The organism is Pararhizobium sp. DWP1-1-3 (assembly GCF_049896125.1).
Taxonomy (GTDB): Bacteria; Pseudomonadota; Alphaproteobacteria; order Rhizobiales; family Rhizobiaceae; genus Pararhizobium.
The window spans coordinates 57672-111829 of sequence record NZ_JAFCTR010000002.1 but is presented as its reverse complement, the minus strand read 5'-3'; the positions used below and the strand labels follow the sequence as shown (position 1 = coordinate 111829).

Here is a 54158-nt window from a genome sequence, read left to right as displayed (position 1 = left end):
GTGCCGCCCTTCAGCTGCGGCAGGTCGCGTCTGTACTTGCTCATGGTCTCCACCCTTTCTTGGTTTTCGGGCAGTGCCGGAAGGTGCTGCCGGATCAAGGAATATGTGACGTTTTATCTCCTGCTAAAATAGAGGTCTTGCGGTATACTCGCGGGTGATTTTGGAAATTCCAACAATATCAATGAGGTTGCAGGAAAACCGGTGGCTGGCCGGACGATCTTTCCCATCGCCACCGGCCAAAACCGTACCGGCGGTACAGGAGCGGGACATGCGCAAGGGCGAGGAGACGAGGACCCGCATTCTCGATGTGGCGGAGGCAGCCGTGCTGCAGAAGGGGTTTGGCGGCACATCGATCGAGGAACTGATCGCCGAGACCGGCATCACCAAGAGCGGTTTCTTCTACCATTTCCGCGACAAGAACGAACTCGCCAAGGCCCTGCTAACGCGTTACATCGAAAACGACGAGCGGATCTACGACGAGATTTTCAGCCGTGCGCGCGAGCTGATGGACGATCCGCTGCAATCCTTCCTGCTCGGTCTGAAGCTCTTGTCCGAACTTCTCTCCGACCTGCCGAACGGCCACCCCGGCTGTCTGGTGGCGACCATCTGCTACTACGAGCGGCTTTTCGATCGCGAGATCCAGGAAATCAACCGTCAGGCCGCATTGACGTGGCGGCGGCGGTTCCGCGGCATGTTCGAGCAGATCATGGCGGTGCATGCGCCGCGCGAACCATTCGATGTGGACCAGCTTGCCGACATGGTTTCGACGGTGATTGAAGGGGGCATCGTGCTGTCGAAGGCATTGAAGGAGCCGCAAAGCCTGCCTGAACAGATTCTCGTGTTCCGGAGTCTGGTGAAAATGCTTTTTCAGCCGGTGCAGCACGCCTGAGAAATGAGCCGCCGGCGTTTTCCATCTCCGCCGCAAGCCCAGCCAGTTTCAGCAGGGTTCGGATTGCGCGCTGTCGGCTGTTCCAGCGCCGGCAGCTTCGAGCGGCTGGAGCGGAGGGGATAATGCGCGTCGATTTGGTGGCCTGCCGGTTACGGGCGAGAAGTGGCGTTGCCAAGCAAACGGGCATCCAAACCGGGGTGCCGATGGTCGCGGATCAGATCGTGGCGTTCGAAGCCGCCTCCGCCTCAGCCGTGCCGCCATCCTGCGGGATGTCCAGCTGGCGCTTGATGGCTTACTTGATGTCCGCCTCGATGGCCGCGCGGGCATCGGCGTCCATGGCTGCGAGATCCGCCTCGGTCAGGTCCTTGTCGGCGAGGATCTGCGCCCGGATCTTTTCGGCAACCGACATCTTCGACCACGTCATGAGTTCGTCGGCCGGATTGTCCTTCGGGGCCTCGGTCATCGAACCGGTATTGCCTTCCAGCTTGTCGGCCATCGATAGCCAGAGCGCCGAAGACAGCGAGGAGGAGGGGGGCGAGCCGCTGATCGAGACGGTCAGCGCCTGCGTGCGCTCGCTGCTGCCACCACCGTCGATATTGAGTGCGAGGCCGGAGGAGGCCGCACCCGCTGCCTGGTTGCCGTTTTGCGGGCGATAATAGTTGCTGATGCTGTCGCCGATCTTCATGCCGATTCTCCCTGCAAGGTTGCAGGGAGAATTAGCGTTCGAGGCATGTGCGGAGCTTGTAATTTTGCGCACCGGCTGCCGCAGCTGGCTCCGGAAATTGTTTCTGGCGAATTGCCAACATGCCCCGCTCGCTTTACTTTACCTGTCGAGGTTGGAGACCGGCCATGAACGAGATTTTGAAAATATCGCTGCCGTCCAAGATGGTGGACGCCATAGAAAACCGCGTGAAGGCTGGCGCTTATGCTTCCCCCAGTGATGTGCTGCAGGAGGCTGTGGAATTGTTGCTTCAACGTGAAAGCGACGATGAGCTCCAGCTGACAACAATCCGATCAAGGGTCGCCGGGTCGCTGGGCGATGGCTCTGCTGATGTCAGCATGGAGGAGATGGACGATTGGCTGGAGAGACTGGCTGAAGAAAATCGCCGTTGATGAAGCCGCACAAGGTGGTTTTCAGAAAGGCCGCCCAGGCGGATTTGCGCACGATCTTTTCCTATGTCTTGAAAAAAGCGGAAGCAGCGGCACCGCGCTCAAATACGTGCGGCGCATTCAAAGAAGATGCGAAGAGATCGGTATCGCGCCCCTTGCCCATGTGGAGCGTCCCGACATCTGGACGGGGCTGCGGATGGCTGTCTTCGAACGTCGCATCGTTATTCTTTACGTCGTTTAAAACGAGACCATCCGCATCACGAATATTCTGTCGGGAAGCAGGGACTATCAGTCCTTGATGCGAACTAGGAGATCTTCCCCGCCACCTTGATCGCGAACGCATATTCGAAGGCGATTTCCTCCAGGCGCTGGAAGCGGCCCGAGGCGCCGCCGTGGCCGGCGTCCATGTTGGTCTTCATCAGGATCGGCTCCGAGCCGGTGGTCTTTTCGCGCAGCTTGGCGACCCATTTGGCGGGTTCCCAATAGGTGACGCGCGGGTCGGTCAGGCCGCCGAGCGCCAGGATCGCCGGATAGGGCTTTTCCGAGACGTTGTCGTACGGGGAGTAGGCTGCCATGCGCTCATAGGCTTCCTTGGAGTCGATCGGATTGCCCCATTCCGGCCATTCCGGCGGCGTCAGCGGCAGCGTGTCGTCGAGCATGGTGTTGAGCACGTCGACGAAGGGTACGGCGGCGATGACGCCCTTGAATTTTTCCGGCGCCATGTTGGCGATCGCCCCCATCAGCATGCCGCCGGCCGATCCGCCCTCGGCGATGATGTTGGCGTAGGACGTGAACTTCTGTTGATTCAGATAGTCGGCCGCCGCGATGAAGTCCTTGAAGGTGTTGGTCTTCTTCTCCATCTTGCCGTCTTCGTACCATTGGAAACCCTTGTCCTTGCCGCCGCGGATATGGGCGATGGCATAGACGAAACCTCGGTCAACCAAGGACAGGCAATTGGTGTTGAACGAGGCCGGAATGGCGATGCCATACGCGCCGTAGCCATAGAGCAGGCAGGGAGCCGAGCCGTCGAGCGGGGTATCCTTGCGGTAGAGCAGGGTGACCGGCACCTCGGCGCCGTCCCAGCCCGGTGCCATGACGCGACGGGTGACATAGTCATCGGGATTGTGGCCCGAGGGCACCTCCTGCGTCTTCAACAGCGTGCGCTCGCGCGTCACCATGTTGTAGTCGTAGAGCTGGCTCGGCGTCGTCATCGACGAATAGGAAAAGCGGATGACGTCGGTATCATATTCGGCAGCACCCGAAAGCCCGAGCGAGAAGGCCTCTTCGGCAAAGGCGATCGAATGTTCCTCGCGGGTGCGGCGATCGCGGATCTTGATCTGCGGCAGCCCGGCCTCACGCTCCAGCCAGACGAGATGGCGGGCATAGGCGCCATGCGAGATGATCAGCCGGCCGGCGGTGTGCGGCACGACGTCGGTCCAGTTTTCGCGTGACGGTTTGTCAACCGGCGCCTGCATGATCTTGAAATCCTTGGCGCCGTCGGCATTGGTCAGGATGTAGAACACGTCGCCGCCTTCCGACAGCGAATATTCCAGCCCGGTTTCGCGGGCAGCCACCAGCTGCGGTTTGCCGGTGAGATCGGAGGTCGGCAACAGCCAGTATTCGCTGGTCTCGTGGTCGTGGATGTCGATGTAGATGAAGTCGTCGAGCATCGAGCCGCCGACGCCCATGAAGAAGCCCGGATCCTCTTCCTCATAGACCAGCCGGTCGTCTGGCTGCGGCGTACCGACGATGTGATGGAAGATTTTTGACGGACGATGGTTGTCGTCGAGCACGGTGTAGAAGAAGCTCTTGCCATCCGGCGCCCAGGCGCCGCCGCCGCCGGTGCTCTCGATGACATCGGCAAGGTCCTCGCCGGTCGCCAGATCGCGGACGCGCAGGGTGTAATATTCCGAGCCCTTGTCGTCATAGCTCCACAGACCCCGGCTGTGATCGGTCGAATGATCGACGCCGCCCAGCCGGAAATAGGCCTTGCCTTCAGCTTCCTTGTCGCCGTCGAGAAGCACGGAGCGTGTCCCCCCATCGCGCGGCGTGCGGAAGAACGACGGCTGCTCGCCCCCCGTCACGTAGAAGGTGCCGTAGGCGAACGGGCCGTCCTTGACCGGAACGGATGAGTCGTCTTCCTTGATCCGGCCCTTCATTTCGGCAAACAGCGTCTTCTGCAAGGCTTCGGTATCGACCATCGCCGCCTTCATATAGGCGTTCTCGGCATCCAGGTGCTTGCGGATTTCCGGATCGAGGATCGTCGGATCCTTGAACATCGCCTGCCAGTTGCCGGCGCGCAGCCAGGCATAGTCGTCGGTCTTCGTGATGCCGTGGCGGGTATCGGTGACAGGTTTTTTCGGAGCGACGGGCGCGGGCGGCAGGTTCTTGAAGATGGACAAGGAAATCTCCGGGGAATGCGAGGGGTCTATGTCCGAGATAGAGACCGGGTGGGCAAGGTTCAAGCTGAAAGTCATCTGATCGCTGGCGCAGTCGGCAACTTGAGGTGGTGAAGAGCCAAAACGATACGTTTTTTTGTATTGGATCAGCCGCCTCGGCGTCTTGATTGCCAGCTTGACCTTTAGTGTTAGTGCAATCTTAACTTAGTGTTAGCGCAATTACCTCAGATTGCGCTTCGGCGTGATGTCATTGCGCCGTGGCGCGATGTCCCATCTCCTGCAGCGCTTTATCAGAGGCATCATGCCTCGCTTTCCCGTTTTTCGTTCAGCACGCGGTCAGTTGCCCAGCCGGAGTTCCGCCATGAATTTTCGCAATCTCTCCATTCTCCAGAAGATCAGCCTTGTCGTTTTCGTCATGGGGCTGTCATGCCTGGTCATTGCATCCGTAGGCGCGCGCGGCATTTTGGCCTTGGAAACGGCCATCGTCTCGGTCGGCGCCAGGGAAGAAGTCGCCCGCGAGGCCATGGACCTGCGCGTCGATATCATCGCCATCAGCCGCATGACCTACCAGCTGGCCGCGCAGCCGGAAAAGGCGGCCGATTTCCGCGCCGAGACCGAGAAGCGCTCCAAGGAAATGCTGGAACGCCTGCCGAAGATCGAGGCCGCCGCCGACGAAACCGAGCTGAAGCAGCTGCAGGCCATCCGGACGACGCTGGAAACCTATTTTGGTGAAATCCGCGCCATGGTCGCCATCGCCGAGGCCAGCCCGCAGGATGCGGCCGCCATCAAGGCCGGTCTCGACAAGGCGCTGGATGCGCAAAAGATCGTCACCAGCACCGTCAAGGTCTACAGCACCTATTCCGGCGAGGCGCTTGCGACAGCCCGCGCCGATGCCCTGCAGTCGTCCTCGGTCGCACTCGCCATTGCCGTCCTTGCCGCTGCCGGCTGTATCGTCATCGGCGCCGTCGTCAGCCTGCTGGTCGCGCGCCGCGGCATCTCCACGCCGGTCCGTGATCTGACCGCCGCGATGAGCCGTCTTGCCGAAGGCAATCTCGACAGCACCGGCACCGACGCCGCCCGCAAGGACGAGATCGGCGAAATGGCCCGCGCCGTCGAGGTCTTCCGCCGCAACGCATTGGCGATGCGCGACATGAAGGCGCAGGAAGCAGCCCTTCACGCGCTGAGCAGCGATTTGCAGTCGAGCATCAGCGCCGTCGTTGCCGCTGCGGTCGCCGGTGATTTCACCGGCCGGATCGGCAAGGACTACCAGAACGACGACCTCAACCGTTTTGCCGGCAGCGTCAACGAACTGGTCGGCAGCATCGACCTTGCCGTCACCGAAGTGCGCCGCGTCATCGCAGCGCTTGCCGATGCCGACCTTTCGGAAAGCATGGAAGGTCATTTCCAGGGCGCATTCGCCGAACTGCAGCAGAACGTCAATGCGACGATGGTGACGCTGCGCTCGACCATGAACAATGTGCGCGGTGCCGCCGGCACCATCAAGGACAGCTCGGCCGAACTCAGCTCGGCCGCCAATGACCTGTCGAAGCGCACCGAACAGCAGGCGGCAGCGCTTGAGGAAACCGCCGCAGCCCTCGACGAGATCACGGCGACCGTGCGCACCTCGTCGTCCCGCGCCGTTGAGGCCCGCGACATGGTGCGCGAAACCAAGGAAAGTGCTGGAAAGTCCGGCGAGATCGTCCGCAATGCTGTCACCGCCATGAGCCGGATCGAGGGTTCGTCCAGCCGGATCAGCCAGATCATCGGCGTCATCGACGAGATCGCCTTCCAGACCAATCTGCTGGCGCTGAATGCCGGTGTCGAGGCGGCGCGGGCAGGCGATGCCGGACGTGGTTTCGCCGTCGTCGCCCAGGAAGTCCGCGAACTGGCGCAGCGCTCGGCCAATGCCGCCAAGGAGATCAAGACGCTGATCAGCGCCTCGGCCGCCGAGGTCGAAGGCGGTGTCTCGCTGGTGCGGGCAACCGGCGATGCGCTGGTGGAGATCGAGCGGCTGGTGTTGCGCGTCAACGATCATGTCGAGAGCATCGCCACGGCCGCCCGCGAACAGTCGATGGCGCTGGCCGAAATCAACACCTCGGTCAACCATATGGACCAGATGACCCAGAAGAACGCCGCCATGGTCGAGGAGACCACGGCTGCCAGCGAAACGCTGGCTGAGGAAAGCCGCCAGCTGCAGACCCTGCTTGCCCGCTTCAAGCTGGAAGAAACCAGCCGTTCGCAGACGATGCAGCAGCGCACGCGTTACGCGGCCTGAGTTCGGGTATTGCATAGGTATCGTAATGAAGGGGAGGGCAGCGATGTCCTCCTCTAATACCAATCTAAATGTGTAATCGCTAAAATATTACGGTCGGCGCTTTTTTGACAATGTCCGTTATGGGCCTTGCATCCAATTGTTCAGGACACAACACGAAACGCTTGCTGTTTATCACGGAACACGGTCTATATCAGCCGCCGGATATGTGTATACGGATTCACAATGCAGGATGATATTGCCGACCAGCGGATTGATACCTTAAAAGTAGCGTCACTGGTCTTTTACGCCGCGCTCAGCATTCTAATTGCCTTCGGGACTGCCATTTGTATTCATTGCACCATACTAGCAATGGTGTTGCCGAACATTTGGTTCGTCAGCATGAATATCACCCCGCCCGCGATAGCCACGAGCGTAATGCTTGTCATTTGTGTTGCCCGCATACGAGCGAAATCGCAAACAAGAATCGAGTTCGTAGAACACGGGCTCGAACTGGTGAGCAAGATTTGGTACCCGCTTCTGGTTTCCTTGCCTGTGGCATGGGTCGCCTTTTTAGTCGCAATGTCCGCCAATTAATCCCCCTAGAAGTAAGAACCGCAGTATGGCTGCTTGTGGTAGCGCATAGTTGCGATCGCTTTTTGTGGCAAATGGCAGTCCGGCCCCGCAGTCGCTGGGGTCTGCCATACTGCAGGAATTGCAGAGCTCGGGGCGGGAGCGTGCAGATGCCTATCTTTATCGACCGGCATGACCTTCCAGAAACCACGGCTGCAGACGTTGCCGAGGCGCATAGCAAGGATATTGAGACTCAGGATCAGCGATGCCGCTTCCAGCGATCAGATCCTGGTGTCTGAGAATATCTTCCGGGAGTACGGCGCCGCTGACCTCTTCACCCAGGCAAAGCGCCGCCGGCTGAAAGGGTTTTCAAAGCCCGTCCTGGCCTTCCGGTGCGAATGGGCGGGCGCCGGCCCGTGATGCCGCAAGCGGACGGCGCGCCAGGCCGATGCGGGGCTGCTCGTTGTGGAGCCGCCGTCAATGCCGCGCGGCGGTGAGAAATCGCCAGATTTCCCGGCAATCCGTCACCACCGTCCAGTTTTCGGAATAATCCTTGTCGAGTTGCAGACGCCGGAAGTAATGGCCGTCCACGCCGCTGCTCATCCGGTAACCGATCAGGCCCGGGCGCGACTTGATGTAATGTGAGGTATTGGAGCCGTATCGCTCGATATCCCTCATGCTCAGGGGGGAGGGGCCGACGATGCTCATATCGCCACGCAGCACGTTGAAGAGCTGCGGCAGCCCGTCCAGACCCAGATGTTGAAGGACGGCACCGAGCGGTGGAAGCGAGACGTCCGGCTGAGCTTTGCGGGTCCAGACCGTATCCGACGTCGTTGTCAGATATTGGGCGAAATCCTCTCCGCCCATGGGGGAGGATGTTCGGAATTTCAGGCGAACGAGGGAGACGCCGTCATATCCGATCTCGCCATGGCCGCAGATGATCGACCCGGTGGTTGATAGCTTCACCAGCGCTGCGATCATCAGAATGATTGGCAGGAATACCAGTATCATCGAAAGAGAAATAAACACGTCCAGGAAACGCTTGGTGAAACCTCCAGTCGGTCTGTACTGAAGATTGACGATATGCAGGAGGGAATATTTACCGTTTCTTGCTGCTGACGATATCATGTTGAGCTCGAAATGTTTTTGAATTTTCAAAAGCCTGCCGCGCAGTCCAAGGCCAAGTGGTTGGAAGGCAAGGCGCGACGCCTATAAAAAATGAAGCCCCCCCCCTACGCGGCCAGATCCGCGTTAGGGACGTTTTTTACCGACGTCACGTCCGTCATCACCTTCCTGTTCATGACGAAGAAGGCAAGGTTGGCGGGGCTGCGCAGGAGAAAGGCCGGGTAATGTGATACCAGCTTGGTAAAGACCTTTGGGTCCGGAAGAAACCGTTTCGCCGCCCCACGCAGGAGCGCATAGACATAGGCACCCTCATACAGCCTCTGCCTGAAGGCGATGGTTTCGACATCCATGGAATAGATGCGGGCATTGTTGCGCATGTAGTTGTACTGGATGGCAAGACAGCCCTGGATGCTGACCGATTTCGGGCTTTCCCAGGAAACGTTCGACCAATAGAGATTGAGGCCTTCGCCGCAGCTCACATTGACCCGCAGGTCCACTGCGGTTGCGTTGTCAATCGACAACTCGATCCAGAAGATGTGATCCTCGCCCGCACTTCTCAGCGAGGTATTGAACCGAAGGTTCGGGTTTTTGCGGAAATTGTAGACGACCGTCGATGTCTGTGGCGGGCACTCGCGAATCATTGTCCGCGTCAGTTCGCCGGCAGCGAAAACCTTGACCATCTGCGACTGTCCAGCCCCCCGATTTTGGCTGAGGGCCTGCCATGTTTCGGGCAGGCAGCGGAAATAGTCGCCGTAGTGTTTGCTTCTGACGTGATTGCAGAAGAAGAAATCGCTGTTGCGAAGAGCAGACAGCGCCCTCTGGATATGAAGAGGGGTCCAGATGTCGTCGGAATCGAGGAAGGAAATGAAATCGATCTCTTCGCCGGCAAGGCTGTCGAGGCCCGTGTTTCGCGCTCCGGCAGGGCCGGAATTGACCTGCGTGATGATGTTCAGCGAATGGGCGCCCTTGAACGCAAAGCCATCCAGTTCCTTGCTTGCAGGGTGCGGTGAAGCATCATCGACGACGACAACCTTCAGCGTAACGCCGGCAGGCAGCTGCTGCATGTCGACTGATTCGAGCGCCCTGCGCAAAATTCCGTCTTCTGCCTGATAGAAAGGTATTATGATTGCAATATTGGTCATCTTTTTAAGCCTCACACTATATCTACTAGTAAGACTCTCTACCGAGAGTTGATTTTTGTTTCTTGAATTCTTCGTTGCGTAATGAGCGAAAACAAACAAAAATATTGCGCTTTGTGCCTAAATTTCAGGCAAGAAAACCATCAAATTTGTGACAAAAAGATGAAATTTTGTCTTCGTAATCAATTTGTAACACAGTTTTAATCTTGTTATTCTTTGGATACACCAGATGTTGTGGATGAGCAATAGTAGTTGACACGAATGTAACCGCGCGGCCCTGGCCCTTATTGGGGGCAAATCAGTGCAGGCCAAGGGACGGTATCCCGAGGCTTGAAGCATGTCCTTGCCGCCCCCCTGCCATGTTGAATGGCCCATGCACCGCCGGATCGAACGTCAATGTGGCATCCGCAGCACGCGACCGACCGGCCTGCCGCCGGTGTTTCCCGATATTGAGACAGCATGCCGTAGCCGCGTCTTAAACAGCTGCAGAAGGCCCCGTGTCGCATTTTCCGTATGGACAACCGGATCGTAACTTTATAACAACCGTGAGTGTTACGTTATTACATAAATATTTTGCAGGAGAACCTCATGCTGATCCATCTTGGCAAACCGATGCGCATCGCCGCCGTTCTGGCGCTGACGGCGCTGTCTCCCCTTCCGGCCTTTGCCGATGACCATAAGGAAACATGGCGGCTGTTCGTCGCCGATCACAGCCAGCCGGTGGTGCGCGCACTCGATGCGGCAAGCGGCGGCGAGCTCGGCCGTTTCGATCTGGGTGGCTATGCCGCACTGTCCGTGAGCGAAAGCGGCAAGTCCGTTTTCGCGGTGCAGGGCGACAAGGACACGGTGCAGGTCATCGCGTCGGGCATCGCCCTTTCCGATCATGGCGAGCATCGCGATATCGAAATCTCCGACCCGAAACTGCTGTCCGGCGCCATCTCCGGCAAGAAGCCGGGCCATGTGGTCACGCATGGCGACGATGTGGCGGTGTTCTACGATCGCGGCGGCAAGGTCGATCTGTTTCAGGAAAGCGCGTTGCTTGAGGGCAAGGGCAATGCCGCAAACATCGATACGACGGCCGCGCATCACGGCGTCGCCGTGCCGATGGGCCAGCATGTCCTGGTTTCCGTACCCAACATGACGACCGAGGTGAAGCCGGACGAGCTTCCCCCACGGCTCGGCCTGCGCATCGTCGACCGGGCGGGCAAGCAGCTGGGAGATGTGGCCACATGCACGGGCCTGCACGGCGAAGCGACCTCGGCGCGTCTGGTCGCCTTCGGTTGCGCCGAAGGGGTTCTCATCGCCCGCCCAGGTGGCCTCGACGGCCCGAAGCTGGAGATGATCGCCTATGGCAGCGATCTGCCGGAAGGCAAGGTTTCGACCCTGCTCGGCGGCCGGTCGATGCAGTTCTTCCTCGGCAATTACGGTGAGGACAAGGTCGTGCTGATCGATCCGGAGGCTGCGGCACCCTATCGCCTCGTCGAGCTTCCCACCCGCCGCGTCGATTTCATCCTCGATCCGGCCAATCTCCGCAACGCCTATATCCTGACGGAAGACGGCCAGCTGCATGTGCTGGATGTCGTCAGCGGCGAGATCGTCCGGTCCGCCGGCGTCACCGAGCCCTACAGCAAGGATGGCCACTGGCGCGACCCGCGTCCACGGCTGGCTGTTGCCGGCGATCGCATCGCCATCACCGATCCCCGCCACAGCCTGGTACGGATGATCGACAGCGAAACACTGAAGGAAACCGCGACCATTCCGGTCGAGGGCATGCCCTATGCGATCGTCGCGGTCGGCGGCTCTGGTGCTACGCACTAAGCGGCGGCGGATTGAAAACGGCGGCACCGGGTAGCCCCCCGGTGCCTGAAATGAAAACGGCCCGCACACTTCGTGGCGGTGCGGGCCGTCGCTGTCCGGGCTGATTATTGGCAGCGGCCGGCAAAATTCGTCTGGTCCAGAACGCCGCCATTGAACGTCAGAACCTTGCCTGGCGCCTGCGTCAGCGATCCGCCGCTCCACCCGGTATCGACCTTGCAATTGCTCGGGGTGTTGGTGGCGGTGACATTGCCGGTCAGGTCGAGCGATGGGCCCGAGAAGTAGAATCCGGCCTTGCCAGCCTTATCGACCGTCACATTGTTGAACGCAATACCGCTGACAGGCCCGCCAAGGAACTCGAAGTCGCTGCCATAGACATAAGCACCATAGGTTCCGGCATTGGTGATCGAGACATTGTTGAAGGTGATGCCGGAAACCGGGTTGAGGAAGATGCCGGCATTGCGCGTGCCGTCGATCATCAGGCCATCGACATTGACATCGGTGGTGACGGCGCCCTCCGGCATGCTGCTGGAGGTCACCAGCATCAGGCCGTTGATGCCGCCCTTCAGCACCATGTCGGTGATCACGACATCGCGCGTGCCCTGCAGCACGACAAGATCCATGTCGCGGTCCTGCATCGAGTTGTCGATCGTCACCTTGTTGAGATCAACGTCGTTTGCCGCGACGAACAACAGGCCTTCGCGACGTGAACGCGAGATCGTCACGTTGTCCAGCTTGATATTGCTGGCGGCATTGATGATTGTCGGCTCCCAATCGATGTTTTCGATCGCGCTACCGGCGAACACGCCGTAGGTCACGTTGTCGATTCGGGTATCACGGACAGTCAGGTTCTTGGTCGCATGTGCGCTGACGGCAGCATAAGGTGCAAGGTTCGGTTTAAAGACCGAGAATTCGCATTGCGTGCTGCTTTCGCAGATGTAGAGATCGTGGATGCTCGAATTCTGGATGATTGCACCATCCACCCGGTTGAGACGGATGCCGTCATGGCTGGTGCCGGAAATGTCGACGCGGTCGATCATCAGGTTGGAAGCACCGGTGCTGCCGATGCCGGCCAGTCCGCCGGTGATCGACAGGGTCGAGACCGCGCTGTTGGATGCCATGGTGACAACGTCCTGGGCCGGATTGTAGCCGGTCAGCGTCGTGGCGGCGCCCTTGTTCTGGAACCAGCCTTCGCCGCCGCTGGACGCGCCACGCAGGCTGAGAACACCGCCGCCGCCGAGCAGCATCTGGCCATTGTTCAGCGTCAGCGACTGGTTGAGCCCGATCGTGCCATTGGCAAGGATCAGCGCGTTTTCGCCGGCCGCAGCGATGATGGCGTTGATGGCGGCTGCATCGCCATCGGCGGCGGAGATACCGACGGCAGTGCCGGCGGTCAGGCCGTTCAACGCGATAACCGCGTTTTCAAGGTCGCCCGTGGCGCCACGATGGGTCTCGATGGTGCGGTTGCGTTCGACGCGCTGTGTCAGCTGGTCGAACGGATCGGCCGGGCCGCTGGTTGAAGCGGCACCGAGCGGGACGCGCAGCCGCGCCATCGCCGCACCCTTGAAGTGGTCTTCGTTGTCATAGGTGCCGGAGGCGCCGATCGTCACCGTCGATCCACCGGGAAGGCCGGGCAGGTCGGCAAAGGACAGTTCGGCGCGCAGCTTGGCCCCCAGCTTATCGTCGAGATTGTCGCCGCCATAAAAGTAGCTGCCGGCAAAGACCTTCAGCTGCACCGTGTCGCTGGCGGCCGACAACGGTACGCGAAAACCGGCCTCGATATCGCCACCACGGCGGGCGCGCTCCATACCCTCTCGGAACATCAGCTTGCCACCATCGATCTCGCCGCGGCCCATGCCGGCGAGCGCGTGATCGCTGCCGAGCGGCAGATAGATGTTGGCGCGCGTTTCGAATACCGGCCCGAGCGCTTCCACACCGACGGAAAGCTGGTTGAACGAATGGTCATAGGCGCTGTTCAGGTAGTCGTAATAGCCGTAGATGCCGACGACCCATTCATCGCTCGCCCGCGTGCGGTAGCCCGCGCCGATCGAACCGCGCCGGACGCCATCCTCGATGAAGGCGCCTTGCGTATCGATGAACAATGCACTGCCCGAATCAAGCAGGATAGGCAGGAAGAAGCCGCCACCGGCGCTCGAATCGCCGCTTCGCCAAGTGCCGTCGATTTCCACCGAAGGGCGCCAATCGGCGGCGCGCAAGGGAAGTGGCGCAACGCTCGCAGTAGCGAGTGCGTATACAAGAATTCTCTTATTTTTCAAAATGCTAACCCCTGGACAAATATTCGCAATGGCGAATGTCCGGGCGGGGTAGAATACTTGACAATATTAGTCAATTTTAAGAGGCGGATTGATACGATCCGTCGCAGGCGCCTGTTGAAAACGTTGAGGCGAGGTGCCGCCGGGGCGTCAGCCGGCCAGTTTCAGGCCGATGCCCCAGGGGTCGATCAGCGAGACGGTATCGCCATTGCGCGTCACCGGGATCTCCAGTTCGTCGAGCTTGGCGACGGCGTTCTGCAGCTTGGCCGGATCGTTGAAATGCACGGTATAGTCCGACAGACCGGTCATGTTGGCCTGCCGTTTCGGCGCGCCGCGCGAATTCCAGATATTGGCGCCGACATGGTGGTGGTATTTGCCCGAGGCAAAGAAGCTGGCGCCGGGATAGCTGGCCATCAGATCAAGCCCGAGCACATCGCCGAAGAAGGCATTGGCCTGCGGGATATCGGAAACCTGCAGATGGATATGGCCGATCGCCGTGCCGCCGGCCATGCCATTCCACGTGTCCTTCGGGGCTTCATCATAGAGCGCCTGCAGGTCGAGCGGCAGCGTCGCCATCTTCACCATGCCGTCCTGCAGATAGTTCCATTCCTCGCGCGGCCGGTCGCGATAGACCTCGATGCCGTTGCCTTCCGGATCACCGAGATAGATGGCTTCCGAGACCAGATGGTCGGAAGCGCCCTGAAGCGGCACGTTGTTCTGGGCGATATGGGCAAGCCAGCGGCCAAGCTCGGTACGGTCGGGCACGAGGAAAGCGGTGTGGAACAGGCCCGGCGCATTCTGCGGCGCGATTGCCGCATTGCCCTGCGTCGTCAAAGTCAAAAGCGGCCGGCCGCCGACGCCGAGCGTTTCGCCGCTCGCGGTCTTTTCGATCGGCGAAAGCCCCATGATCGTCTGGTACCAGGCAGACACCATCGGCAGGTCGCGCACGATAAGATGCGAATGATCGACATAGGCGGGCATGCGGACGGCGTGGTCTTCGGCTTGAACGGTCATGGACGTGCTTCCTGCCTTGGCTGTGGTGACGGTGCCTCCGGTGACCAGGGCCGTGGCCGAAAACTTCATGAACGTGCGTCTGTCGAAGCTGGCCACTGGTCCTGTCCCGTCTGATCGTGTTGCTGGACTATATGACGCGCGCGCGGCGTTCACGGAAGATGCTGAGTTGAGGATGTACTGTTCTCACCCTGTTGACAATCGCCTGCGACCGTATGGCGGGTTGTGACTTTTGCCGCCGCACACCTATATTGAATCCATCCGCGCAATGCGGCGCAAAGGTTGGCCGTCAGCGGCCATCACGCGCTGCGCTCGCTGCGGCGAACCCGAGGAGACAGTCATGTATTCGAGAATTATCGTGCCGATCGCCATGGATCATCTGGAGCACGGCGAGAAGGTTCTGGAGCGCGCCAAGTCGCTGGTCGACGAGGGCGGCGAGATCATCCTGCTCAACGTCGTCGAGGATCTGAACGCCTATGCCCAGGGCTATATGATCGTCGATTTCCCGCTGGAACTGATCGAGGCGTCGCGTGACCATGCCAAGAAGACGCTGACCGGCCTTATGGAAAAACATGGGGTGACGAACGGCCGCGTCGAAATCCGCATCGGCGGTGCCGCCGGCGTTATCAACAATTTTGCCGAGGAGGCGGAAGGCGACCTGGTCATCATCGCCTCGCACCGGCCGGGACTGATCGATTATTTCATCGGCTCCACCGCCAGCCGCGTCGCCAGCCATTGCAAATGCGCGGTGCTGATCGACCGTTAGAACGGAACGCCGCGGTTGCCGAACCGTCTTCGAGAGTGGCAGGCGCTATTCGACAAGGGTAGCGCCCGCTTTCGATGCAAAACGGATGCGCATCCATCGCTTGCAGATGTCGAACAGCGCGATGTCTGCAAGCATGCTGCCTGCCCCGGCGATGCGGAACGTGCCAGCCACCATCCCGCAGCCCAATTCGGCCCGGCAGATTGTATTTTCCCATGTACTAAAAGTCTAACTTGCGATTTATATTTGTTCTGACGGCAAAAGAGCAGGAACCGCGCTGGCCGATACCCGTCAGCGCTTCAGGGAGGGGACGAGGAAATGTCAGTTCAATTGGAAGACAATGTCGCGCCGCAAGCTCCCGCCTGGCGTTTCAAGCTCGGTATCGTTCTTGTCTGCATCGCCATCGCCATGTGGCTTTGCGTGCCGGTTGCGGCATGGGCCGGGGTGCCGAGCACAAGAATCGCCGCCATCACCGGGGTGATCTTCATCGTCAACAAGGTCCTGCTGCTGCTTGTCATCGCGGTGATGGGCAAGGCTGGCTTTCAGGAGCTGAAGAGGAAGATTTTCGGCGTTTTCCGCCTGTCTGCCGACACCCATATCAGCCGGGCGCGATACAATCTCGGCCTGGTGATGTTCTGTATCCCGCTGATCTCGGCTTCGTTGGAGCCCTATATCGACGCATTGTGGCCGGATCTTCGTCCGAACATGTGGCAGCTGCAGTTGCTGGGCGACGTGATGTTCCTTGCCAGCTTCTTCGTCCTCGGCGGCAATTTCTGGGACAAGATCCGCTCGCTGTTCATTCGCAGCAGCCGCGTCGTCTATCCCACAAATCCCGCTGCGTAAGCGCTGAAAGTTAAAGGAACGAGCCGTGGCTTCTGAAGAAACGTCAAGCGAACCTGTGCCGGCGCCGGCGCCCGGAAATCCTTTGCGCCGGGTTGCCCTGATCATCGTGGCTTTGGCCCTGGTTCTGCTCGTCCTCTCCATCTTCATGGAACGAAGGACCCCCTCCAGCGCGCAGGCGCAGGTGCAGGCCTATGTCGTCGGCATCGCCCCGGAAGTGACGGGACGCGTTGTCGAGGTCAATGTCACGGACAATTCCCCTGTCGAGGCGGAGCAGGTGTTGTTTCGCATCGATCCGAGCCGCTACCAGATCGCCGTCGCGGAGGCTGAAGCAGCTCTCGAGCGCGTCGGCCAGACGATCGGTGCCTCGACGGCGCAGGTCGATGCCGTACAGGCCCGGCTCGTCCAGGCGCAGGCGAACCGCGACAATGCCCTCGAGCAGTTCGGCCGGGCCTCGGAACTGGTCAAGCGAGGGGTTTACGCACAGGCGAAACTCGACGAAGCCAAACTTGCCCTCGATCAGGCGGAAGCGGCCGTAAACGGTGCGCAAGCCGATCTTTTGAGCGCGCAAAAGGACCTCGGTCCGGCGGGCAGCGACAATCCGCAGCTGAAGGAGGCGCTGGCGGCGCTGCAAAGGGCGCAGCTCGATCTGCTGCGCACGACCGTTCGCGCGCCGGCCGCAGGTGTCGTCACCAACCTGCAGCTGTCAATCGGCAAGGTCGTCAGTGCCGGCCAGTCCGCCATGACCTTCATCGATGTCGGGACCGTCTGGATCGCTGCGGCCTTCAAGGAGAACAGTCTCGAAAATGTCACGGTCGGCAACGAAGCCGAAGTGCTGTTCGATGCCCTTCCGGGGCAACTGTTCAAAGCCCGGGTGGAAAGCGTCGGTCTCGGCGTGTCGCAGGGCGGCACCGATCCGAGTACCGGCCTGCCGACCATTCGAAGCGACAGCGGCTGGGTCGCCGAAGCGCAGCGGTTTCCCGTTCGCCTGGTTTTGGACGAAGGCAGGCCGAAAGGGGTTCGCTACGGCTCGCAGGCGACAGTGGTCGTCTATACCGGCGACAACCCGGTCACCAACGCCTGGGGCTCGCTTTGGATCCGCATCATGTCGGTCCTGACCTATGCTGGCTGATCCCGTTGCCGAACAGCGACGCAAGGGACTGCGGGTCGCGCTCGCGGTCTCGCTGGGCTTCACCGTCTCGGTCGCGATGGGGGCGATCGTTCCGTTTCTTGGGCCGCTGTTTGCCGCCCAGTTTCTGCTGTCGAGTTCGCAGCCCATGCCTGCGGGCAAGACGCTCGGCATGGCAATCCTCATTCTGGCCACCGGCACCGTCATGCTGCTTTTGACCGCGTGGTTCGGCGACCACCCGGCGACCTTTCTCATGGTTCTCGGACTGATCTATTTTTTGTGTTTCGCCGCACAGGCGAGCGGCAAAGGCGGCCCGGCGGTTTTCCTCGTCCTTGTCGTCGCCGTCATGGTGCCGTTGCTGGGTGTTCTCAACAAGGATCTGGCTGCCTCCATCCTGTCGATCCTGGCTTTCGGGGTTTTAAGCGGTGCGGCGATGATGTGGCTTGCCCATGCGGTCATTCCGGAGCCGGCTTCGATCGTGCCGCAGCTGCAACCTCCGGTCCCGGCAGCGCCCGGATATCTGCGGGCACTGGCCAACACCGCGATCCTGCTGTCGAGCGTGACGATCTGCCTGACCAGTGCGGCGCTGGGCGCGGCGATCGTCATTCCGATAACGGTGGCGTCCCTGCTGGGGCAACTCGATACGACGGAAAGCGGCCGGGCATCCGTTGGGCTGGTGATCGTCAACCTGTTCGGCGGGATCGTCGCATCGGTCGCCTATGCCATTTTGACCATCCGCCCGAACCTGTTTTCCATGTTCGTCATCGTGCTGGTCGTCTGCCTTTTTGTCGGCGGCCGTGCGGCGGCGCGAAGTGCGGACGCAAAGGTTTACGCCGGTGCGCTGACGACGTTCCTGATCCTCTTCGGGCTCGGCGTTTCGCCCTTGCCCGGCAGTGCTGCGGAATCGTTTTCCACGCGGATACTATACGTCGCCGGCGCGATCGTTTTCGTTTTTCTGACCACGGCTTTGCTCTGGAAGCGTCCGTCGGCGAGAAGCGTGGCCGCCTGAGCGGATCCGGTTCTAGCGGGACGCCCTAAACGCCGCCGGTCGCTCCGGCAACGCGCTTGATCGGCAGGATGCGGATGCACCGCCGCGCAGAAGGAGGACGGCAGAACAGCTGATTCCGCCCTGCCGGTGTGTGGGCCTGTCGCAAATGTTGATCTATCGCCCTGTTCCAGCCTTAACCGCCTGTCAAATTGTTATCGTTATCGGCTTGCCGAGCGCTCCGGTTGACGGCAAAGTGCGATGGCGGTTTGCCAAGGCAGGGCCGTCGTGCCAACGAAGCGAATGAAATGTTGAGAGGCTGACGTGGAAATCAAGGGCATCAAGTGGAACTACGATCGCTCAGAGCTGATCGCCGATGGCGTCGTCCACGGTGTCGGGCTTGCCTTCGCGCTGATCGGCGTCACCGCGATGATCTTCTATGCCAGCGTCTGGAGCACGTCGGGACAACTGGTCGCCGCCTGGATCTACGGCGCCGGGCTGGTGGCGACGCTGTCGATCTCCTTCCTCTACAATCTCTATCCGGTATCGCAGACCAAGTGGTTCCTGCGCCGTTTCGATCATTCGTCGATCTTCATCCTGATTGCCGCCACCTATACGCCTTTCCTGCAGCGCGGCTGGGACGATCCCTTTCTGTTCGGCATGCTGATCGGCATCTGGTCGATCGCCATCGTCGGCGTCTTGATCAAATGTGTGTTTCCCGGCCGCTTCGACAAGCTGGCGATCCTGCTTTACCTCGCCATGGGCTGGAGCGGCGTCTTCGCTGCCGGCCCGCTGTTGTCGCAGCTGACGGAAACGACGATGATCCTCATCCTGGCTGGCGGCGTCATCTATTCGCTTGGGGTGATCTTTCACGTCTGGGAAAAGCTGCGCTTCCAGAATGCGATCTGGCACGGCTTCGTCGTCACCGCCGCTGCCGTGCACTATTCCGCCGTTCTCACCTGCATCAGCAGCGCGTCGAGTTGAGCGGCCGATACGGTCCCCGCTGACCTTCGGTTATGCGGGAGAGCCGCGTCCGGCCCGCAAGCGCTGGCAATCGAGCGCCAGCGCCAAAATGCGCGCAATGATATCGACAGACGTCTGCGGCGATGAAGGCCGTTGGCCGGGCGCAAATGCGATCCCGATGACGGCATCTTCGCCCGCCGCAGCCGGCACAGGCCAGAAATCAAACCGTGAGGCCACGGCCGGGTAGACACCCGCACGCGCCACGGATCCCATCACCAATGACGAACGCGCTGCATCAAGATCGGCCGCCTGAAGCTCCAGACCACCGGCGCTGTTGACGGACACGGCTTCATTCCCGGTCATCAGGATCACCACGGCGGGAACGTTGAACAGCGCCGCAAGTGCCTTGGAGGTGATGGAAGCGACAGCTTTCGTATCGGCGGCCGCCCCGATGTCGCGGCTATAGTCTTGCAACAGGGTGGCCTGTTTCGTCAGGAGGGCGGCGTTGATCGCCCTGCGGCGCGAGGTGAAGGCAACGCTGCTGACGATCAGCCCGACGAAAAGCAGCAGTGCGATCGCCCAGACATTGGCCGGGTCGCTGACCGCCAGCGTGTAGCGCGGCTCGGTCAGGAAGAAATTGTAGGCGAGCGCACCCAGGATCGCCGAGCAGATGGAGGCCCCGAGCCCGTAGATCACGCCGGCGACGATCACCGGTATGACGAAAACGAGCGAAACGTTCGGGATGCTCATGCCGCTGTCGATACCGATCGCGACCACCGTGGCGGCAGCAGTCATGAGCACGGAGGCAAGATAACCCGTCAGCGCCAGCGCCTGCGATGGAGCCTCGACCAGAAACGGATCATCGGCCCGCAGGCTCGCCATTTCCCTGCCCAGCCCGGATTCAACATGTGTCATTGTTCAACTCCCGCCAATGTTATGCGGTCCTGCCGCCGGAACGGCGGACGCAGCTGCGATAGACGCAACGATTATACACCCGGTGCCATTTTGACGTGAGTGAAACGTGGGGTGAGTTCCGTGGCCATGGGAGGCAGCATTTGCTGCTGCGTGCCGCATCTCGACGCGGAAGATCGGTCCGGCGTCACCCCATGTCAGTTCGGCGCGGCGGCCGGTGCTGATGTCGGCGCCTGATTGCACCCTGCCGCAGGGCGCAGCGATTTCACCATGCGGCCGACAAGGCTGTTATAGGCCTTCAGCGTTTGGCGCGGATAGGTCAGCTGAAAATAGGCAATGCTGCCGTCGCACAGAGCGACCGCCCGGGAATAGAGGATATCGGCGCCCCGTGCGCCGGAATAGCTTGCCCATCGCGGCGTCACTTTTTCATAAGTGATCTGCCAGCCTTTCTGATTGTCCCAGATGATGCGCTGGCGGATATCGGCCGCAAAAGCGCCGTCCTCGACATAAGCGCCGTAAATCAACAGTCTGGCGCCGTCCTTTGCGTCAAACGTTGCGCCGTCGCCATTGTCGCTTTCCGCTGTCAGCGTGAAACCGGGCGGCACTTCGGCACTATAGTCGAACCGCGGATTTGAATAGCGGGTCCAACTTTCCGCTGCCAAAACCGGGATTGCGGTGAAAAGACCGGCGATCAGCAAGAGCGCATGTTTCAAGACTGTCTCCCCCCATCCCAGCATGGTGCTGCAAAGCCGTTAAAAAGGGAACGCTACAGACCCGGCGAATATTCGCGATCGGCCGCAGGGCTGTGCACATACTGCGGCCCGATATAAACCGGCAACAACTCACTCCGGCTCGAATGTCAGCGCGACACCGTTCATGCAATAGCGCAGGCCGGTCGGCGGCGGGCCATCGGGAAAGACGTGGCCGAGATGGGCGTCGCAGTCGGCGCAGCGAATTTCCGTCCGGCTCAGGCCGTAGGAGGTGTCGTGATGTTCCGTCACCGCGTCGCCGGAAATCGGTTCCAAGAAACTCGGCCACCCCGTTCCGGAATCGAATTTGGTCTGCGAGCGATAGAGCGGCCGGTTGCAGCAGAGGCAGTGATAGACGCCTGTTTTACCCAGCGCGAAATCCGGACTTGAGAAGGCCCGCTCGGTGCCGTGCTGACGGGTGATGCGGTATTGTTCCGGGGTCAGCTGCGCCCGCCATTCCGCATCGGTCTTTTCGACTTTCAGGGTGTTTTTCTCGTTCATCGGCTTCTCCGTGACGTTATGGCGCAGGACATAGGACGAACTTCGGCGGCGGCAATTGCCGTCACGGGCCTGACGATAAATTTGGCGTCGGAACGCAGCCGGCCTTTTGCGGACCGCAACCGGGGAATAGGATCTGTATATCCCGCCGTAACCTTGAGTTTGCCCATCGCTTGCCTTATTCCCAACGGTAGACACTGCGGCATTTGCGTGCCGCGCTTCCTGTTTTCCGCCGCCCCGCGCACGAAAGGACCTGCTGACCCATGAATGTCACCGACCTGACATTTCTGGCCCTCTGCCTGCCTTTTCTCGGCGCTCTTGTTGCACCCTGGCTGACACGAATGCTTGGCAGCAATGCCGCCTGGGTGCTGGCCCTGATACCGGCTGCGATCTTTGTTCACTTTGCCGGCTTTACGGCCGAGATCGCCCAAGGCACAGCCGTCACCGGCGGCTATACGTGGGTCCCGTCCTTCAACGTGCGGTTTTCCTGGCTGATCGACGGCCTGTCGCTGAGCTTCATCCTGCTGATCTCGGGCATTGGTGCGCTGATCGTGCTCTATGCCGGTGGATACCTCAAGGGCCATCCGCATCAGGGCCGATTCTTTTCGTTCCTGTTGATGTTCATGGGATCGATGCTGGGGCTGGTCGCTTCCGACAGCTTCCTGATGCTGTTCATCTTCTGGGAACTGACGTCGATCACCTCGTTCCTCCTCATCGGCTTTGATCATCACCGCGAGGCCGCGCGCCGGGCCGCGTTTCAGGCGCTGGTCGTCACCGGCGGCGGCGGGCTGTTCCTGCTCGCCGGCCTGATCGTTTTGTGGCAGATTTCCGGCGTCACCCAGTTCTCGGCTTTGTCGTCGCTTGGTCCGGTGGTCAAGGCGAGCCCGCTTTATCTGGCGGCGCTCGTGCTGGTGCTGGGCGGTGCCTTCACCAAATCGGCACAGTTTCCGTTCCATTTCTGGCTGCCGAACGCGATGGAAGCGCCGACCCCGGTCTCGGCCTATCTGCATTCGGCCACCATGGTTAAGGCGGGCGTCTATCTGTTGATGCGGCTTAATCCGGTGCTCGGCGGCACGCCGGAATGGCAGCTCATCCTGCCGGTGTTCGGTGCCGCCACGCTCCTCATCGGCGCGCTGCTGGCCGTGCGCCAGACCGACCTCAAGCTGATGCTCGCCTATACGACGATGTCGTCGCTCGGCCTTCTGGTGATGCTCACCGGCTTCGGTGCGCCCTATGCGATCGAGGCGGCGGTGCTCTATCTCGTCGCCCATTCGCTGTTCAAGGGCGCGCTGTTCATGGTCGCCGGGATCATCGATCATGAGACCGGCACGCGCGATGTCACCCAGCTTGGCGGTCTGCGCTCGGCCATGCCGCTGACCTTTGCGATCGCGCTCGCTGCTGCCATCTCGATGGGGGGCCTGCCGCCATTCTTCGGTTTTCTGGCCAAGGAGGAGGTCTACGCGGCCCTCTCGGCCTTCGGCCCCCGGTCGGTCACCTTTGCGGCGCTGGTGATTGCCGGCAACGCGCTGATGTTCGCCGTCGCTTTCGCCGTTGCGCTGAAGCCATTCGCCGGCACGCGGGTCGCAACCCCGAAACAGGCCCATGAGGCGCCGCTTCTGCTGTGGCTCGGGCCCGGCATGTTGGCGCTTGCAGGACTTGCAGCCGCGTTCCTGTCCGGCACTGTCCACGCGTTGATTTCGTCGCCGATGGCATCGGCCATCGCCGGCGAAGCACGCACCGTCACCATGTCGCTGGAGCCGCATATCGGCGTACCGCTTGCCTTGTCGGCAGGCACCGTCGTCATCGGCATTGCCCTCTATCTCGGCCTGGCGCGGGTGAGGGCGGGCGTGGCGTCGGTTCTAGACTGGATCGGCTGGGGTCCGGATCGCGGCTTCGATCAGGCCATTCGCAGCCTCCTTCGTGTGTCATTTGCCGTGACCCGGCGGCTGCAGAACGGCAGGCTGGATACCTACATGACCGCGACCTTCGTGATGGTGGCGATCGTCCTTCTCGTGCCGCCGTTCCTGTTCGGCGAACTGGCACTGGCACCGGTGTTTCCCTCTATCCCCCTGCACGAACTGGCGATCATGATCATTGCGGTGATCGGGCTGTTTGCCGTCGTCCTCGCCAAGGACCGGCTGACGGCGATCGTCTCGCTGGGCATTCAGGGCTTTTCGGTCGCGGTCATCTTCCTGCTCTATGGCGCGCCGGACTTGGCCTTCACCCAGTTCATGATCGAAACGCTGGCGGTCGTCATTCTGGCGCTGGTGATGACGCGGCTCAGGCTGTCGCCGACCGATCACCGGCCGTTCCGCCAGACCCTGCCGGATGCGGCGATCGCCATTGCCTGCGGGCTCGGCGCCGGCCTGCTGCTGCTCAAGGTGACGCAGGGTCCGTTCGATACGGAGCTGTCGGATTTCTTCGCGCACTATTCGAAAACCGTCGCCCACGGTGCCAATATCGTCAACGTCATCATCGTCGATTTCCGCGGCACCGATACGCTGGGCGAGATTGCCGTGGTGATGATTGCAGGGCTTGCCGTCCTGTCGCTGGTGCGCCTGCGGGCAGGCGCGATGCGCCGCATCGCCGATAACGATCCGGATGCAGAGGAGGGTGGCCGATGAAATCGCTGATCTTCCGCACCATCGCCCCGGTGATCGTCAGCGTCATGGTGCTGTTTTCGATCTTCGTGCTGTTGCGCGGCCATAACGAGCCGGGCGGCGGTTTCATCGGCGGCCTGATCGCCGTTGCCGCCCTGTCGATCTATGGCATCGCCTTCGGCGTCGAGACGGTTCGGCGGGCAATCGTCTTTCATCCCCTGTCGGTCGCCGGTGCCGGGCTGCTTCTCGCAACATTGTCCGGCCTGTTGTCGGTGGTCTTCCATGTGCCGTTCATGACCGGGCTCTGGGTCTATCCCGTGGTTTTCGGGCAGGAGATCCCGCTGTCGAGCGTCATGACCTTCGATATCGGCGTCTATCTGGTCGTCGTCGGCGCGGTCACCTCCATTGCCCTCTCGCTTGAGGAAAGGGGAGAAGACTGATGGAACCCGTTTTCGCCGTTCTGACCGGCATCTTCCTCACTGTGGCCGTCTACCTGCTTCTGTCGAAACTCATCATCCGCATGCTGCTCGGCGTCGCCATCCTCGGCAATGCGGTCAACCTTTTGATCTTCACCAGCGGCCGCATCATGCGCGAGGTGCCGCCGGTGATCGGGGCAGGGCTGGATGTGCCGGCTGGCGCCACCGCCAATCCCTTGCCGCAGGCGCTGATCCTGACGGCGATCGTCATTTCCTTCTCGTTCTTCGCCTTCCTTCTGGTTCTGTCCTGGCGCGCCTATAGCAGCCTTGGAACGGACAACGCCGATGCGATGCGCGTGGCCGAGCCGGACGACGTCCAGCCGCCGCCGCTTGGATACTGACAGATATGGCCGCTTCCACCTCTCCCGCCGATCTCTCCGCAGCCCTGGTTCTTCAGCCGGTGGCGGCGCTCGACTGGCTGGTGATCCTGCCGGTTGCCTGGTGCCTTGCCATCGGCGCCATCCTGCTGATGATCCGCCACAAAAGTCTGGCCCAGCCGCTGGTCGCCGTCGCAGCACTTGCCGTTCTGGTCGGGCTCGACGCGACGCTTCTCTGGCATGTCGCCCAAAGCGGACCGGTGACGATGGTGATGGGCCGCTGGCTGCCGCCGTTCGGCATCGCGTTCACGGTCGATCTCACCGGCGCGCTGTTTGCGCTGACATCGGCCGTAGTGGCGCTGATTGGCGCGGTCGCCGCCATCGACGACATCAATGCCAGCGGCAGGCGCTACGGCTTCTATCCCTTCCTGATGCTGTTGATGGCGGGCGTCAGCGGCGCGTTTCTGACCGGCGACGTCTTTAACCTCTATGTCTGGTTCGAGGTGCTGTTGATCTCGTCCTTCGGCCTGTTGGTGCTGGGCTCGGAACGCGAGCAGATCGACGGGGCGGTGAAATACGGCTTCCTCAATCTCGTCGCCACCACGCTGTTCCTGATCACCACCGGCTATCTCTACGGCATCTTCGGCATGCTCAACATGGCCGATATCGCGGCCAAGGCGCCCGGCCTGCAGATGACGGCGCCGCTGGTGACGCTGACGGCGCTCTTCATCCTCGCCTTCGCGATGAAGGCGGCGGCATTCCCGGTGAATTTCTGGCTGCCCGCCTCCTACCACACGCCACGCATCGTCGTGTCGGCGCTGTTTGCCGGCCTACTGACCAAGGTCGGCATCTATGCCCTGATCCGCATCGGCATCATGCTGTTTCCGGCAGAGCGTGAGCAGCTGAGCCTTGTGCTGGCCATCGTTGCAGCGCTGACCATGCTGACCGGTTCGCTCGGCGCTCTGGCGCAGAGCGACACCCGCCGCCTGCTCGGTTATCTCGTCATCTCCGGCATCGGCGCCATGCTTGCCGGTATCGCCATCGGCGGGGCAGACGCGATCGGCGGGGTGATCTTCTATGCGGTGCATTCGATGCTGGTGATGACGGCGCTCTATCTGGCCGCCGGTGCCGCCGCCCGGTTGAGTGGCGGGTTTTCGCTCACCAATGCCGGGGGCCTCTATCGCCACTTCCCGCTGTTTGCGGCGCTGTCGCTGATGCTGTTCTTTTCGGTGTCCGGCCTGCCGCCGTTTTCCGGCTTCTGGCCGAAGGTCATGCTGGTCAAGGCCGCGATCGACGGCGGTTTTGCCTGGCTGGCGGCCATCCTGCTGTTGTCCGGCTTCCTCACCATGATTGCCACCGGCCGGGTCTTCCTTCTGGCCTATTGGCGCCCGGCGGATGCCCAGGAGGCGGCAATACCGCAGCCGCCGGCGATCACCGCCCTGTTGCCGGTCCTCGTCCTGACGGTATCCAGCGTTGTCATCGGGCTGTTTCCCGAAACCCTGCTGAACCTCGCCCAACAGGCCGCAGCGACGCTCAACGAGCCGTCCGCCTATCTCAACTCCGTCTTCCCGGCGGGAGGTGCGCCATGACATTCCTTGCCGTCAACCTGCTGCTGATGCTGACCTGGGCGGCCGTGTCCGGCAGTTTTAGCATCCACAATCTGCTGCTCGGCTTTGCCGTCGGGGCGCTATCGATCTGGCTGGTGCGCGAACAGTTTGCCGTAGCACGCCACCGTGTCCGTCCCGTCAAACTGCTGTTGCTTGCCGCGCTGTTCTTCAAGGAACTTTCACTGTCGGCCATCAAGGTGGCGATCCTGGTGGTTCGGCCGAACATGCGGCTGCGGCCGGGCATTTTTGCCTTTCCGCTGTCGCTGACACGGGATTTCGAAATCACCCTCTTGGCCAACCTGATCACGCTGACGCCGGGCACGCTGTCGGTCGATGTTTCCGAAGACCGCAGGACGCTTTATGTCCACGCGCTCGATTGCCACGACCCGGCGGCGGAAAAGCGGGCGATTTCCAACGGCTTCGAACGCCGCATCCGGGAGGCCTTTCCACTATGAGCCCCTCCGTCATCCTGTCTTCCTCGATCTATTTCGCGCTCGCCGCCCTGTCGCTCGGCCTGGTGCTGACGGTGGTGCGGATCCTGCGCGGGCCGACCCTGCCCGACCGGGTGCTCGGTCTCGATATGCTGGTGGCGATCGCCATCGGCCTGATCGCCGTCCTCGCCATCAAGAGCGGCTTCAATCTCTATATCGACATCGCCATTGCGCTCAGTCTCGTCGGTTTCCTGGCCACCGTCGCCTTTGCCCGTTTCATTTTGGCGCGCGGACTGTCGCCGGAGAGGGGCCAGGGGGCAGGGCGCTCGCTGCCCGCCGCGCAAAAGGCTAAGCGTGGCAAGCCGGTGCTCCGCAATAAGAAGGGAGCCCGGTAATGGAAGGCGATCTCGATATGCTGATTGCGCTCGCCGTCAGTGCGCTGCTGGTGACCGGCTCGCTGTTCAGCGTGCTGGCAGCACTTGGGCTGCTGCGCTTCCCCGATCTCTACACGCGCATGCACGCAGCCTCCAAGGCCGGCACGATCGGTTCCGGCCTGCTGCTGCTGGCCGCCGGCATCCATGCGATGGATATCGCCATCCTGTTGCGCGCCCTTGCCGGCTTTGCCTTTTTCGTGCTGACAGCGCCGCTCGCGGCCCACCTGTTGGCCAAGGCCGCCCATCAGGCGGGGTACCGGCTGAGCAATCTGTCGGTGACCGACCAGATGCCGCAGTCTCCGCCGAAATCCCATAGCCTGTGAATGCGCCCGTGCCTTTAATCGAACGCATTCTGCCGCGATGCATGCTTTGGCGCGATTCTGATCCGGCCCCGCCGGTTTTGTCACGCCGGCCACTCGGGTTCCTCATTAGAATGTCTCGAAGCTGGGGCTTGGTATTGCTGCAAACAATATGGTTAATGCCAAGTAAAATCTCGATTACTTGGCAAGTCGCACAGCCTCTGCGGCAAAATGTATCGTAATGTTTCCAAGTTGACCCTGGAATGCGCCGCCTTTGAAGTTCAATAGGCTAAATCTCGCATAAATTATGGTTGGACTTTTGCTCGATCGATGTTAATCGAGTAAAGGCAAAGTGTCCATTTCCGTATTACTTCATTGTGAAATTCCAGCATGGGTTGTGACTATTGATCGTTGCTTTGAGGCGCAGGGTTGTCCCGGCGCTTTGGTAACGGATTCCAATCTCTGGGAATTAGGAGTATTATGCGGTTCTCGTGGTTTTCTGTCGTCGTCAGGAGCTAAGCGCATCTGGCCAGGCGGAGGAGCATGATGTTCGGGCACTTTCTCAAGATGGTTTAGTTGTGTCCGCGATAAACCCGTCGCGGCCACGTTTGAAGTGATTCCGATAGGAGAAAGAAAAAATGACGGATTTACCGCTGGGCTCGGGCCACGACCTGCTGGTCGAATTGACCGCCGAGATCGTCGCTGCCTATGTCAGCAATCATGTCGTGCCGGTCGCCGAACTATCGACACTGATCGGTGACGTGCATGCGGCTTTGAACAACACCAGCAGCCCGGCACCGGTTGCGGTTGTGATCGAAAAGCCAAAGCCTGCCGTTTCGGTTCGCAAGTCCGTTCAGGACGACCAGATTACCTGTTTGGAGTGCGGTGGCACGTTCAAGTCGTTGAAGCGCCACCTGATGACCCATCACACGCTGTCGCCGGAAGAGTACCGCGAGAAGTGGGATCTGCCGTCTGACTATCCGATGGTCGCACCGGCCTATGCGGAAGCGCGTTCGCGCCTCGCCAAGGAAATGGGCCTGGGTCAGCGCCGCAAGCGCCGCGCCAAGTAAACCACCCGATTTCAGCAATCGATGTTCAAGCCGGTCTGACTCCCACAGACCGGCTTTTTCGTGCCAGGCACAGACCGGAAAAAAATCAGGCGAGGAAAAAATACCTATTATTTTTTGCAAAAAGCTCGAAAACACTGGAGAAACAACGGATGGTTGTGATCGAGTGCTTTCATTCATCCCCGCAATCGCACTAGGGTGTATGAATTAATTCCTATAAAAGGAGTGAGCCATGCACCTCAGCCATTTTCTTCATCGGCCCCCGTCTCCAAAACAATCTTTGCCGGCCCCAAGAGCGCGCGTGGTCACACAGTCCATCCAGCCGCCCGGGTCCGGGACGCTGGCCGATCCCTGGGGCCCGGTTCTGTCCGTTGCCGCCCACCACAGATGCCGTCTTGTGCGCCAGGTGACGGCGGAGATGGTCATGCTGGTCGGCGAGCGCGTGCCGCTCAGGCGCGATCGCCGCCGCACCAGCTGCCATGTCCGGCAGATCTCCATGTATGTCTGCCATGTCGTGCTGCAGATTTCGCTGACCGATATCGGCTATTCCTTCGGCCGTGATCGCACCACCGTCAGCCATGCCTGCAATGTCGTCGAGGACCGGCGCGACGATCGGGCCTTCGACGATTTCATCGCCGCGCTGGAGCGTGTCGTCACCTGCTTCTTCGGTGCGCCGGGAGGGCGGGACCATGCGTGAGGCAACACCCTGCGCCCGCACCGCGCAAAACAACCTCGTCCGTTTCGTCCGTGCCGTCGTCACGCATGCTCCGGTCCGGCTGGAGCCCGGCGCGGCGGCAGACACGCTCGTTCTCCACGGCAAGGGGCCGCAGCCAGGCAAGCCGCCGCGCCCGGTCGCGGGATCGACGGTCAGGCAGGCGCTCTCCCTCGGACTGCTGCGCCTTGACGGCTCTGTCATCCGGCCAACGGCACAGGCGCTGCCTTTCCTGCGCCGCGCCCTTGTCGGCGCCCCCGACGCGTATCAGGAACAGCACCGCGACATCGAAACCGCGACCGCTGACGTCGAGGGTGTGCGTCAGGCCGTTCGGGTCAATCACCTGGAATCGCCGCTCGGTGCCGCCGCACGCCTGAAGGAGAAATCCGGCCAGCCTTTCCTGCCTGAGGAGGCGATCGCGGCAGGAGAGAGGCTGCATGCCGATTTCACCCGGGCGCATCTGCAGCCACGGCTGACCATGTCCTACGAGCCACGCTTGTCGACGAAGACCAAGGGTGGCGCCGGCGGCGCTGGGGATATCAGCGATTCGGCCATGTCTGCACGGTTTCGCGTCGGCAAGGCGATGGAGGCGATCGGGCCGGAACTCTGCGGTGTGGCGCTGGATGTCTGCTGCTTCCAGAAGGGGCTGGAAATCGTCGAGCGGGAGCGGCAATGGCCGGCGCGTTCGGCCAAGCTGATGCTGCGCACCGCCTTGATGGCGCTTGCCCGCCATTACGCGCCGCCACCGGCGGCACCAAGGAGGAACCATGCCTGGGGTGCTGAGGGCTACCGGCCCGATGCGGGCGACTGGTAAGCTAGGCGATAAGCTGGCGGGCGGCCTCGTCCTTGATGCGCTTGATCATCGACCGCAATCCGTTGGCGCGTTGCGCCGTCAGGTATTCGATCAGGCCCATGCGGCCGAACAGGTCGATGGCATCGGTCTTGATGATATCGGAGGCGTGCTGCCCGGAAAAGATCGACAGCACGATGGCGACAAGACCGCGCACGATATGCGCATCCGATTCGCCCTCGAAGGTCAGGATCGGATCGCTTGCCGCAGGGCTGGCATGGGTGACCAGCCAGACCTGGCTGGCGCAGCCCTGTACCTTGTTCTCGGATGTGCGCTTGTCTTCCGGCATTTCCGGCAGCTTGCGGCCGAGCTCGATGACATAGCTCATCCGGTCCTGCCAATCGTCCAGATAGGCGCAATTGTCGATGATCTCGGCAAGCGGGGTGATCGGCGATGTGTTCGTCTGGTCCATGCCGTTGATATAGGCGTGATGGGGAAAACTGTGAAGAGGTTTTCGAGCAGGCAGCAGCTCATCTATTTAGGCTTCGCAGTGACATAAACTGTTGTTGTATTGATGGATATCTGCAATTTTAGAGGGAAGACCCGTTTACGCCTGATCCGCATCGGGCGATCCTGTTCCAGAAGGTCTCGTCCAAATGCGCTAAGGGGAAACGCATGAAAAAATCGCTGCAAAGGACATGGATAACCGACATTCTGGAGGCCGTGCCGTCCGTCGTGTTTCTGGCGTTGTGGCGCAGCGGTTTCGACATGGAAACGTCGGGCTGGACCGGAGCCCTGTTGGCCGCCGCCCAGCTTCTCGGTTTTTACCGTTTTGGCGTTTTCTCCAACCCCATCATGCTGGGGATTAACCTGCACCTGTTGATCATCACGCCTTTGATCATGGTATCTTTCGCAATCGGCGCCCGTGAATTCAGCGATGCACTGGTTGTCCATTCCTATCGAGGTGTGCTGGTCACGGTTTTTGTCGTGGGATGTGTCTTGACGCTGATGTCCCGCCGCGGCTTCGTCGGCATCGACGATGTGCCAAAGAGAAGTTTCTGGAAAACATCAGGAGTGCTCCTGGCTGCATCGGCATTGGCGATCGTATGGGCTTTCGCCTACACCGGCGCCGTTGTTCTCTCGGTTGCCGTTCCAATGATAGGACTGTTCGCCTTGAGACGTTTTTTGATTGCCAACATTCTCGACAACGAAAACCGCATCGGCGGGATCGCTTTGGCTGGTGGTGTCTCTGCTTTTCTTGCCGGAAGGGATCAGGCTGGGGAAATCTGAGGCGAACGCGCGTCGAAAAGGGAAAGGCGTGGATATTACCGCACCACGGACGCCTTCGGTTCGATGCGCTTTTCCGGCACCGGGATTCTGTTGAAGATCGGTTCCGGCTGTGCGGCGGCCTGTTCGGCGGTGGCGACATCGGCGGTGACGTCGATGGCTGGCTGCCCGGAGGCGGCCACTGTGCCTGTGGTCACGGCATCGCTGGGTTCGGCAAATTGCTGGTCGAGAAACTGATAGGCGATCTTGGCGCCTTCACGGGCCCGGTGGCCGAGCGCCACGAACGTCTCGGTGCCCTTGACGCAGACATCCGGTTTTTCGATGCAGATGGCACTGAAATAGCCGAAGGCTTCGGTTGCGGCCGAGACCGTGTCGCCGACATCGACCTTCGGGCCGCGCTCAAGCGTCGAGGTGCTGGCCGGATCGAGAAACGGCAACAGCACCAGCACCAGCGAAAACCAGAATGTTCCCTTGATCAGAAACCACATTGTCTTGCCCATCCTTTGGTAAGGCACTCAAACCTGCGTCCGGTCTCTGCCGGGTTCGCTCCCTTGGCGCCTTGTCATCACACCTTAGGCGTGGATTCGGAACATGCCTTTGCCAAAACCGGTGGCATTTGCACCGTATTTTCTTAAAATTGAAATTATCGGCTTTTGAATGGCATTTGCATCGTATTTTAGCGGCCGCCATTAAGGTTCAAGGCGGAGGATTGCAGACCAAGGCGGCAAACGCGGGGTGCGCAGCCGGGCAGCGTTGCCACAGAGGTTAACAGGAGGCCGAAAACCACCTGAAATCCAGCGCTTACACCCCATTAACCACAAAAGACAAAGCCCCGGCGATTTGTCCCGGAATGGGACTTTGAGGGCCTTTCGCGGGATTTGTCGCAATTTCATTTATCCTTTCATTAAGCCGCCAGTGCGAAATTCGGATGTGCAAAGCGATCATCCGAAAAGACCGTTTCCGGTCCCGGATGACAGCTCGGCCATAAAGGACGGAACCATGACGGGGTCCGGAAAAGAACGAGCGTACAGGGTTGGACGTTGAGAGTATTGCGTAACATTGCTGGCAGGATGGCGTCGCGCATCGACGACGCCGCGCGCCTTTGGCTGCCCCGCCAGCAGGCGGGAGAGCCGGAGGCAAGCCGCGAGTTCGCCGTTATCCGGGCGGTCGCCGCCACCGCGCTCGTGGCCTTCCCGACCGTTCCTCTCGCTCTGTCCGTCGCCCTGCCGGTTTCGCTGGCCCTGCCGGTGGGTGCTGCCCTGGTCGGCGCTGGCGCCCTGATCGCCGCCGTCGGCGGTATCGCCTATCAGCGCAGTCGCAAGCCGTCCTATGTCATCGCTAAAAACCGGGAGACACACATCGATAACGGCGCCCGCCACTATGATTGTTTTGCCGGTCTGGTCACGGTCCATGATATCCGCGGCTCGGTCACATCCGTTCATGGCCGCGATGCCGAAGCCTATCTGGCCTGGATGCGCAATCCCTACGGCCGGGGCTTCATCGAGCAGATCCATGTTTCCGACCGCATCCTCTTCCTGCAGGCCATCGATGCGCTGCGCCAGGGCGACCGCCAGGCGACCATCGACATCCGGCTGGAGCATCCCAACGTCTTTGCCGGCGGCGAGCAGTTCGTCCACATGCGCTGCGAAATGACGGCGATTGGCGAGGCGGAAGGCGCGTTCTCCATCCTCGTCCAATCGCGCGACGTTTCCGAAGAAGCGCGGCTGCGCGCCGAGGCGATCCACAAGACCGGTCTTGCCGAGACCGCCAATGATGCCAAGACCCGGTTCCTGGCTGCCGTCAGCCATGAGCTGCGCACTCCGCTCAATGCCATTCTCGGTTTTTCCGATATTTTGGCCGGCGAATATTTCGGCAAGCTCGAAAACGACCGGCAGCGGGAATATGTCTCGCTGATCAACCAGTCGGGCCACCATCTTCTGTCGGTGGTCAACACCATGCTCGACATGAGCAAGATCGAGGCCGGCCGCTACGAGCTGATCCCCGAGCCTTTCCGGGTCGCCGATGTCGTCAATGCCTGCGAAGCCATGCTCGGCCTGCAGGCGCGCGAAAAGGGCGTCCAGCTGACCAGCCGGATCATGCGCAATGTCGCGGAGGTCAACGCCGACCAGCGCGCTGTCCAGCAGATCCTGATCAACCTGGTCGGCAATGCCATCAAGTTCACCGATCGCGGCGGGCTGGTGACCATCGACGCCGAAATCGCCGGCAGCAATCTCAACCTGATCGTCAGCGATACCGGCATCGGCATCGCCGAGGACAAGCTGTCGATGCTCGGTCAGCCCTTCGTGCAGATCCAGAACGCCTATACCCGCAAATACGAGGGCACAGGCCTTGGCCTGTCGCTGGTCAAGGGCCTGGTGGCACTGCATGGCGGGCAATTCGACATCCGCAGCCGTCCGGGCGAAGGCACGGTGATCACCGTGACGATCGCACTCGACGGCTCGGGCATTGTCGGCATCGACGAGCAGGAACCTGTGGAACAGACAATGGTGGAGTTTCCGCCGCGCCTGAAGGAGCGTACGCGAGTAAAGACCGATGGCCAGACCTATCCGGAAGCGAGCCGGTGGGATGCCGATGGAATGAACGGGGGTGCAGGTCATGACGGCTCGCAAGCGAAAACAGCCTGAGAAGAAAAAGAAGGCGCAGCGCGGCCCCGGGCTTGTGAGCCTGGGCCTGGCGATGCGCGGTCTGACCTTCGCCGGCCGCCTGGCGTCGCGCAATCCGCGCGCCTTCGGCGGTTCGCTGGCGTTTGCCGTCGCCTTCAGTTTCGTTGCCGCCAATGCCATGTGGTATCAGCCCGGCGCCCATCCGTCGCCGTTCCTGCGCACGCGTCTTCCGCTGGGCGATCCGCAATCGGCCAGGATCGGCGCTGACGACGACAGCCTTGCCCCGCGCAAGGTGACGACATTCGTCATCCAGCGCGAGGATGAGCAGCAGCAGACCGCCAGCATCGAGCAGCCTAAGCCCGAGCCGGATGCGGATGCGGAAACTGTTTCGCAGATCATCCAGTCTGCACCCGCAGCAACGGCTGCGACCGACACGGCACTGGTGGCCGGCATCCAGAGGGAATTGGCGCGCCGCGGCTTCTACGACGGCCCGGCCGACGGCAAGACCGGCCCGAAGACATCTGCCGCGATCCTGCGTTTTGAAAAACAGGCGGGCCGCCCGGAAACCGGATCCGCCAGCGATACGCTTCTGGCGGCCCTGCAGGGAGCAGGCGGTGCACCACCGGCAAAAGCAAAAACGCTGTCCACGGCAAAACCGGCACAGCGGCCCTATGAAAACGTCAAGGGCGGCAAGGGGGAACTCGATCCGGTGGCGGCGGCGATCCGCAATGCCGAAATCGATCCGCAATATATCCCCAAGGCCGATATTCCCGCCTCCAGCGAACTGGTGATGAACATCCAGAAGGGCCTCAGCAATCTGGCCTATAGCGATGTCTCCGTCGACGGCGTTGCCGGCGAGCAGACCCGTTCCGCCATCCGCCATTTCGAAAAGCACTACCGCCTGCCCGAAACCGGCCAGCCGAGCGACAAGGTGCTGAAAAAAATGAAGGAAATCGGCGCGCTCTGAGTTTTTTGGCACGCGGTTGCGTCACGGTTTTTGCTGCCGCAAACGATGGTCGAGTGCGCCGGTGAAGGGGCCGCAGATTTGCGCCCGCGCCAACACCGGTGTATCAGCCATCCATGCGCCTGAAATCCGAAATCTTCGTATCCGCCCTCGTTCGCCGGGTCTTCGGCCTCGGTGCCTATGCGGCCGTGCTGCGCAAGGGGGCCGGCGAGGCGGGGGCGATCTTCATCCGGCAGCGGTCACGCCTCGGCACCGAAACGCTTTATGCGCCGGCACCGCAGAGTTTCTTCGATGACCCGGCTCCCGGCCGGCTGTTCGAGATACGGCTAGACAACGTGGATACCGATGCGGTCGATCAGGCGATTGCCCGCGAAATCCGTTTCGACCCGGATTGCTGGGTGGTGGAGATCGAAGTCGATGGGCGCGGCGACCTGTTCGACGTGGTGAGCGAAAAACACAGCTGAATCCTCAAGAAATCAGCGGCTGCGGCCGAAGGTCCGTTTCTGCTGCAGATCGGCGGCAATGCGTGCCGGTTCCTGGCGGGCTGCCGGCTGGCGCGGGTCTGCGCCACGGTCGGGCGACAGATAGGCCTGATGCTCGGAGGGGCCGACCGTGTCTTTCCTGTCCGTTTGCAGCCAGGCCTGAACGCGGACGCGACAGGTTTCCGCTGACAGGGAGGCGAGCAGTGCTTCGCCGCGCGTGGTGCCGCCGAGCCGCCCGGTAAGGTCGGGATAGAATGCGCAGAGTATGAAAAGGCTGTCATCGGAATGCATGTCCAGCGCCGTCAATGCCGTGGCGAGCTGCTGGCCGGAAATGTCGAGCAGGATGCGCTCGCCCAGTTCCGGGCTCGAGGACAGTGCTGCCGACAGGCTGGCGGCAAAGAGATTGGCCTCGCCTGAACGGGCGAAGCGAACGAGCAGGGCCTCGTGCACCGGGTCCACGGGCTCGATGCCCGGCAGGACGGGGACGGTCTTTTGGGGGAGGCGGGCCAGCGATTTCAGATCACTGCGCAGTTTTTCCTCGCGCAGCAGTTTTGCCGTGGTCATGCCCTGTGCCGTCGCCTCCGGCCGGCGCTGCAACGCCTCGTCTGTCGTCGGCGCGGCGAGAGAGACCTGCGAGGCGGGAACGGCCGTCTCTGCCGGTGCGGCGGCGGTCTGGCGGCGCTCTACAAGCGCATCGACGACATGAACCGAAAGGTTGTCGCGCCGGGCGATGGCGGTGGCATGGGCCTGTCCTTGGCTGCGGATCACCTGCAGTAGCGTCGCGTCATCGATCGCGTTGGAGCGGGTGAGGAAGATCGCAGCAATGGAAATCGGGGCATTGCCGATCTGCAGAGCCACGGATGGCGGTACATGCTGGCATTGGGAGAGGGCGGCGGCAGCCTGGCGGCGGGCTTCGTCGCTGGAGGCGGAAAACAGCGGGTCGAACAGTTCGGAGAATTGCTTGAGGTCGGTCCGGCGGGGATGGCGCAGTCCTTCAAAACCGGTCACGGTCGCCATCAGGACCACGTCCTTCAGCCGCCCTGTCTGCGGTCTTTCCAACTCACGAAACCGGTCCGCCACGGATACACCCACTCATACGCATAACATCAATGTCCCGATTTCGAACACCTGAGCATTGCTGCTTGTTCGAAAGGGTGGCGAAATTTCAGACAAAGCCGGAGAAAGCGTCTTTGCATGCCGCTGGCGCTACCACTATCATCGACGCTAAGGCGCTGAAAACATTGGCGCCGACAATGGCGATGCCGACCCTGCCGATCATGGCTGAATGATGATTGGAGAATAGGGCGACGTGGTTAATATTCCGTTTACCGCAGGAGAAACGTGCCATTGCGCTGCATGGCGAGGCGCTTTTGCACTGGTTCCTCGGGCGAGGCAGCCTGCGGCTTGGCATGGCCGGAAACAGGGCGTTGGCCGGAAACAGGGGCGTTGGGACCGCCGGTGAGATCCGCCAACTGATGATCTGCAGCATCGGCAATCGCCACGAGCACCTCCTCGCGGCTCCAGCCGGCCAGATGGGCTTGGTCGGCGATGAGAGCGACGGCAGGATAGACGCTTCGAGCACATTGCCGGCGGCGATATTCGCCGATCCAGTGCAGCAGAGGGCTTGGAAACATGGTGTTCTCCCATCAACAAGGGACAACCCATGCGCGAGGATTTCGTTCCGTTAAATCGACTTCCGTTAAATCGGCTAGGGCGTGTTGGTGTTGCTGATACAAAAAGACGGGCGGCATGGTGCCGCCCGTCGTTTACCGCTCATCCGCCTGCGGAGAAGCGTGGCTTAGCTGCAGTTTTCGTCGCCAGGACGGCAGCGGGGACGCAGATTGGGATCCCGGTTTCCGTCGCGTCTTTGGAACTGCTCGCCGTCATTGCTACGGTTGCGATCACGCGGACGCTCGAACTGCTGCTCGCTGTTGTTGTTGCGGCGTTCGATGCGCTCCCGGTCGCGTTCCCGCCGGTTGTTCTGATCATTTTCGAACTGCCGGGCATTGTCGTCCCGGCGGCGTTCGATGCGTTCGCTATCCCGGTCGCGGCCAGGACGTTCGATGACGATGCCGTCGTTAAAGTTGTCGCGCGGCCGCTCATAGGTGTTGTAGTCGCGCCTTGGCCGGCGATCCGGAGTGACGCGGTCACGGTCGCGGTCGCGGCGGTAAAAATCCCGCTCCCGATAGAAGTCGCGGTTGCGATAGTTGCGATCCCAGTAGTTTCCGAGTTCGAACGTCACCAGCGGAATGCCGAGCGAGCCGTAATAGTCCGGCCCGACGAAAACGCGGCGTTGTTGGTACTGCGCCTGAACGTAACGGCCGGCGACCCAGCCGCGGCCGTTGTAGAAGGACACGTCGCACCACGGCGTGTCGGCAAGGCAGCCGTGAATTTCAAGCGGCGTGCCCACCGGAATGACGGTGACTGCAGGGTAACGGGTGCTGGGGCCGGAGCGCATGTTGACATTCGCCGTCGAAAATCCCTCTGCGGCCTGAGCGATGGCTGGCAGCATGAAAACGGCCGAAGCCGCCGCTATCGCCATCAATGCTGATTTCAGTGAATATCGTCGCGGTAGTGTCATTGTTTCCATCCCTATCGATCCGGCGCGCGTATGTGGGGCGCGGTTTTCTGCAGACACCTTTGTTTTTTGTCTTTTTTGAGGTGACTTTTTTGGGGCGTCCGGGCGTGCCGTTTTTATGTACGGTGCCTTGTAACGCGCAGGCCGCCTGCTTCGTTCCTAAGCTGCGGAGCAGTACGAGCCGCGATGAACCCATCACGAGCGGATAGGATTCTGCGCCGATGAAAAGGTGCAGAAAGGTGCGGTTTACCGCCTGTATGCGGGAACCAAATGCGGAGCTATGCGTTGAGGGAGCATTGAAAAAGGAGCCCTGACCATGGTCGAAAAGAAATTCGCAGCTGTGCCCAATGATGCCGAAATCAGTGCGGAGGTCGAAGCCGGCACGGCAAAAGCCGATCTGGAAAACCAGCTGGCCGAGTTGCGCGCCGAAATTTCACGCCTGACGGACTCGGTGTCCGCCATCGGCAGCAGTGCCAAAGCGGTTGCGGTCTCGGAAGTCGAGGTGCTGACCGAGCGGCTTCGCGACCGCATTCGCGACGAACCCGTGTCGACCCTCCTGGCGATTGCCGGCGTCTCATTCGTGATCGGCTTGCTGGCGCGGCGTTAGGCATCCGCGTTTGGGATGTTCCCCACGAAACTGACTGGCGTAAGCGCTCGTCTATACTAATTCCTGCAAGGCGGGAAAAATGTCCGGTGCCAAGGCGCCGGGCATTTCGATTTGCGGATAGTGCCACTTTAAGCGATGTTTTTTCTGAGAAGCTACGTTTTGCGCCAGTTGACGTTTTGACCGTTAAGGAGCTGTTAACTATCGTATGGCTCAATCCGACAGCAGGTGATGTCGTTGGATATCATCGGCATTCTCGCATGGAATGGCGTGACGTCCGGAATTCCCGGAAGAAGGAGCAACGAGAAAGGCGCAGATGCCCGAAGCCTGACGGCCACCAAGCCTGATGACAACGGACGCGTCAGCCCGCACAGCGGGCAGGGTGAAATCAGTACGGTAGTTCATCCGTCTCAACCATTTTTGGAGACGAGCATGGCAGACGTTATCAGGCTAGAGGAGCGCCTTGTACGGGCGCCACCGAAACCATCCATGGGTCCGGTTGCACCAGGCAATGCGGTGATCCTGTTGTTTACCGGCATCCGCTATGAGCGGCTGGACGGTCACCCGGGCCATGCCCCGGCGAAAAAGACCCCAGGCAGCGCGAAGAAGCATTGAGACTTCTACCGGTTCGACGCTTTCCGGCGGAGCGCCGGCGCGTGGTGAATTGCATTTCAGAGTTTTTGTCTTAAGACCCGGCCGTTGGGCAGCGGGAGCATTCCAAAAGACCTATCGCCGGAACGGCTCACAGCTGGATTCGGCCAGGAAATTGCGCACGGTTTCCTCGTAGCTGTTCGTCGGCGCGAGCGCGCGCAGGACCGCATAGCCTTCCTCTTGCGGCATCGCCACCATGATCGACTGTGCAAGGCTTGCGGGCGGCGTCTTTCTGAGATCGACGAGCTGGATCGGCGTGGCCATGACCAGATCGAGATTGCCGTTGACGGCCGTATGGTCGTTCATGCTGAAGATCTCGTTGGAATTGGCGTCGTAGATCGCCAGCGACCAGAAGGGCACGGCACCCTTGGCGACGAACCGGGCTGGCCCGGCATCCACCGAAAATCCGCAGACGGCGACCCGCAGGAACGGATCGTCATTGGCAAGTCCGGTCGGGCCGGGCTCGCTGGTCAGCGAAAAGAAACTGTCCATCTCATAGAGGCCGAGCACCCGGCTATAGGCGTCCTTGCCGGTAAATTGCGGCAAGGCCAGAATGATGACGATGTGCAGGAGAGCCGCACCGACCAGGCCGACAAGGATGGCAAACAGCGCGCTACGCATCCGGGCACCCCGTCTTGACGATCGTCGGCATGGCGAGATCGATGAGACCGGACGAGCCGGCCGTCGGGGTATCGAGCAGGGTCAGGACCAGCTTGAAGGCACCGGCGCGGCGTATCGCCAGCCAATTGTCCGGCTGGGCAATCGGCGAGACGTGGATGACGAAGGAACTGTCGGGCTGGCGCAACACCGTCCAGGCATTGGTTGCCGCCGGCAGTTCCGGGGCGATCTTCATCGGCTGGTCGTTGGCATGGGTCGCATACAGCGTCCAGAAGCGGGCGGGCGGGGTGACGCCGGTAATATCATAGGAGCAGTTGGAGGACAGCTTTAGCCCGGTGCTGTCTGCGGCAGCGGTAAACTGCAGGCCTTCCGCCCCGCCATAGAGCAACTTGCCGGCGCGTGCCCGGTGGGCCTTGGCATAGGGATCGGTGTTTTCCGTCTGCGCATCCGGAAAGGCCACCCAGGGACCAAGCGCAATCGCCCCGAAGCCGGCCGTGGCTTTGAGCGCCGATACGCTGGAAACGATACCGACGGCGAAGGCCACGGACAGGGCAAGGGCGACGAGGAGGGGGATGCGGAACAAGATATTCTACCGGGAATGCGCGAGGAGTGGTGAGTCATAACGCTGGGAGTTTGAGGTTGCATACCCCCCTCTGTCCCTCTTTACCTCCCCCTTGAGGGGGGAGGTCGCAGCGAAGCTGCGGGTGGGGGTGATCCATTGGGTGTCGCGGCAGGTCACCCCACCCCGTCGCTGCGCGCCGACCCTCCCCCTCAAGGGGAGGGTGGAAACACCAGCCGCAAACACATCACCGCCCGCCATCACGGCCTCCCTTGGCGATATCGCCGGTCGGTTGCGGATCGATTTCAGCGACTTTGCCGGGCGTTTCGGCCTGGATTTTCAAGGCGGGGGCGGTATCGAACTTTTCGCTGAGCGATTTCAGCAGCCGGGTGACCTCCGAGGACAGCGAACGCGGCCGCACCAAAGGCGGCAGGGCGTTTTCGTCGGCGGGTTTTGCCGCGGCGGTCTCGGTTTGCTTCTTTTTCGCATCCGGCCCCGGCAAGGGATTGTCGATGCCGGGGATGGCCCGGTGCTCGATGCCCTGTTCGGCATAGTCCATCAGCCGCTTGAAGGTCATGGCCGGCAGCGAGCCGCCGGTCATGTTGTTGGTCGAGGTATAGTCGTCATTTCCGAACCAGACGGCGGTGGTGTAATCGCCGGTAAAGCCGACGAACCAGGCGTCGCGGTAGGCCTGCGTCGTGCCGGTCTTGCCGCCGGCGACGATGCCGTTGTCCAGCGCTGCCTTGCGCGCCGTGCCGATGATCGGGATCTGGGTCAGCATGTAGTTCATCGAGGCATTTGCCTGTTCGCTGACGACGCGCTGGGCGGGCGGTTCGTCGCGGTTGAAGTCATAGAGGATATCGCCGTCATAATTGAGGATCTGGCTGATGCCGTGGCGGCGCGATTGCAGGCCGCCGGCGGGAAACACGGCATAGGCCGTCGCCTGATCCATCACCGTGACTTCGGACGTGCCGAGCGGCATGGTCTTGTCGGTACGAACAGGTGTTTCGATGCCCATCTTCTTGGCGGTTTCGGCAATGACTTCGGTGCCGAGCGTATCCTTGGCAAGCCGCACCGGCACGGTGTTGATCGATTTGGCGATGGCGGTCAACAGGGTCACCTTGCCGGAATAGCTGCCCTTGGAATAGTTTTGCGGCGACCAGCCGCGCCAGGTGATCGGCGCGTCGCTGATGGTCGATTCGGGCTTCAGGCCCTTCTCCATGGCGGCGGTATAGGTATAGACCTTGAAGGACGAGCCCGGCTGGCGCAGCGCCTTGGTGGCGCGGTTGAACTGGCTTTCGCCGTAATCCCGGCCGCCGACCATGGCGCGCACCGGGCCGCCATTCTCGATCATCACCATGGCGCCCTGCTTGACCTTGTAGGTCTCGCCATATTGCCGGAGGCTGGATTCGACCGATTCTTCCGCCGCCTGCTGCAGGCCCATGTCGATGGTGGTACGCACGACCAGCGAATGCTGGGCAAAGGGCGTGGCGATGCGCTTGGTTTCGTCGAAGGCCCAGTCGAGGAAGAAATCCGGGGCTGTGACCTCGGCGCGGTCGATGACCTTTGCCGGGTTGAGACGTGCGGCAATCACCTGGCCCTCGGTCATCAGCCCGCCCTGGACGAGATTGGTCAAAACCTCGTTGGCGCGGGCGCGGGCGGCCGGCAGGTTGACATGCGGCGCATAGCGGGCAGGGGCCTTGAACAGGCCGGCCAGCATGGCGCTTTCGGCCAGATTGAGATCGGTGATGTTCTTGCCGAAATAGAATTGCGAGGCCGCCGCCGCCCCGAACGTGCCGCCGCCCATATAGGCGCGGTCGAGATAGAGGCGCAGGATTTCCTTCTTCGACAGATTGCATTCCAGCCAGACGGCAAGGAAGGCTTCCTTGATCTTGCGCTCGATGGTGCGCTCGTTCGACAGGAACAGGTTTTTCGCCAGTTGCTGGGTGAGGGTCGAGCCGCCCTGGACGACGCCGCCGGCCCGGGCATTGATGGTCATGGCGCGGGCAAGCCCCAAGAAATCGATGCCGTAATGATCAAAGAAGCGGCGGTCTTCGGTGGCGAGAACCGCCTTGACCAGCGTATCCGGCAGCTCGTCGATCGGCACGGAATCCTCGTGGATGATGCCGCGATGGCCGATCTCGTTGCCGTAGCGATCGAGGAAGGTGACGGCGAAATCGCCCTGCGCCCGCCAGTTGCCCTTGGTGTCCTCAAAAGCCGAGAGCGCCAAGGCCAGCATCAGCACCGCGCCGGCCGTGCCCCAGGTCATGCCTTCGCCGAGCACCTCGAACAGCACTTTCTTCCAGCCGCGCACGCGAAACCGGCGGAAGAAGATGGTGATGTCCTCCCACCAGACGCCAAGCCGGAAACCGGCATTCCAGACGGTCGAATCGATCCAGGAATCGACGCGCAGCAGGAAATGGCGCTTCCTCGGACGGTCGTCCTTCGGGACGCCATTCTCGGGGTTCGGGCTGTCGTCTTGGCTTGGATCCTGCAAGGCGGTGGCATCCTGATGACGTCAAGTTCTACAGCGCCGTGCGTCATACGACGCACCAAGGTTCGCTGTAGCGTTTATACCTGCTGCATAATTTTATCCTTAAACCGATGTGGGTTTAAGGAATGATGCAGGGCCGATATTTGCATGGGCCGGGTTTCTATTCTACGCCGATATCGGTAATGAGCCTTAAAAATCCGGCAATGTTTTGTAAAATTGTCGTCGAAATCCAACAGATGGAAGAATAAGCGTCATGGGCGAACAGCCCTTCTGGAAGACGAAAACGCTGGCCGAGATGAGCAATGTCGAGTGGGAAAGCCTCTGCGACGGCTGCGGGCTCTGTTGTCTCAACAAGCTGGAGGACTGGGACACGGGCGAGATCGCCTGGACCAATGTCGGCTGCACGCTGCTCGACGGCGAGAGCTGCCGGTGCAAGGACTATCCGAACAGGCAGGCGACGGTGCCGGACTGCATCCAGCTGACGCCGCAGGAGGTGGAGACGCTGAGCTGGCTGCCGCCGACCTGCGGCTACCGGCTGGTGCGCGACGGGATCGATCTCTACTGGTGGCATCCGCTGGTATCCGGCGATCCGGAAACGGTCCATCAGGCGGGCATCTCGGTGCGTGGCCGCACGGTATCGGAGGACGATATCGATGTCGAGGAACTGGAGGATTATCTGGTGGAATGGCCGCTGACGGTGGGCGAGCAAAGCGCGCGGTAAATGCCGGGTGCGTTGCGGAAACGGATTTCTGCGCCGGAAGCGCGGAGAAACCGTTTGGCTCCGGTGTCTTCAGCCCTATAGTCGGGAATGATCGAGCCTGTGTCCGCCGTCAATCTGCTGCCTTTCATGCTGACAGCCGTGGTGATCGAGATCACTCCGGGGCCGAATATGACCTGGCTTGCGGTCATTTCGGCGCTGGACGGACGCCGGGCGGGGTTTGCCGCTGTCACCGGTATTGCATTGGGGCTTTCCGTCATCGGTGTGGCCAGCGCTCTGGGGATGGCAGCACTCGTCCAGTCCTCAACCGCGCTCTACGAGACCCTGCGATGGGCAGGGGTCGCCTTTCTGTTTTATCTCGCCGCGGAAGGGTGGTTTTCTGCAAGCAGGCCGCAGGAAACGCAGACGGGCAGCTATCGCGGCTATTTCCTGCGCGGGTTGCTGACGAACCTGCTCAATCCCAAGGCTCTGTTGTTCTATATCGCGGTGCTGCCGTCTTTCGTGGCGCCGGAACAGCCGGTCATGCACCAGACTTTGACATTGACCGCAGCCTATGTCGCGGTGGCCACAATCATCCATGCCTTGATTGCCCTGATGGCAGCGCGTCTTGAGCCGGTGCTCAACGATCCGCGCCGCGAACGATTGGCCCGGCGCGGCTTATCGGCTCTTCTGGCACTGGTTGCCGTGTGGTTTGCGCTGACGACCGCGCTGTAGCGGCGGTGCCCAATCTTGCTGGGACGGCTGAAGCAGCGGATGTCTTGTGACCATTTGACGGACCTTTCGGCGCGACATTGCGCCAGGCGGTGTCCATCACATGGGCGATGATGCCGTCATCGGCGTCGATGAAATAGACCGATGTCCAGCCCTTCAGGCCCCAGCCGCCGGGAACCGCAGCGCAGACGCCGGGCTCGGTTTCGAGGAACAGTTTCTGCTGGCCTGGGGTGAACTTGACCACGGCGCGGCCAGCCTCCGGCAGGGACATGAAGATGCGGTTGCCGACGCGAAAATCGCGCTTGCCGAAATGGGCGCTTTCAACGGCACCCGGCAGGCTCAACGCCCGCTTTTCCAGGTCCTCGGTTCTCATCGGCAAAGTGTAACACGCATCCCGATGAGCGCAAATTCAAGAAAATAATCCTAATAGGAAAATAATCCTTGACGGCGTGACGGTGGTTTGATAGGGTTATGGCACAGTCGGAAAAGTGGGCGAGGCGGGATGCTTCGCCGCTTCTGCTGTGTCAGCATATTTGGAGATTGCGGCCCCCTCATCCGGCCCTTTGGGCCACCTTCTCCCCGCAGGGGAGAAGAGGAGAAAGCGGCTGTTTTTGCGGTTTTTGCGATGAGCTTTGATTTTCCATAGTGGTCACCCCACCCCGGAGCTGCGCTCCGACCCTCCCCCTCAAGGGGAGGGTTAAGTTTCAAGGACAATGTCATGACGTCTGATCTGGATTTCGATCCGGAGCTGTTCGGCCTGTGGCTGAAGGCGCCGGTCTATGGCGGGGCGTGGCCGCACGGGACGGATGCCGCGCTTGAGGATGTTGCCCGCCGGGTGATCCTCGAAACCAAGGCGCAAGCCGTGTCGCCGCTGGATGACCTGCAGGACATGCTGAACGCCATGACCAGGGAATTGCGCGAGCAGATGCAGCAGTTCAAGCGGCTGCGGCGGCTTTCCGACGACAGGGCAGAGGCTGCGGGCGAGGAGATCGACCGCAAACTGATCCAGGCCGACGCCAAGGCGAGCATCGAGGCAATGTCGGTGATCGTGCGGACGCTGGAAAAGATCGACAGCCTGCAAAGGACGATTGCGCATGACCGGCAGGCAGCAGCGGATACCGCGTTCGACGAGACAAGCTACAACGCATTCGTTGCAGAAATCGATCAGCGCGTTGAACGGCGCGCCAAGGAACTCTTCGCCAAATATATCGCCGATGCCGGAGACGGCGGTCCTCATCCCGACAGGCCCGGAACAGCGGGCGACCAAACGCCCGGAGCCCCGCGTGGATCGCCTGAAGACGAAGGCCGAGTTTCGCCATCTCGAAAAGAGGATGCACAAGCATAAGCTCCGCGTGGAGCGTCTGAACCTTCTGCGAGCCAGGGCCGCTAGCGAGACGCGACTTTTGATGGATGACATGGGCGGTGCAGCAGTCTTCACTCAGCTGCAGGCCTTGCCGCAAGTGGAGAACGTGAACCGCAATGCACTTGCCGAAGACGCACAAATGCCTGCTGCCGATTTGAATACGGATGCTGCCGGAGTGGAAATATCGGCTGAAGCTTCCGAAACGCCGGGGCAAGACTTTCAGTCATGTGGCGGCATCGATAGCGAGTCTGCGGTGGCTTCCAACACAATAGATGCAGGCCGCCTTGAGCGGTTTCGCAATCTCGTCGTGTACGTCCGGGACTGGTCTCAAACGGGCCGTTCCGAACAAAGGCCGCCGAAAGGAGACTGGCGGGTCTGGCTTTTGATGGGCGGGCGCGGGTCGGGCAAGACGCGGGCGGGCGCCGAATGGGTGCAGGACCTGGCGTCCGGCAAGGCGGCGCGGCCGGGATTGCGGATCGCGCTGGTAGCGGAAACGCTGGGCGATGCGCGCGAAGTGATGATCGACGGCGTGTCCGGCATCTGCCGGATTGCACGAAACGTCCGGCCGGACTTCGAGGCATCGCGGCGGCGGCTCGTCTGGCCGAACGGTACGGTGGCGCAGATCTTTTCCTCGGAAGACCCCGAAAGCCTGCGCGGGCCGCAATTCGACTATGCCTGGTGCGACGAGCTCGGCAAATGGAAACATGGGCAGGAGACCTGGGACATGCTGCAGTTTGCCCTGCGGCTGGGCGATTTTCCGCGTGCACTGGTGACGACGACGCCGCGGCCGGTGCCGGTACTGAAGGCACTGATCGCCGATCCCGGCACCACGACGTGCCGGATCAGGACCGGCGACAATGCGGCGAACCTTGCGCCGGGATTTCTGTCGGCGATGGCTGGGCGCTACGGTGGCACGCGGCTGGGGAGGCAGGAACTCGACGGCGAGATGATCGAGGATCGCGAGGACGCGCTCTGGTCGCGCGCCGGGATCGAGGCGTTGAAACTGCGCGAGACCGGGCCGCTTGGCCGGATCGTCGTGGCGGTCGATCCCCCGGCCGGCATGGGACGCGAATCCTGCTGCGGCATTATCGTGGCGGGGCTCGATCGAACCGGGCGCGGCGTCGTGCTGGCCGACTGTTCGGTCGAGGGCGCAAGCCCGGCCGGCTGGGCCGGTGCCGTGGTTCGCGCCTACAAGCGCTTCGATGCCGACCGGATCGTCGCCGAGGTCAACCAGGGCGGCGACATGGTGTCTGCGGTGCTGCGCGGTATCGATGCGCAGTTGCCGGTGACTTCGGTCCGGGCATCACGTGGAAAATGGCTGCGGGCGGAACCGGTGGCAGCACTCTACGAGCAGGGCCGGGTGGTGCATGCCGGTTCGTTTCCGGCATTGGAGGACCAGATGTGCGATTTCGGGCCGGATGGATTGTCCTCCGGACGTTCGCCCGATCGGCTGGATGCGCTGGTCTGGGCGCTGACGGCGCTGATGCTGGACGGCGGCGGCGAGCCGCGCGTCAGGGGGATTTGATGAGATGGTATGGGTGCTTGCGCGGACGCCGCGAGTACGCGGCAGTCACCCCACCCCGGAGCTTTGCTCCGACCCTCCCCCTCAAGGGGAGGGTGTACTGCAGAGTGGCCGAATTATTTGCTTGTCGCCGAAGACGCGGGCTTGGGTGCCGTCGATGCGGTTTCGCGGATCTGGCGCCACTCGTTTTCGAGGCGTTCGAACTGGGCCTGGGAGATTTGCTGGGCCGGCATGGGCGATCCTTTCGTTCTTTCTGCAACGACCGACAACGCAGGCCGAGACGGAAGGTTCCGCTTCGGTTGTGCGCTGGCGATCGGAAATTCCGGAGAGGCGATCAGCGCTTGTCGTCTTCGGTCGCGTATGATTTCGGCTCGGCGGTGGCGTTTGCACGCATCTGCTGCCAGGCATTTTCGAACCGGTCGAGGATGTGCTGCGGTACCGTCGAGCGGGTGGTGTCGGCCTGTATCTTGCTCTGAGCGTTCATTCGATCCTCCTCGATCAAGGCAATATCATATTGCTAAATCCAGATTTCACATCCCAAAGCCAAAGTAAATCAGGGCATTAAACAGTTTAAACGATTTAAATTGATTAAATCGATTTAGAGTCACGACATTTTTCAAGTCTTTGGACCGGAAGTGGAGGGTGGAGGATGTTGGCGCGAAAAACTTTCTTCGAGGCAGTGCGTGTTTCCCTGTTCGATGGCGTGCTGAAACGGCGCCAAGTGATCGGGTTGACGGCGATTCTCGATCGCGCCGGGGTTGCAGCAGGGATCGATGATCGCTGGCTCGCCTATATGCTGGCGACTGCGCATCACGAGACCGGCCGGACGATCCAGCCGGTGCGCGAAACCTTTGCCAAAAGCGACGCGCGGGCGATTGCTCTTCTTGACAGCGCATTTGACAACGGCCGGCTGCCCTCTGTGTCCGTGCGCTACTGGCGGCGGGATGCCGAGGGGAAGAGCTGGCTGGGGCGTGGGCTGGTGCAGCTGACGCACAGGGTGAATTACGAAAAGATGGCGCTGGCGACCGGGATCGACCTGATTTCCCGGCCGGAGCGGGCGATGGAAATGGCCGTTGCCGCCGACATCCTGTTCATCGGCATGCAGACCGGCGCGTTTACCGGCCGCAGGCTGGGGCAATACTTCTCCGCAGACCACGAAGACTGGACCGGCGCGCGGCGGATCATCAATGGCCGCGACCGGGCGGAACTGGTGGCGGGATACGGCAGGCGATATCTCGCCGCGATCCGGCAGGCGCGGGTGGAATAGAGGCGTCAGTTTTCATCCCGATTTCAGGCCGCGCCGGGCGGCATTCAAGGATAGCGAGACATGAAAAATCCATTCCGTCTGCCGTGGCGCCGCCCGGTGGAGAGTGACGCTTTGCGTGAAACCAAGGCGGCCTCAAGTTTCATTGCCATTGCGCAGGAGGGGCGGGCGCACTGGACCGGGCGGTCCTATGCGGCATTGGCCCGCGAAGGGTTCATGCGCAATCCGGTGGCGCACCGGGCAGTCAGGCTGATTTCGGAGGCTGCGGCCAACGTGCCGTTGCTGGTCTACGAGGGAACGCAGGAGCGAAGCGCGCATCCGGTGCTGGCGCTTTTGGCACGGCCGAATGGGCGGATGGGGGGACATGATTTTTTCGAGATGCTCTATGGCCATCTGCTGCTATCGGGCAATGCCTATGTCGATGTGGCGGAGATCGGCGGCGCGATGCGCGAACTGCATCTGCTGCGGCCGGACAGGGTGCGCATTCTTGAGGGGCGGGACGGCTGGCCGGAGGCGTATGAATACCGGGTCGGCAATCTGGTGCGGCGGATTTCGGCCGGTGAGGATGGGCTGCTGCATCTGAGATTGTTTCATCCGCTCGACGATCACCTGGGTTTTCCGCCGCTGGCAGCCGCACAGATGGCGCTCGACCTTTCGAATGCGGCGGCGACCTGGAACAAGGCGCTGCTCGACAATTCGGCCCGGCCTTCGGGTGCTTTGGTTTACCAGCCGAAGGAGGGCGGCAATCTGTCGGCCGACCAGTATGACCGGCTGAAGAACGAACTGGATGAGGGGTATTCCGGCCCGATCCGCGCCGGCCGGCCGCTGCTGCTTGAAGGCGGGCTCGACTGGAAGGCGATGGGACTGTCGCCGAAGGACATGGATTTCGTCGAGGCGAAAAACGGTGCGGCGCGCGACATCGCGCTGGCCTTCGGGGTGCCGCCGATGCTGCTCGGCATTCCTGGCGACAACACCTATGCCAATTATCAGGAGGCCAACCGGGGGCTCTACCGGCTGACCATCCTGCCGATGGTTTTTCGAACGGCGGCAGCGCTGTCCGGATGGCTTTCCGGACGGTCTGGTGAAGCACTGAAGCTGGTGCCGGATCTCGACCAGGTGACCGGGCTGACCGGCGAACGCAGCGAGGTCTGGGCCCGGATGAAGGAAGCGGATTTTCTTACCGACGAAGAGAAGCGGCAGGCGGTGGGCTATTGAGGCGGGACTTGAGAGATCGGCGCGTTGCTGGTATTTTGTTATACGCCGTATAACAAATGGAGCCGATGATGGCCAAGCCCGTTCTCTCCGATCCGATCGCACTGCGTCTGCCGGTCGATGTGCTCAAGGATATCGAGACGATCGCAGCAACGAGCGAGCGATCCCGCAGCTGGGTGATGGTTCGGGCGATGCGGTATTATCTTGCCACGGAAGGCAGGGAACTGCTGGAGATCGAGCGCGCCCGGGAGAGCATGCGCCAAGGCAAGTTCCAAGACGTGGACACCTTGCTGGATGAATTGGATGCCCTGAGCAAGGATGATGCCGCTTGAAGAAGCTGCGCATTTCCGATGAGGCCTCCGCCTATTTGAAAGCCGAGCGCGCGTATCTTGCCCGCTTTGACAAGCGGTCAGCATCGGCAATGATCCTGCATCTTCGGCAGACGATGGAGATGCTGCGGCAATTCCCATTGGCGGGAAAAGCTCTGGTTGTGCCGCAAGGGGTGCGCCGGTTTTCGGCGGCGCCCTATGTCATAGACTACGAAGTGGTGAATGGAAGTCTGGGCATTCTGATCGTGCGCCATGCGCGCCAGCATGACCCCGACATCGCCGCTGATACGAGCGACGATTTCGAAGATATCTGATTGTTCTCTTATGCTTGAAGCGATTGCCGGACTCTGTTCGGCGGTCCGTTAGCCTCGCACATGAAGCGGCTGATTCAACCTCTCAGCGCTACGCCGCAACCGATTCAAAAGATTCAGAGAATGCTCCAGCTGACGCAACGTCACGCTGCGCATCACCCTGCGGCAGTTGACTGCAGCCGGGTGAAGACGATGCAATTCCAACAATAGCATCAAGGGCTTAACAAATGGCTGATTTTGGCAGTGACCCGGGCCTTTGGGCTGCCAAGGGTATCGGTGCTGCGGCCGGGGCTGCGGTGTCGCTGATCTACATGCTGCCGAAGGGCAAGCGCGAGGCTGCCTCGCGCTTTTTCACCGGCCTTTCCTGCGGGCTGATTTTTGGCGGACCGGCGGGTCTTTGGATCGTCACCAAGCTCGACATCGCAGGCAGTCTTTCAGGCGCCGAGGTGATGCTGACCGGTTCGGCGGCATCCAGCCTTCTTGCCTGGTGGGTAATGGGAGCGGCGGTGCGCGTGGCGGAGCGGTTCGGCACGCGGCCGGATTAGGCGGGAATTGCGCGCAGGTTGGTTTCCAGGCTGCTATCCCGGGCGGATCGAATGCCCGCCCGGGGTGTGTCCCAGTCCGCATCGCATCCTGCGCCGGTCCACGGCCGTCCCTCGAAGACGGCGAAGGGTGAGATAGACCGGGCCCGCCAGCGATCAACCCCGGACCCTGGGCCGCAAGCCGCAGGCGCGTGGCGGCGGCTTTTTTCGTCCAGCGATTTCACATGATCGGAGAGAGACCCATGACGACCGACAGCATGCCTGTCTGGCGAACGCAGAAGTTTGCCAATCTGACGCTTTCCGGGGTGACCGGCGAGGGACGGTTTTCCGGCTATGCCAGCATTTTTGGCGAGGTCGATCTCGGCAAGGATGCGATTGCGCCGGGGGCCTTTCAGCAATCGCTGGCGCAGCGTGGCGCGTCCGGCGTGCGCATGCTGTTTCAGCACGATCCCGGCGAGCCCTTGGGGATATGGAAAACCATCCGCGAGGATGCGCGCGGGCTCTATGTCGAGGGGCTTCTGTCGCCGGGCGTCGCAAGGGCGCAAGAAGTGCACATGCTGATGAAGGCCGGTGCGCTCGACGGGCTGTCGATCGGCTTCCAGACCGTCAAGGCGAAGACCGACGGCAAGACCGGCGTGCGCCGCATCCTCGAAGCCGACCTTTGGGAAATCTCGATCGTCACCTTTCCGATGCTGCCATCGGCCAGGGTTTCGAACGTCAAGAATGCGCGGTTCTTCCGCGATACCGAAACGGAGCTCGTGCGCACGATGCGGCGGGCGGCCCGGATGATGAAGCTCTCCGACAGAAGGACACATCGATGAACGAGACAAGCAGCATGGCGCAGCAAGGCAAGCCCGCCCCGGAAATCAAGACCGCGCCCGAAACGATGACGGCGGCGTTCGAGGATTTCATGGGTGCCTTCGAGGCGTTCAAGGAAACCAACGACCGGCGGCTGGGCGAGCTGGAAAGCAAGCTGACGGCCGATGTCATCACCCGCGACAAGATGGACCGCATCTCGCGCAGCATGGACGAGCAGAAGCGGGTCATCGACCAGCTGGCGCTGAAGAAGGCCCGGCCGGCGCTCGGCCGCAGCGGCGAGGCAAGCCTGGAGACGATGGAACACAAGGCGGCATTCGAAAGCTATATCCGCCGGGGCGACGAGCAGGCGCTGCGCGAGCTGGAAGCCAAGGCGTTTTCGACCGGTTCGGCCAGCGATGGCGGTTATCTGGTGCCCAACGAAACGGACACGGAAATCGGCCGCCGGCTTTCGGTGGTCTCGCCGATCCGTGCCATGGCGACGGTCAGGCAGGTGTCGGGGGCGGTCTTGAAGAAACCGTTTGCGCTGTCCGGCATGGCGACCGGCTGGGTGGCGGAGACGGCCGCGCGGCCGCAGACCACGACGCCGCAGCTGGCCGAACTCTCGTTTCCGACCATGGAACTCTACGCCATGCCGGCAGCGACCGCAGCGCTTCTCGACGATGCGGCCGTCGATATCGAGAACTGGATCGCCTCGGAGGTCGATATCGCCTTCGGCGAGCAGGAAGGCACGGCCTTCGTGTCCGGCGACGGCACCAACAAGCCGAAGGGCTTCTTGAGCTATAGCCAGGTGGCGGAGACAAGCTGGAGCTGGGGCAATATCGGTTACATCGCCACGGGAGCCGCCGGCGCCTTCAAGGCGAGCGGACCTTCGGACACGCTGATCGACGCGATCTATGCGCTGAAGGCCGGGCACCGGCAGAATGCCGCCTTCGTCATGAACCGCAGGACGCAGGCCGAAATCCGCAAGTTCAAGGATGCCGACGGCAACTATCTCTGGCGCCCGCCGGCGGTGGCAGGCCAGCAGGCCTCGCTGATGGGGTTTCCGATCGCCGAGGCCGAGGACATGCCGGATATCGGCGCCGGCAGCACGTCGATCGCGTTTGGCAACTTTGCCGCCGGCTACCTCGTCGTCGACCGGACCGGGGTGCGGGTGCTGCGCGATCCCTATTCGGCAAAACCCTATGTGCTGTTCTACACCACCAAGCGGGTCGGCGGTGGGGTGCAAAATTTTGAGGCTATCAAGCTGATTAAATTCGCGGCATCTTGAATAAGCGTAAGGCTGTCCTTCCTCAAGGATAACGACCATTCGCGCCGGCGGTCTTCCCTGCCGCAGTGCGCGAGGGTGGACGCAGCTCCCCTCCCGCTGCGTCCACCCATTCCATGCCCCAAGCATCCCCATTGGAGATATCCATGACCATTACCGAACTGGCACCGCCGCTCGGCGAGCCGCTGACGCTTGCCGAGACGAAGGCGCATCTGCGCGTCGAAACGAGCGCCGAGGATGGGCTGATCGCCGGGCTGATCCGCACCGTGCGCGACCATCTGGAGCGGCAGACCGGGCTTTCGCTGTTGACGCGAACATTCCGGCTTTATCTCGACGACTGGCCACGGGCACGGGTGATTCAGATTGGCAGGGGGCCGGTGCAAACGATTGAAGCGGTTACGGTTTATGATGCCGCCGGCATGCCGGTTGCCGTCGATGCAGCAGGCTTCGTGCTGGACGGGCAGGCGCGGCCGGCGCGGCTGATCCTGCCGCAGCAACCGCTGCCGGGACGGGTGATCAACGGTATCGAGATCGATTTCACGGCCGGTTTCGGGGCAACCGGTGCGGATGTTCCAGACACACTGAAGAGGGCAATGCTGCTGCATGCGGCGCTGCTCTACGAATTTCGTGGTGCGGTCTCAGTCGACAGCCAGCCGGCGGCGGTGCCTGCCGGCTACGACCGGCTGATCGCACCGTTTTGCCGGCGGGGGCTCTGACGATGGCGGCCATCACTGTCGATCCCGGACAGCTGTCGGCGCGGCTAGAGCTGGAGATGCGCACCGATGCCGGCGACGGTCAGGGCGGTATCGTGCCGGGCTTTGCACCGGTGACCTCGCTCTGGGCGTGGCTCGAGCCCGTCTCCGTCAGCGCGCAGGAGCGGGCGGACACGGATATGTTCATCATGACGCATCGCATCTGGATCCGGTTTCGCGAGGACATCGCGGTGGGCATGCGGTTTCGCAAGGGCTCGCGGGTGTTTGCGGTCCAGGCATTTCATGATCCGGACGAAACACGGCGCTATCTGGTCTGCCGATGCACGGAGGAGGGGCAATGAGCGCTGCAGGTGCCTTGCAGAAGGCGGTTTT

The 54158-nt window shown here is 61.4% G+C and carries 61 protein-coding genes and 2 pseudogenes (2 of these 63 cut by a window edge); 43 read left to right on the top strand and 20 right to left on the bottom strand.

Annotated elements, in window-relative coordinates; genetic code table 11:
* Positions 1-44 carry the 5' end (the start) of a homocysteine S-methyltransferase family protein gene (locus ACP7BS_RS05050; RefSeq protein WP_426236647.1) on the bottom strand. Its footprint begins 913 nt before the window's first position, so 44 of the gene's 957 nt are visible here — the first part of the coding sequence; its start codon is at positions 42-44; the stop codon falls past the left edge of the window.
* Positions 45-268: 224 nt separating this feature from the next.
* On the opposite strand from ACP7BS_RS05050, the gene ACP7BS_RS05045 reads away from it, so the two are divergent.
* On the top strand, positions 269-889 hold the full coding sequence (locus ACP7BS_RS05045) for a TetR/AcrR family transcriptional regulator (protein WP_426228655.1): 621 nt from the start codon (positions 269-271) through the stop codon (positions 887-889).
* A gap of 292 nt (positions 890-1181) precedes the next feature.
* Here the strand turns inward: ACP7BS_RS05045 and ACP7BS_RS05040 are convergent, their stop codons facing one another.
* Complete coding sequence (locus ACP7BS_RS05040) at positions 1182-1574, bottom strand: hypothetical protein (RefSeq protein WP_426236645.1); 393 nt, start codon at positions 1572-1574, stop codon at positions 1182-1184.
* 164 nt (positions 1575-1738) lie between these two features.
* Between ACP7BS_RS05040 and ACP7BS_RS05035 the strand changes: the two genes are divergently transcribed.
* Positions 1739-2002 (top strand): ribbon-helix-helix domain-containing protein, encoded by a 264-nt coding sequence (locus ACP7BS_RS05035; RefSeq protein WP_426236643.1) that lies wholly within the window; start codon positions 1739-1741, stop codon positions 2000-2002.
* Positions 1929-2240, top strand: a complete 312-nt coding sequence (locus ACP7BS_RS05030; RefSeq protein WP_426236641.1) for a hypothetical protein — start codon at positions 1929-1931, stop codon at positions 2238-2240. The genes ACP7BS_RS05035 and ACP7BS_RS05030 overlap by 74 nt, the downstream gene beginning before the upstream one ends.
* A 64-nt stretch (positions 2241-2304) precedes the next feature.
* Here the strand turns inward: ACP7BS_RS05030 and ACP7BS_RS05025 are convergent, their stop codons facing one another.
* Complete coding sequence (locus ACP7BS_RS05025) at positions 2305-4401, bottom strand: S9 family peptidase (RefSeq protein ID WP_426236639.1); 2097 nt, start codon at positions 4399-4401, stop codon at positions 2305-2307.
* 358 nt (positions 4402-4759) lie between these two features.
* On the opposite strand from ACP7BS_RS05025, the gene ACP7BS_RS05020 reads away from it, so the two are divergent.
* From ACP7BS_RS05020 to ACP7BS_RS05010, 3 genes and pseudogenes are all read left to right on the top strand, one after another.
* Entirely contained in the window at positions 4760-6673 is a 1914-nt protein-coding gene (locus ACP7BS_RS05020; protein ID WP_426236637.1) for a methyl-accepting chemotaxis protein, read from the top strand.
* A gap of 222 nt (positions 6674-6895) precedes the next feature.
* On the top strand, positions 6896-7246 hold the full coding sequence (locus tag ACP7BS_RS05015; RefSeq protein ID WP_426236635.1) for a hypothetical protein: 351 nt from the start codon (positions 6896-6898) through the stop codon (positions 7244-7246).
* Between the two features lie 237 nt (positions 7247-7483).
* Positions 7484-7642 (top strand): annotated as a pseudogene (locus ACP7BS_RS05010) (nickel-binding protein); the annotation flags it as partial.
* A 57-nt stretch (positions 7643-7699) separates the two neighbouring features.
* Here ACP7BS_RS05010 and ACP7BS_RS05005 read toward each other — a convergent pair.
* Together ACP7BS_RS05005 and ACP7BS_RS05000 are read right to left on the bottom strand one after the other, a co-directional pair.
* Positions 7700-8350, bottom strand: a complete 651-nt coding sequence (locus ACP7BS_RS05005) for a sugar transferase (protein WP_426236634.1) — start codon at positions 8348-8350, stop codon at positions 7700-7702.
* Positions 8351-8454: 104 nt separating this feature from the next.
* Positions 8455-9489, bottom strand: coding sequence for a glycosyltransferase family A protein (locus ACP7BS_RS05000; RefSeq protein ID WP_426228640.1), 1035 nt, complete (start codon positions 9487-9489; stop codon positions 8455-8457).
* A 585-nt stretch (positions 9490-10074) separates the two neighbouring features.
* Between ACP7BS_RS05000 and aztD the strand changes: the two genes are divergently transcribed.
* Positions 10075-11304 (top strand): zinc metallochaperone AztD, encoded by a 1230-nt coding sequence (gene aztD, locus ACP7BS_RS04995; protein ID WP_426236632.1) that lies wholly within the window; start codon positions 10075-10077, stop codon positions 11302-11304.
* A gap of 104 nt (positions 11305-11408) precedes the next feature.
* Here aztD and ACP7BS_RS04990 read toward each other — a convergent pair whose 3' ends face one another.
* The gene (locus ACP7BS_RS04990; protein ID WP_426236630.1) at positions 11409-13577 is read right to left on the bottom strand and encodes a right-handed parallel beta-helix repeat-containing protein; all 2169 of its coding nucleotides are present in this window, start codon (positions 13575-13577) and stop codon (positions 11409-11411) included.
* Between the two features lie 147 nt (positions 13578-13724).
* Complete coding sequence (locus ACP7BS_RS04985; protein WP_426237443.1) at positions 13725-14588, bottom strand: VOC family protein; 864 nt, start codon at positions 14586-14588, stop codon at positions 13725-13727.
* Between the two features lie 337 nt (positions 14589-14925).
* Here ACP7BS_RS04985 and ACP7BS_RS04980 point away from each other — a divergent pair, with 337 nt between their 5' ends.
* The 5 genes from ACP7BS_RS04980 (at position 14926) to trhA (ending at position 19286) form a co-directional block, all read left to right on the top strand.
* Positions 14926-15351 carry a universal stress protein gene (locus ACP7BS_RS04980; RefSeq protein ID WP_426228631.1) on the top strand — a complete coding sequence of 142 codons (426 nt, stop codon included), beginning with the start codon at positions 14926-14928 and terminating at the stop codon, positions 15349-15351.
* A 315-nt stretch (positions 15352-15666) separates the two neighbouring features.
* Positions 15667-16191, top strand: coding sequence for a transporter suffix domain-containing protein (locus ACP7BS_RS04975; RefSeq protein ID WP_426228629.1), 525 nt, complete (start codon positions 15667-15669; stop codon positions 16189-16191).
* A gap of 25 nt (positions 16192-16216) precedes the next feature.
* Positions 16217-17320, top strand: coding sequence for an HlyD family secretion protein (locus ACP7BS_RS04970; RefSeq protein ID WP_426236628.1), 1104 nt, complete (start codon positions 16217-16219; stop codon positions 17318-17320).
* Positions 17310-18326 carry a DUF2955 domain-containing protein gene (locus tag ACP7BS_RS04965; protein WP_426236626.1) on the top strand — a complete coding sequence of 339 codons (1017 nt, stop codon included), beginning with the start codon at positions 17310-17312 and terminating at the stop codon, positions 18324-18326. Before ACP7BS_RS04970 ends, ACP7BS_RS04965 begins: the two co-directional genes overlap by 11 nt.
* Before the next feature lie 300 nt (positions 18327-18626).
* Positions 18627-19286 carry a PAQR family membrane homeostasis protein TrhA gene (gene trhA, locus ACP7BS_RS04960; protein WP_426228623.1) on the top strand — a complete coding sequence of 220 codons (660 nt, stop codon included), beginning with the start codon at positions 18627-18629 and terminating at the stop codon, positions 19284-19286.
* Between the two features lie 30 nt (positions 19287-19316).
* On the opposite strand, the gene ACP7BS_RS04955 is transcribed toward trhA, so the two are convergent.
* The 3 genes from ACP7BS_RS04955 to msrB all read right to left on the bottom strand — a co-directional run bounded on the left by ACP7BS_RS04955 (position 19317) and on the right by msrB (position 21427).
* Positions 19317-20180, bottom strand: coding sequence for a DUF4118 domain-containing protein (locus tag ACP7BS_RS04955; protein ID WP_426236624.1), 864 nt, complete (start codon positions 20178-20180; stop codon positions 19317-19319).
* Positions 20181-20374: 194 nt separating this feature from the next.
* Positions 20375-20890: a hypothetical protein gene (locus tag ACP7BS_RS04950; protein ID WP_426236622.1), complete on the bottom strand. Its 516-nt coding sequence runs from the start codon at positions 20888-20890 to the stop codon at positions 20375-20377.
* 129 nt (positions 20891-21019) lie between these two features.
* Positions 21020-21427, bottom strand: coding sequence for a peptide-methionine (R)-S-oxide reductase MsrB (gene msrB, locus ACP7BS_RS04945; protein ID WP_426236620.1), 408 nt, complete (start codon positions 21425-21427; stop codon positions 21020-21022).
* Positions 21428-21687: 260 nt separating this feature from the next.
* Here msrB and ACP7BS_RS04940 point away from each other — a divergent pair, with 260 nt between their 5' ends.
* The 10 genes from ACP7BS_RS04940 (at position 21688) to ACP7BS_RS04895 (ending at position 30181) form a co-directional block, all read left to right on the top strand.
* A complete protein-coding gene (locus ACP7BS_RS04940; RefSeq protein ID WP_426236618.1) occupies positions 21688-24048 on the top strand; it encodes a putative monovalent cation/H+ antiporter subunit A in 2361 nt (786 codons plus the stop codon).
* The gene (locus ACP7BS_RS04935; RefSeq protein WP_426123504.1) at positions 24045-24464 is read left to right on the top strand and encodes a Na(+)/H(+) antiporter subunit B; all 420 of its coding nucleotides are present in this window, start codon (positions 24045-24047) and stop codon (positions 24462-24464) included. Before ACP7BS_RS04940 ends, ACP7BS_RS04935 begins: the two co-directional genes overlap by 4 nt.
* The gene (locus ACP7BS_RS04930; protein ID WP_426236616.1) at positions 24464-24841 is read left to right on the top strand and encodes a Na+/H+ antiporter subunit C; all 378 of its coding nucleotides are present in this window, start codon (positions 24464-24466) and stop codon (positions 24839-24841) included. Before ACP7BS_RS04935 ends, ACP7BS_RS04930 begins: the two co-directional genes overlap by 1 nt.
* A 5-nt stretch (positions 24842-24846) precedes the next feature.
* Positions 24847-26406, top strand: coding sequence for a Na+/H+ antiporter subunit D (locus ACP7BS_RS04925; protein WP_426236614.1), 1560 nt, complete (start codon positions 24847-24849; stop codon positions 26404-26406).
* Positions 26403-26879: a Na+/H+ antiporter subunit E gene (locus tag ACP7BS_RS04920; protein ID WP_426228606.1), complete on the top strand. Its 477-nt coding sequence runs from the start codon at positions 26403-26405 to the stop codon at positions 26877-26879. Before ACP7BS_RS04925 ends, ACP7BS_RS04920 begins: the two co-directional genes overlap by 4 nt.
* Positions 26876-27250, top strand: a complete 375-nt coding sequence (locus ACP7BS_RS04915) for a cation:proton antiporter (protein WP_426236612.1) — start codon at positions 26876-26878, stop codon at positions 27248-27250. The genes ACP7BS_RS04920 and ACP7BS_RS04915 overlap by 4 nt, the downstream gene beginning before the upstream one ends.
* Positions 27250-27612, top strand: a complete 363-nt coding sequence (mnhG, locus tag ACP7BS_RS04910; protein WP_426228603.1) for a monovalent cation/H(+) antiporter subunit G — start codon at positions 27250-27252, stop codon at positions 27610-27612. Before ACP7BS_RS04915 ends, mnhG begins: the two co-directional genes overlap by 1 nt.
* 614 nt (positions 27613-28226) lie before the next feature.
* The gene (locus ACP7BS_RS04905; protein ID WP_426228601.1) at positions 28227-28658 is read left to right on the top strand and encodes a MucR family transcriptional regulator; all 432 of its coding nucleotides are present in this window, start codon (positions 28227-28229) and stop codon (positions 28656-28658) included.
* A gap of 415 nt (positions 28659-29073) precedes the next feature.
* Positions 29074-29352 (top strand): helix-turn-helix domain-containing protein, encoded by a 279-nt coding sequence (locus ACP7BS_RS04900; protein ID WP_426229417.1) that lies wholly within the window; start codon positions 29074-29076, stop codon positions 29350-29352.
* Complete coding sequence (locus ACP7BS_RS04895; RefSeq protein ID WP_426236611.1) at positions 29345-30181, top strand: DUF6456 domain-containing protein; 837 nt, start codon at positions 29345-29347, stop codon at positions 30179-30181. The genes ACP7BS_RS04900 and ACP7BS_RS04895 overlap by 8 nt, the downstream gene beginning before the upstream one ends.
* 1 nt (position 30182) lies before the next feature.
* On the opposite strand, the gene ACP7BS_RS04890 is transcribed toward ACP7BS_RS04895, so the two are convergent.
* Positions 30183-30605 carry a SufE family protein gene (locus tag ACP7BS_RS04890; RefSeq protein ID WP_426123621.1) on the bottom strand — a complete coding sequence of 141 codons (423 nt, stop codon included), beginning with the start codon at positions 30603-30605 and terminating at the stop codon, positions 30183-30185.
* 227 nt (positions 30606-30832) lie between these two features.
* Here ACP7BS_RS04890 and ACP7BS_RS04885 point away from each other — a divergent pair, with 227 nt between their 5' ends.
* Positions 30833-31447: a hypothetical protein gene (locus ACP7BS_RS04885; protein WP_426236610.1), complete on the top strand. Its 615-nt coding sequence runs from the start codon at positions 30833-30835 to the stop codon at positions 31445-31447.
* A gap of 35 nt (positions 31448-31482) precedes the next feature.
* Here the strand turns inward: ACP7BS_RS04885 and ACP7BS_RS04880 are convergent, their stop codons facing one another.
* Positions 31483-31932 carry a DUF5330 domain-containing protein gene (locus ACP7BS_RS04880; protein ID WP_426236608.1) on the bottom strand — a complete coding sequence of 150 codons (450 nt, stop codon included), beginning with the start codon at positions 31930-31932 and terminating at the stop codon, positions 31483-31485.
* 582 nt (positions 31933-32514) lie between these two features.
* Here ACP7BS_RS04880 and ACP7BS_RS04875 point away from each other — a divergent pair.
* The 3 genes from ACP7BS_RS04875 (at position 32515) to ACP7BS_RS04865 (ending at position 35496) form a co-directional block, all read left to right on the top strand.
* Positions 32515-34089 carry a sensor histidine kinase gene (locus ACP7BS_RS04875; protein WP_426237441.1) on the top strand — a complete coding sequence of 525 codons (1575 nt, stop codon included), beginning with the start codon at positions 32515-32517 and terminating at the stop codon, positions 34087-34089.
* Positions 34061-35035, top strand: a complete 975-nt coding sequence (locus ACP7BS_RS04870) for a peptidoglycan-binding domain-containing protein (protein WP_426236606.1) — start codon at positions 34061-34063, stop codon at positions 35033-35035. The genes ACP7BS_RS04875 and ACP7BS_RS04870 overlap by 29 nt, the downstream gene beginning before the upstream one ends.
* 113 nt (positions 35036-35148) lie before the next feature.
* Positions 35149-35496 carry a DUF1491 family protein gene (locus ACP7BS_RS04865; protein ID WP_426236604.1) on the top strand — a complete coding sequence of 116 codons (348 nt, stop codon included), beginning with the start codon at positions 35149-35151 and terminating at the stop codon, positions 35494-35496.
* A 12-nt stretch (positions 35497-35508) separates the two neighbouring features.
* Here ACP7BS_RS04865 and ACP7BS_RS04860 read toward each other — a convergent pair whose 3' ends face one another.
* The 3 genes from ACP7BS_RS04860 to ACP7BS_RS04850 all read right to left on the bottom strand — a co-directional run bounded on the left by ACP7BS_RS04860 (position 35509) and on the right by ACP7BS_RS04850 (position 38071).
* Positions 35509-36531 (bottom strand): DUF2336 domain-containing protein, encoded by a 1023-nt coding sequence (locus tag ACP7BS_RS04860; protein WP_426236602.1) that lies wholly within the window; start codon positions 36529-36531, stop codon positions 35509-35511.
* A 308-nt stretch (positions 36532-36839) separates the two neighbouring features.
* Entirely contained in the window at positions 36840-37148 is a 309-nt protein-coding gene (locus tag ACP7BS_RS04855; RefSeq protein WP_426236600.1) for a hypothetical protein, read from the bottom strand.
* Between the two features lie 164 nt (positions 37149-37312).
* A complete protein-coding gene (locus ACP7BS_RS04850) occupies positions 37313-38071 on the bottom strand; it encodes an SH3 domain-containing protein (protein ID WP_426237438.1) in 759 nt (252 codons plus the stop codon).
* On the opposite strand from ACP7BS_RS04850, the gene ACP7BS_RS04845 reads away from it, so the two are divergent.
* The 3 genes from ACP7BS_RS04845 (at position 38025) to ACP7BS_RS04835 (ending at position 39311) form a co-directional block, all read left to right on the top strand.
* A complete protein-coding gene (locus tag ACP7BS_RS04845) occupies positions 38025-38174 on the top strand; it encodes a hypothetical protein (RefSeq protein ID WP_426237486.1) in 150 nt (49 codons plus the stop codon). The genes ACP7BS_RS04850 and ACP7BS_RS04845 overlap by 47 nt on opposite strands.
* A gap of 234 nt (positions 38175-38408) precedes the next feature.
* Positions 38409-38699 carry a hypothetical protein gene (locus ACP7BS_RS04840; RefSeq protein ID WP_426236598.1) on the top strand — a complete coding sequence of 97 codons (291 nt, stop codon included), beginning with the start codon at positions 38409-38411 and terminating at the stop codon, positions 38697-38699.
* A 234-nt stretch (positions 38700-38933) separates the two neighbouring features.
* Positions 38934-39311, top strand: a complete 378-nt coding sequence (locus ACP7BS_RS04835) for a hypothetical protein (RefSeq protein ID WP_426236596.1) — start codon at positions 38934-38936, stop codon at positions 39309-39311.
* A 111-nt stretch (positions 39312-39422) separates the two neighbouring features.
* Here the strand turns inward: ACP7BS_RS04835 and ACP7BS_RS04830 are convergent, their stop codons facing one another.
* The 3 genes from ACP7BS_RS04830 to ACP7BS_RS04820 form a co-directional block, all read right to left on the bottom strand.
* On the bottom strand, positions 39423-39968 hold the full coding sequence (locus ACP7BS_RS04830; protein ID WP_426228583.1) for a DUF1254 domain-containing protein: 546 nt from the start codon (positions 39966-39968) through the stop codon (positions 39423-39425).
* Positions 39961-40548 (bottom strand): DUF1214 domain-containing protein, encoded by a 588-nt coding sequence (locus ACP7BS_RS04825; RefSeq protein ID WP_426228581.1) that lies wholly within the window; start codon positions 40546-40548, stop codon positions 39961-39963. Before ACP7BS_RS04825 ends, ACP7BS_RS04830 begins: the two co-directional genes overlap by 8 nt.
* A gap of 223 nt (positions 40549-40771) precedes the next feature.
* The gene (locus tag ACP7BS_RS04820) at positions 40772-43021 is read right to left on the bottom strand and encodes a transglycosylase domain-containing protein (RefSeq protein ID WP_426236594.1); all 2250 of its coding nucleotides are present in this window, start codon (positions 43019-43021) and stop codon (positions 40772-40774) included.
* A 250-nt stretch (positions 43022-43271) separates the two neighbouring features.
* On the opposite strand from ACP7BS_RS04820, the gene ACP7BS_RS04815 reads away from it, so the two are divergent.
* Both ACP7BS_RS04815 and ACP7BS_RS04810 read left to right on the top strand, forming a co-directional pair.
* Positions 43272-43739, top strand: coding sequence for a YcgN family cysteine cluster protein (locus tag ACP7BS_RS04815; protein WP_426236592.1), 468 nt, complete (start codon positions 43272-43274; stop codon positions 43737-43739).
* An 87-nt stretch (positions 43740-43826) separates the two neighbouring features.
* Positions 43827-44450: a LysE family translocator gene (locus ACP7BS_RS04810; RefSeq protein ID WP_426236591.1), complete on the top strand. Its 624-nt coding sequence runs from the start codon at positions 43827-43829 to the stop codon at positions 44448-44450.
* A gap of 64 nt (positions 44451-44514) precedes the next feature.
* Here ACP7BS_RS04810 and ACP7BS_RS04805 read toward each other — a convergent pair.
* A pseudogene (locus tag ACP7BS_RS04805) lies at positions 44515-44820 on the bottom strand (MmcQ/YjbR family DNA-binding protein); the annotation flags it as partial.
* A gap of 345 nt (positions 44821-45165) precedes the next feature.
* Between ACP7BS_RS04805 and ACP7BS_RS04800 the strand changes: the two are divergent.
* Together ACP7BS_RS04800 and ACP7BS_RS04795 are read left to right on the top strand one after the other, a co-directional pair.
* A complete protein-coding gene (locus ACP7BS_RS04800) occupies positions 45166-45792 on the top strand; it encodes a hypothetical protein (RefSeq protein ID WP_426236589.1) in 627 nt (208 codons plus the stop codon).
* A 70-nt stretch (positions 45793-45862) separates the two neighbouring features.
* Entirely contained in the window at positions 45863-47335 is a 1473-nt protein-coding gene (locus ACP7BS_RS04795) for a DNA-packaging protein (protein WP_426236587.1), read from the top strand.
* 331 nt (positions 47336-47666) lie between these two features.
* Here the strand turns inward: ACP7BS_RS04795 and ACP7BS_RS04790 are convergent, their stop codons facing one another.
* Positions 47667-47816, bottom strand: a complete 150-nt coding sequence (locus ACP7BS_RS04790) for a hypothetical protein (protein WP_426123467.1) — start codon at positions 47814-47816, stop codon at positions 47667-47669.
* 165 nt (positions 47817-47981) lie between these two features.
* On the opposite strand from ACP7BS_RS04790, the gene ACP7BS_RS04785 reads away from it, so the two are divergent.
* The 10 genes from ACP7BS_RS04785 to ACP7BS_RS04740 form a co-directional block, all read left to right on the top strand.
* Positions 47982-48599, top strand: a complete 618-nt coding sequence (locus ACP7BS_RS04785; RefSeq protein ID WP_426236585.1) for a hypothetical protein — start codon at positions 47982-47984, stop codon at positions 48597-48599.
* Positions 48600-48659: 60 nt separating this feature from the next.
* Complete coding sequence (locus ACP7BS_RS04780) at positions 48660-49811, top strand: phage portal protein (protein WP_426236583.1); 1152 nt, start codon at positions 48660-48662, stop codon at positions 49809-49811.
* A gap of 68 nt (positions 49812-49879) precedes the next feature.
* The gene (locus ACP7BS_RS04775) at positions 49880-50140 is read left to right on the top strand and encodes a CopG family ribbon-helix-helix protein (RefSeq protein ID WP_426236581.1); all 261 of its coding nucleotides are present in this window, start codon (positions 49880-49882) and stop codon (positions 50138-50140) included.
* A complete protein-coding gene (locus ACP7BS_RS04770; RefSeq protein WP_426236580.1) occupies positions 50137-50451 on the top strand; it encodes a type II toxin-antitoxin system RelE/ParE family toxin in 315 nt (104 codons plus the stop codon). Before ACP7BS_RS04775 ends, ACP7BS_RS04770 begins: the two co-directional genes overlap by 4 nt.
* 224 nt (positions 50452-50675) lie before the next feature.
* Positions 50676-50993, top strand: a complete 318-nt coding sequence (locus tag ACP7BS_RS04765) for a DUF6107 family protein (RefSeq protein WP_426233162.1) — start codon at positions 50676-50678, stop codon at positions 50991-50993.
* 239 nt (positions 50994-51232) lie between these two features.
* Complete coding sequence (locus ACP7BS_RS04760) at positions 51233-51811, top strand: HK97 family phage prohead protease (protein ID WP_426236578.1); 579 nt, start codon at positions 51233-51235, stop codon at positions 51809-51811.
* Positions 51808-53076, top strand: coding sequence for a phage major capsid protein (locus ACP7BS_RS04755; RefSeq protein WP_426236576.1), 1269 nt, complete (start codon positions 51808-51810; stop codon positions 53074-53076). The genes ACP7BS_RS04760 and ACP7BS_RS04755 overlap by 4 nt, the downstream gene beginning before the upstream one ends.
* 143 nt (positions 53077-53219) lie before the next feature.
* Positions 53220-53789, top strand: a complete 570-nt coding sequence (locus ACP7BS_RS04750; protein ID WP_426236574.1) for a head-tail connector protein — start codon at positions 53220-53222, stop codon at positions 53787-53789.
* Between the two features lie 2 nt (positions 53790-53791).
* Positions 53792-54127: a phage head closure protein gene (locus ACP7BS_RS04745; RefSeq protein WP_426236572.1), complete on the top strand. Its 336-nt coding sequence runs from the start codon at positions 53792-53794 to the stop codon at positions 54125-54127.
* Positions 54124-54158: the 5' portion of a DUF3168 domain-containing protein gene (locus ACP7BS_RS04740; protein WP_426236570.1), read on the top strand. Its footprint extends 364 nt past the window's final position; only the first 35 of its 399 coding nucleotides appear in the window; the start codon lies at positions 54124-54126; its stop codon lies beyond the right edge, outside the window. Before ACP7BS_RS04745 ends, ACP7BS_RS04740 begins: the two co-directional genes overlap by 4 nt.

Bases quoted from the DNA above. Each gene is read 5' to 3' on its own strand.
- aztD (WP_426236632.1), top strand. From the start codon at position 10,075: ATGCTGATCCATCTTGGCAAACCGATGCGCATCGCCGCCGTTCTGGCG.
- ACP7BS_RS04905 (WP_426228601.1), top strand. From the start codon at position 28,227: ATGACGGATTTACCGCTGGGCTCGGGCCACGACCTGCTGGTCGAATTG.
- ACP7BS_RS04940 (WP_426236618.1), top strand. From the start codon at position 21,688: ATGAATGTCACCGACCTGACATTTCTGGCCCTCTGCCTGCCTTTTCTC.
- ACP7BS_RS04870 (WP_426236606.1), top strand. From the start codon at position 34,061: ATGACGGCTCGCAAGCGAAAACAGCCTGAGAAGAAAAAGAAGGCGCAG.
- ACP7BS_RS05020 (WP_426236637.1), top strand. From the start codon at position 4,760: ATGAATTTTCGCAATCTCTCCATTCTCCAGAAGATCAGCCTTGTCGTT.
- ACP7BS_RS05000 (WP_426228640.1), bottom strand. From the start codon at position 9,489: ATGACCAATATTGCAATCATAATACCTTTCTATCAGGCAGAAGACGGA.
- ACP7BS_RS04965 (WP_426236626.1), top strand. From the start codon at position 17,310: ATGCTGGCTGATCCCGTTGCCGAACAGCGACGCAAGGGACTGCGGGTC.
- ACP7BS_RS04745 (WP_426236572.1), top strand. From the start codon at position 53,792: ATGGCGGCCATCACTGTCGATCCCGGACAGCTGTCGGCGCGGCTAGAG.
- ACP7BS_RS04925 (WP_426236614.1), top strand. From the start codon at position 24,847: ATGGCCGCTTCCACCTCTCCCGCCGATCTCTCCGCAGCCCTGGTTCTT.
- ACP7BS_RS04765 (WP_426233162.1), top strand. From the start codon at position 50,676: ATGGCTGATTTTGGCAGTGACCCGGGCCTTTGGGCTGCCAAGGGTATC.
- mnhG (WP_426228603.1), top strand. From the start codon at position 27,250: ATGGAAGGCGATCTCGATATGCTGATTGCGCTCGCCGTCAGTGCGCTG.
- ACP7BS_RS04815 (WP_426236592.1), top strand. From the start codon at position 43,272: ATGGGCGAACAGCCCTTCTGGAAGACGAAAACGCTGGCCGAGATGAGC.
- ACP7BS_RS04980 (WP_426228631.1), top strand. From the start codon at position 14,926: ATGTATTCGAGAATTATCGTGCCGATCGCCATGGATCATCTGGAGCAC.
- ACP7BS_RS04840 (WP_426236598.1), top strand. From the start codon at position 38,409: ATGGTCGAAAAGAAATTCGCAGCTGTGCCCAATGATGCCGAAATCAGT.
- msrB (WP_426236620.1), bottom strand. From the start codon at position 21,427: ATGAACGAGAAAAACACCCTGAAAGTCGAAAAGACCGATGCGGAATGG.
- ACP7BS_RS04900 (WP_426229417.1), top strand. From the start codon at position 29,074: ATGGTCATGCTGGTCGGCGAGCGCGTGCCGCTCAGGCGCGATCGCCGC.
- ACP7BS_RS04750 (WP_426236574.1), top strand. From the start codon at position 53,220: ATGACCATTACCGAACTGGCACCGCCGCTCGGCGAGCCGCTGACGCTT.
- ACP7BS_RS05030 (WP_426236641.1), top strand. From the start codon at position 1,929: ATGGCTCTGCTGATGTCAGCATGGAGGAGATGGACGATTGGCTGGAGA.
- ACP7BS_RS04855 (WP_426236600.1), bottom strand. From the start codon at position 37,148: ATGTTTCCAAGCCCTCTGCTGCACTGGATCGGCGAATATCGCCGCCGG.
- ACP7BS_RS04800 (WP_426236589.1), top strand. From the start codon at position 45,166: ATGACGTCTGATCTGGATTTCGATCCGGAGCTGTTCGGCCTGTGGCTG.
- ACP7BS_RS04955 (WP_426236624.1), bottom strand. From the start codon at position 20,180: ATGACACATGTTGAATCCGGGCTGGGCAGGGAAATGGCGAGCCTGCGG.
- ACP7BS_RS04930 (WP_426236616.1), top strand. From the start codon at position 24,464: ATGGAACCCGTTTTCGCCGTTCTGACCGGCATCTTCCTCACTGTGGCC.
- ACP7BS_RS04935 (WP_426123504.1), top strand. From the start codon at position 24,045: ATGAAATCGCTGATCTTCCGCACCATCGCCCCGGTGATCGTCAGCGTC.
- ACP7BS_RS04915 (WP_426236612.1), top strand. From the start codon at position 26,876: ATGAGCCCCTCCGTCATCCTGTCTTCCTCGATCTATTTCGCGCTCGCC.
- ACP7BS_RS05040 (WP_426236645.1), bottom strand. From the start codon at position 1,574: ATGAAGATCGGCGACAGCATCAGCAACTATTATCGCCCGCAAAACGGC.
- ACP7BS_RS04810 (WP_426236591.1), top strand. From the start codon at position 43,827: ATGATCGAGCCTGTGTCCGCCGTCAATCTGCTGCCTTTCATGCTGACA.
- ACP7BS_RS04775 (WP_426236581.1), top strand. From the start codon at position 49,880: ATGGCCAAGCCCGTTCTCTCCGATCCGATCGCACTGCGTCTGCCGGTC.
- ACP7BS_RS05005 (WP_426236634.1), bottom strand. From the start codon at position 8,350: ATGATATCGTCAGCAGCAAGAAACGGTAAATATTCCCTCCTGCATATC.
- ACP7BS_RS04845 (WP_426237486.1), top strand. From the start codon at position 38,025: ATGAAAACGGCCGAAGCCGCCGCTATCGCCATCAATGCTGATTTCAGT.
- ACP7BS_RS04785 (WP_426236585.1), top strand. From the start codon at position 47,982: ATGTTGGCGCGAAAAACTTTCTTCGAGGCAGTGCGTGTTTCCCTGTTC.
- ACP7BS_RS04830 (WP_426228583.1), bottom strand. From the start codon at position 39,968: ATGCGTAGCGCGCTGTTTGCCATCCTTGTCGGCCTGGTCGGTGCGGCT.
- ACP7BS_RS04875 (WP_426237441.1), top strand. From the start codon at position 32,515: ATGGCGTCGCGCATCGACGACGCCGCGCGCCTTTGGCTGCCCCGCCAG.
- ACP7BS_RS04975 (WP_426228629.1), top strand. From the start codon at position 15,667: ATGTCAGTTCAATTGGAAGACAATGTCGCGCCGCAAGCTCCCGCCTGG.
- ACP7BS_RS05045 (WP_426228655.1), top strand. From the start codon at position 269: ATGCGCAAGGGCGAGGAGACGAGGACCCGCATTCTCGATGTGGCGGAG.
- ACP7BS_RS04860 (WP_426236602.1), bottom strand. From the start codon at position 36,531: ATGGCGACCGTGACCGGTTTTGAAGGACTGCGCCATCCCCGCCGGACC.
- ACP7BS_RS04795 (WP_426236587.1), top strand. From the start codon at position 45,863: ATGGGCGGTGCAGCAGTCTTCACTCAGCTGCAGGCCTTGCCGCAAGTG.
- ACP7BS_RS04880 (WP_426236608.1), bottom strand. From the start codon at position 31,932: ATGTGGTTTCTGATCAAGGGAACATTCTGGTTTTCGCTGGTGCTGGTG.
- ACP7BS_RS05015 (WP_426236635.1), top strand. From the start codon at position 6,896: ATGCAGGATGATATTGCCGACCAGCGGATTGATACCTTAAAAGTAGCG.
- ACP7BS_RS04885 (WP_426236610.1), top strand. From the start codon at position 30,833: ATGAAAAAATCGCTGCAAAGGACATGGATAACCGACATTCTGGAGGCC.
- ACP7BS_RS04865 (WP_426236604.1), top strand. From the start codon at position 35,149: ATGCGCCTGAAATCCGAAATCTTCGTATCCGCCCTCGTTCGCCGGGTC.
- ACP7BS_RS04985 (WP_426237443.1), bottom strand. From the start codon at position 14,588: ATGACCGTTCAAGCCGAAGACCACGCCGTCCGCATGCCCGCCTATGTC.
- ACP7BS_RS05035 (WP_426236643.1), top strand. From the start codon at position 1,739: ATGAACGAGATTTTGAAAATATCGCTGCCGTCCAAGATGGTGGACGCC.
- ACP7BS_RS04920 (WP_426228606.1), top strand. From the start codon at position 26,403: ATGACATTCCTTGCCGTCAACCTGCTGCTGATGCTGACCTGGGCGGCC.
- ACP7BS_RS04895 (WP_426236611.1), top strand. From the start codon at position 29,345: ATGCGTGAGGCAACACCCTGCGCCCGCACCGCGCAAAACAACCTCGTC.
- ACP7BS_RS04790 (WP_426123467.1), bottom strand. From the start codon at position 47,816: ATGAACGCTCAGAGCAAGATACAGGCCGACACCACCCGCTCGACGGTA.
- ACP7BS_RS04755 (WP_426236576.1), top strand. From the start codon at position 51,808: ATGAACGAGACAAGCAGCATGGCGCAGCAAGGCAAGCCCGCCCCGGAA.
- ACP7BS_RS04780 (WP_426236583.1), top strand. From the start codon at position 48,660: ATGAAAAATCCATTCCGTCTGCCGTGGCGCCGCCCGGTGGAGAGTGAC.
- ACP7BS_RS04760 (WP_426236578.1), top strand. From the start codon at position 51,233: ATGACGACCGACAGCATGCCTGTCTGGCGAACGCAGAAGTTTGCCAAT.